General features: G+C 73.5%; 52 protein-coding genes (2 of these 52 only partly in view). 34 read left to right on the forward strand and 18 right to left on the reverse strand.

Annotation, left to right across the window (positions count from 1 at the left end):
* On the forward strand, window positions 1-1,609 hold the 3' portion of the coding sequence (locus tag KDN32_RS11525; RefSeq protein ID WP_211732178.1) for an MSCRAMM family protein. The gene continues 152 nt to the left of window position 1, outside the view; the window shows 1,609 of its 1,761 coding nt (coding positions 153-1,761); its start codon lies off the left edge, out of view; the stop codon is at window positions 1,607-1,609.
* A gap of 61 nt (window positions 1,610-1,670) precedes the next feature.
* On the opposite strand, the gene KDN32_RS11530 is transcribed toward KDN32_RS11525, so the two are convergent.
* On the reverse strand, window positions 1,671-2,354 hold the full coding sequence (locus tag KDN32_RS11530) for a class E sortase (protein ID WP_307853970.1): 684 nt from the start codon (window positions 2,352-2,354) through the stop codon (window positions 1,671-1,673).
* A 54-nt stretch (window positions 2,355-2,408) separates the two neighbouring features.
* Between KDN32_RS11530 and KDN32_RS11535 the strand changes: the two genes are divergently transcribed.
* Window positions 2,409-4,052, forward strand: a complete 1,644-nt coding sequence (locus KDN32_RS11535) for an ABC-F family ATP-binding cassette domain-containing protein (protein WP_211732180.1) — start codon at window positions 2,409-2,411, stop codon at window positions 4,050-4,052.
* 11 nt (window positions 4,053-4,063) lie between these two features.
* Here KDN32_RS11535 and KDN32_RS11540 read toward each other — a convergent pair whose 3' ends face one another.
* Window positions 4,064-4,975 (reverse strand): SDR family NAD(P)-dependent oxidoreductase, encoded by a 912-nt coding sequence (locus KDN32_RS11540; RefSeq protein ID WP_211732182.1) that lies wholly within the window; start codon window positions 4,973-4,975, stop codon window positions 4,064-4,066.
* Window positions 4,968-5,849, reverse strand: a complete 882-nt coding sequence (locus KDN32_RS11545) for an SDR family NAD(P)-dependent oxidoreductase (protein WP_211732184.1) — start codon at window positions 5,847-5,849, stop codon at window positions 4,968-4,970. The genes KDN32_RS11540 and KDN32_RS11545 overlap by 8 nt, the downstream gene beginning before the upstream one ends.
* A gap of 314 nt (window positions 5,850-6,163) precedes the next feature.
* Here KDN32_RS11545 and KDN32_RS11550 point away from each other — a divergent pair, with 314 nt between their 5' ends.
* From KDN32_RS11550 to KDN32_RS11565, 4 genes are all read left to right on the forward strand, one after another.
* A complete protein-coding gene (locus KDN32_RS11550) occupies window positions 6,164-7,189 on the forward strand; it encodes a DUF2510 domain-containing protein (RefSeq protein WP_211732186.1) in 1,026 nt (341 codons plus the stop codon).
* A 150-nt stretch (window positions 7,190-7,339) separates the two neighbouring features.
* A complete protein-coding gene (locus tag KDN32_RS11555) occupies window positions 7,340-8,698 on the forward strand; it encodes an HNH endonuclease (RefSeq protein ID WP_211732188.1) in 1,359 nt (452 codons plus the stop codon).
* 72 nt (window positions 8,699-8,770) lie between these two features.
* Window positions 8,771-9,970: a thiolase family protein gene (locus KDN32_RS11560; protein WP_211732190.1), complete on the forward strand. Its 1,200-nt coding sequence runs from the start codon at window positions 8,771-8,773 to the stop codon at window positions 9,968-9,970.
* A 166-nt stretch (window positions 9,971-10,136) separates the two neighbouring features.
* Window positions 10,137-10,964 carry a sigma-70 family RNA polymerase sigma factor gene (locus KDN32_RS11565; protein ID WP_211732191.1) on the forward strand — a complete coding sequence of 276 codons (828 nt, stop codon included), beginning with the start codon at window positions 10,137-10,139 and terminating at the stop codon, window positions 10,962-10,964.
* Here the strand turns inward: KDN32_RS11565 and KDN32_RS11570 are convergent.
* Genes KDN32_RS11570 through KDN32_RS11600 form a run of 7 tightly spaced genes read right to left on the reverse strand, consistent with a single transcriptional unit; the run spans window position 10,961 to window position 19,296 of the window.
* Complete coding sequence (locus tag KDN32_RS11570; protein ID WP_211732193.1) at window positions 10,961-11,350, reverse strand: response regulator; 390 nt, start codon at window positions 11,348-11,350, stop codon at window positions 10,961-10,963. The genes KDN32_RS11565 and KDN32_RS11570 overlap by 4 nt on opposite strands.
* 26 nt (window positions 11,351-11,376) lie before the next feature.
* Entirely contained in the window at window positions 11,377-11,799 is a 423-nt protein-coding gene (locus KDN32_RS11575; RefSeq protein WP_211732195.1) for a CBS domain-containing protein, read from the reverse strand.
* Window positions 11,796-12,521, reverse strand: a complete 726-nt coding sequence (gene narI / locus KDN32_RS11580) for a respiratory nitrate reductase subunit gamma (protein ID WP_211732197.1) — start codon at window positions 12,519-12,521, stop codon at window positions 11,796-11,798. The genes KDN32_RS11575 and narI overlap by 4 nt, the downstream gene beginning before the upstream one ends.
* On the reverse strand, window positions 12,518-13,204 hold the full coding sequence (narJ, locus tag KDN32_RS11585) for a nitrate reductase molybdenum cofactor assembly chaperone (RefSeq protein WP_211732199.1): 687 nt from the start codon (window positions 13,202-13,204) through the stop codon (window positions 12,518-12,520). Before narJ ends, narI begins: the two co-directional genes overlap by 4 nt.
* A complete protein-coding gene (gene narH, locus KDN32_RS11590; protein WP_211732201.1) occupies window positions 13,201-14,868 on the reverse strand; it encodes a nitrate reductase subunit beta in 1,668 nt (555 codons plus the stop codon). The genes narJ and narH overlap by 4 nt, the downstream gene beginning before the upstream one ends.
* A gap of 1 nt (window position 14,869) precedes the next feature.
* Entirely contained in the window at window positions 14,870-18,556 is a 3,687-nt protein-coding gene (locus KDN32_RS11595) for a nitrate reductase subunit alpha (RefSeq protein WP_211732203.1), read from the reverse strand.
* Window positions 18,553-19,296 carry a helix-turn-helix transcriptional regulator gene (locus tag KDN32_RS11600; RefSeq protein ID WP_211732205.1) on the reverse strand — a complete coding sequence of 248 codons (744 nt, stop codon included), beginning with the start codon at window positions 19,294-19,296 and terminating at the stop codon, window positions 18,553-18,555. The genes KDN32_RS11595 and KDN32_RS11600 overlap by 4 nt, the downstream gene beginning before the upstream one ends.
* Window positions 19,297-19,436: 140 nt before the next feature.
* Between KDN32_RS11600 and KDN32_RS11605 the strand changes: the two genes are divergently transcribed.
* Genes KDN32_RS11605 through KDN32_RS11615 form a run of 3 tightly spaced genes read left to right on the forward strand, consistent with a single transcriptional unit; the run spans window position 19,437 to window position 22,998 of the window.
* On the forward strand, window positions 19,437-20,813 hold the full coding sequence (locus KDN32_RS11605; RefSeq protein ID WP_211732207.1) for an MFS transporter: 1,377 nt from the start codon (window positions 19,437-19,439) through the stop codon (window positions 20,811-20,813).
* The gene (locus KDN32_RS11610) at window positions 20,810-22,204 is read left to right on the forward strand and encodes an MFS transporter (RefSeq protein ID WP_211732209.1); all 1,395 of its coding nucleotides are present in this window, start codon (window positions 20,810-20,812) and stop codon (window positions 22,202-22,204) included. The genes KDN32_RS11605 and KDN32_RS11610 overlap by 4 nt, the downstream gene beginning before the upstream one ends.
* Window positions 22,201-22,998 carry a YwiC-like family protein gene (locus tag KDN32_RS11615; RefSeq protein ID WP_211732210.1) on the forward strand — a complete coding sequence of 266 codons (798 nt, stop codon included), beginning with the start codon at window positions 22,201-22,203 and terminating at the stop codon, window positions 22,996-22,998. Before KDN32_RS11610 ends, KDN32_RS11615 begins: the two co-directional genes overlap by 4 nt.
* 31 nt (window positions 22,999-23,029) lie before the next feature.
* On the opposite strand, the gene KDN32_RS11620 is transcribed toward KDN32_RS11615, so the two are convergent.
* Complete coding sequence (locus KDN32_RS11620) at window positions 23,030-23,407, reverse strand: response regulator transcription factor (RefSeq protein WP_211732212.1); 378 nt, start codon at window positions 23,405-23,407, stop codon at window positions 23,030-23,032.
* A 110-nt stretch (window positions 23,408-23,517) separates the two neighbouring features.
* Between KDN32_RS11620 and KDN32_RS11625 the strand changes: the two genes are divergently transcribed.
* Window positions 23,518-24,651 carry an acetate/propionate family kinase gene (locus tag KDN32_RS11625; RefSeq protein WP_211732214.1) on the forward strand — a complete coding sequence of 378 codons (1,134 nt, stop codon included), beginning with the start codon at window positions 23,518-23,520 and terminating at the stop codon, window positions 24,649-24,651.
* Here the strand turns inward: KDN32_RS11625 and KDN32_RS11630 are convergent.
* Window positions 24,648-27,062: a phosphoketolase family protein gene (locus KDN32_RS11630; protein ID WP_211732216.1), complete on the reverse strand. Its 2,415-nt coding sequence runs from the start codon at window positions 27,060-27,062 to the stop codon at window positions 24,648-24,650. The two genes, KDN32_RS11625 and KDN32_RS11630, sit on opposite strands and share 4 nt — an antisense overlap.
* Before the next feature lie 142 nt (window positions 27,063-27,204).
* On the opposite strand from KDN32_RS11630, the gene KDN32_RS11635 reads away from it, so the two are divergent.
* The 8 genes from KDN32_RS11635 (at window position 27,205) to KDN32_RS11670 (ending at window position 35,103) form a co-directional block, all read left to right on the forward strand.
* Window positions 27,205-28,413, forward strand: coding sequence for an AI-2E family transporter (locus tag KDN32_RS11635; RefSeq protein ID WP_211732217.1), 1,209 nt, complete (start codon window positions 27,205-27,207; stop codon window positions 28,411-28,413).
* A 129-nt stretch (window positions 28,414-28,542) separates the two neighbouring features.
* Entirely contained in the window at window positions 28,543-29,370 is an 828-nt protein-coding gene (locus KDN32_RS11640) for a UbiA family prenyltransferase (protein WP_211732218.1), read from the forward strand.
* On the forward strand, window positions 29,367-30,578 hold the full coding sequence (locus KDN32_RS11645) for an NAD(P)/FAD-dependent oxidoreductase (protein WP_211732219.1): 1,212 nt from the start codon (window positions 29,367-29,369) through the stop codon (window positions 30,576-30,578). The genes KDN32_RS11640 and KDN32_RS11645 overlap by 4 nt, the downstream gene beginning before the upstream one ends.
* The gene (locus KDN32_RS11650) at window positions 30,575-31,633 is read left to right on the forward strand and encodes a type III polyketide synthase (protein ID WP_211732220.1); all 1,059 of its coding nucleotides are present in this window, start codon (window positions 30,575-30,577) and stop codon (window positions 31,631-31,633) included. The genes KDN32_RS11645 and KDN32_RS11650 overlap by 4 nt, the downstream gene beginning before the upstream one ends.
* Window positions 31,630-32,172, forward strand: coding sequence for an isoprenylcysteine carboxyl methyltransferase family protein (locus KDN32_RS11655; protein WP_307853974.1), 543 nt, complete (start codon window positions 31,630-31,632; stop codon window positions 32,170-32,172). The genes KDN32_RS11650 and KDN32_RS11655 overlap by 4 nt, the downstream gene beginning before the upstream one ends.
* A complete protein-coding gene (locus KDN32_RS11660; RefSeq protein WP_211732221.1) occupies window positions 32,165-33,202 on the forward strand; it encodes an NAD(P)/FAD-dependent oxidoreductase in 1,038 nt (345 codons plus the stop codon). The genes KDN32_RS11655 and KDN32_RS11660 overlap by 8 nt, the downstream gene beginning before the upstream one ends.
* Window positions 33,199-33,786: an isopentenyl-diphosphate Delta-isomerase gene (gene idi / locus KDN32_RS11665; RefSeq protein WP_211732222.1), complete on the forward strand. Its 588-nt coding sequence runs from the start codon at window positions 33,199-33,201 to the stop codon at window positions 33,784-33,786. Before KDN32_RS11660 ends, idi begins: the two co-directional genes overlap by 4 nt.
* A gap of 54 nt (window positions 33,787-33,840) precedes the next feature.
* Window positions 33,841-35,103: a DUF6461 domain-containing protein gene (locus KDN32_RS11670; RefSeq protein WP_211732223.1), complete on the forward strand. Its 1,263-nt coding sequence runs from the start codon at window positions 33,841-33,843 to the stop codon at window positions 35,101-35,103.
* An 18-nt stretch (window positions 35,104-35,121) separates the two neighbouring features.
* On the opposite strand, the gene zwf is transcribed toward KDN32_RS11670, so the two are convergent.
* Window positions 35,122-36,567 (reverse strand): glucose-6-phosphate dehydrogenase, encoded by a 1,446-nt coding sequence (gene zwf, locus KDN32_RS11675; protein ID WP_211732224.1) that lies wholly within the window; start codon window positions 36,565-36,567, stop codon window positions 35,122-35,124.
* Between the two features lie 33 nt (window positions 36,568-36,600).
* Between zwf and KDN32_RS11680 the strand changes: the two genes are divergently transcribed.
* A complete protein-coding gene (locus KDN32_RS11680; RefSeq protein WP_307853975.1) occupies window positions 36,601-37,350 on the forward strand; it encodes an ABC transporter permease in 750 nt (249 codons plus the stop codon).
* An 11-nt stretch (window positions 37,351-37,361) separates the two neighbouring features.
* On the opposite strand, the gene KDN32_RS23325 is transcribed toward KDN32_RS11680, so the two are convergent.
* Together KDN32_RS23325 and KDN32_RS11690 are read right to left on the reverse strand one after the other, a co-directional pair.
* Window positions 37,362-39,083 carry an ATP-binding protein gene (locus KDN32_RS23325; protein WP_211732225.1) on the reverse strand — a complete coding sequence of 574 codons (1,722 nt, stop codon included), beginning with the start codon at window positions 39,081-39,083 and terminating at the stop codon, window positions 37,362-37,364.
* A gap of 108 nt (window positions 39,084-39,191) precedes the next feature.
* Window positions 39,192-40,883: a sensor histidine kinase gene (locus tag KDN32_RS11690; protein WP_211732226.1), complete on the reverse strand. Its 1,692-nt coding sequence runs from the start codon at window positions 40,881-40,883 to the stop codon at window positions 39,192-39,194.
* A gap of 238 nt (window positions 40,884-41,121) precedes the next feature.
* On the opposite strand from KDN32_RS11690, the gene imuA' reads away from it, so the two are divergent.
* The 5 genes from imuA' to KDN32_RS11715 all read left to right on the forward strand — a co-directional run bounded on the left by imuA' (window position 41,122) and on the right by KDN32_RS11715 (window position 49,956).
* The gene (imuA', locus tag KDN32_RS11695) at window positions 41,122-41,787 is read left to right on the forward strand and encodes a DnaE2-dependent mutagenesis accessory factor ImuA' (RefSeq protein ID WP_211732227.1); all 666 of its coding nucleotides are present in this window, start codon (window positions 41,122-41,124) and stop codon (window positions 41,785-41,787) included.
* Window positions 41,788-41,811: 24 nt separating this feature from the next.
* The gene (locus KDN32_RS11700) at window positions 41,812-43,392 is read left to right on the forward strand and encodes a Y-family DNA polymerase (RefSeq protein ID WP_211732228.1); all 1,581 of its coding nucleotides are present in this window, start codon (window positions 41,812-41,814) and stop codon (window positions 43,390-43,392) included.
* Window positions 43,393-43,428: 36 nt separating this feature from the next.
* Window positions 43,429-46,842 carry an error-prone DNA polymerase gene (locus KDN32_RS11705; protein ID WP_211732229.1) on the forward strand — a complete coding sequence of 1,138 codons (3,414 nt, stop codon included), beginning with the start codon at window positions 43,429-43,431 and terminating at the stop codon, window positions 46,840-46,842.
* 23 nt (window positions 46,843-46,865) lie between these two features.
* Entirely contained in the window at window positions 46,866-48,329 is a 1,464-nt protein-coding gene (locus KDN32_RS11710) for a protein adenylyltransferase SelO (protein ID WP_211732230.1), read from the forward strand.
* A gap of 61 nt (window positions 48,330-48,390) precedes the next feature.
* Window positions 48,391-49,956, forward strand: a complete 1,566-nt coding sequence (locus tag KDN32_RS11715) for a peptide chain release factor 3 (protein WP_211732231.1) — start codon at window positions 48,391-48,393, stop codon at window positions 49,954-49,956.
* 53 nt (window positions 49,957-50,009) lie between these two features.
* Here the strand turns inward: KDN32_RS11715 and KDN32_RS11720 are convergent, their stop codons facing one another.
* Window positions 50,010-50,285 carry an HU family DNA-binding protein gene (locus KDN32_RS11720; RefSeq protein ID WP_211732232.1) on the reverse strand — a complete coding sequence of 92 codons (276 nt, stop codon included), beginning with the start codon at window positions 50,283-50,285 and terminating at the stop codon, window positions 50,010-50,012.
* A gap of 136 nt (window positions 50,286-50,421) precedes the next feature.
* Here KDN32_RS11720 and KDN32_RS11725 point away from each other — a divergent pair, with 136 nt between their 5' ends.
* From KDN32_RS11725 to KDN32_RS11770, 10 genes are all read left to right on the forward strand, one after another.
* On the forward strand, window positions 50,422-50,841 hold the full coding sequence (locus tag KDN32_RS11725; protein WP_211732233.1) for a Fur family transcriptional regulator: 420 nt from the start codon (window positions 50,422-50,424) through the stop codon (window positions 50,839-50,841).
* Window positions 50,842-50,993: 152 nt separating this feature from the next.
* On the forward strand, window positions 50,994-51,269 hold the full coding sequence (locus KDN32_RS11730) for a type B 50S ribosomal protein L31 (protein WP_211732518.1): 276 nt from the start codon (window positions 50,994-50,996) through the stop codon (window positions 51,267-51,269).
* Window positions 51,266-52,339: a CobW family GTP-binding protein gene (locus tag KDN32_RS11735; protein ID WP_211732234.1), complete on the forward strand. Its 1,074-nt coding sequence runs from the start codon at window positions 51,266-51,268 to the stop codon at window positions 52,337-52,339. Before KDN32_RS11730 ends, KDN32_RS11735 begins: the two co-directional genes overlap by 4 nt.
* Window positions 52,340-52,375: 36 nt before the next feature.
* Window positions 52,376-52,558 (forward strand): 50S ribosomal protein L32, encoded by a 183-nt coding sequence (gene rpmF / locus KDN32_RS11740; protein ID WP_211732235.1) that lies wholly within the window; start codon window positions 52,376-52,378, stop codon window positions 52,556-52,558.
* Complete coding sequence (ykgO, locus tag KDN32_RS11745) at window positions 52,555-52,677, forward strand: type B 50S ribosomal protein L36 (RefSeq protein ID WP_010832292.1); 123 nt, start codon at window positions 52,555-52,557, stop codon at window positions 52,675-52,677. Before rpmF ends, ykgO begins: the two co-directional genes overlap by 4 nt.
* 27 nt (window positions 52,678-52,704) lie before the next feature.
* Window positions 52,705-52,941, forward strand: coding sequence for a 50S ribosomal protein L28 (gene rpmB, locus KDN32_RS11750; RefSeq protein ID WP_211732236.1), 237 nt, complete (start codon window positions 52,705-52,707; stop codon window positions 52,939-52,941).
* Window positions 52,941-53,111, forward strand: a complete 171-nt coding sequence (rpmG, locus tag KDN32_RS11755; RefSeq protein WP_211732237.1) for a 50S ribosomal protein L33 — start codon at window positions 52,941-52,943, stop codon at window positions 53,109-53,111. Before rpmB ends, rpmG begins: the two co-directional genes overlap by 1 nt.
* Window positions 53,111-53,413 carry a 30S ribosomal protein S14 gene (rpsN, locus tag KDN32_RS11760; protein ID WP_211732238.1) on the forward strand — a complete coding sequence of 101 codons (303 nt, stop codon included), beginning with the start codon at window positions 53,111-53,113 and terminating at the stop codon, window positions 53,411-53,413. Before rpmG ends, rpsN begins: the two co-directional genes overlap by 1 nt.
* Before the next feature lie 120 nt (window positions 53,414-53,533).
* On the forward strand, window positions 53,534-54,793 hold the full coding sequence (locus tag KDN32_RS11765; protein ID WP_211732239.1) for an MFS transporter: 1,260 nt from the start codon (window positions 53,534-53,536) through the stop codon (window positions 54,791-54,793).
* Between the two features lie 109 nt (window positions 54,794-54,902).
* On the forward strand, window positions 54,903-55,163 hold the full coding sequence (locus KDN32_RS11770) for a hypothetical protein (RefSeq protein WP_211732240.1): 261 nt from the start codon (window positions 54,903-54,905) through the stop codon (window positions 55,161-55,163).
* A gap of 6 nt (window positions 55,164-55,169) precedes the next feature.
* Here the strand turns inward: KDN32_RS11770 and KDN32_RS11775 are convergent, their stop codons facing one another.
* Both KDN32_RS11775 and KDN32_RS23330 read right to left on the reverse strand, forming a co-directional pair.
* On the reverse strand, window positions 55,170-56,396 hold the full coding sequence (locus KDN32_RS11775; RefSeq protein WP_211732241.1) for a glycoside hydrolase family 16 protein: 1,227 nt from the start codon (window positions 56,394-56,396) through the stop codon (window positions 55,170-55,172).
* Window positions 56,397-56,513: 117 nt separating this feature from the next.
* Window positions 56,514-56,797, reverse strand: the end of a protein-coding gene (locus KDN32_RS23330; protein WP_211732242.1) for a sensor histidine kinase. Its footprint extends 1,510 nt past the window's final position; 284 of the gene's 1,794 nt are visible here — the last part of the coding sequence; its start codon lies beyond the right edge, outside the window; the stop codon is at window positions 56,514-56,516.

Consider the following 56,797-nt stretch of genomic DNA (forward strand, 5'->3'; position numbering starts at 1 on the left):
CCCCGACACCGGCTGGGCCTTCGTCCTCGGCGACATCGACGCCGACCGAGTCCGCGTCACGGCCACGGACGAGGCGGGGTCGGCCGTCCCTGCCACCGAGGTCGGCTCGTGGTTCCGCGGGAGCTTCAACTACGCCGGCGGTGCTGACCTGCCGGCCTGGGACACCGCGACGTCGACGCTGACCGGCAATGCCGGAGCGGTCGACACCGACGGCGCGAGCGGGTGGTTCGAGCCCGACGTCCCGATCACCAGCCTCACCCTGACCTTCACCCGTCGCGCGAGCTTCCCGGTCTACCAGACGTGGTTCGTCAGCCGGGCCCGTCCGATCGGAGGCGCCGTGACCGACATGTCGACCACCGGGGCGTGCCCTCCCGGCGGCGCCGACCTCGAGCTGCTCTCCCCGACGGGCACCGTGCTCGCACGGACCACCCCCGCCCCCGACGGCACCTACGACTTCGGCGAGCTCGCCACGCAGGTCGGCTACGTCGTACGCCTCGACGTCCCCGACGGCTGCGTCGTCCTCGGGCCGGCGGAGCAGGAGGTGTCGAACCGGGGCAACGACGGCGACGCGGCCAGCAGGGCGGACTTCGACGTCCGTGCGGTCGTCCCGCAGCCGGTCAGTGGCACCGTCCGCGACGACGCGGGCAACCCGGTCGCCGGTGTCGTGGTCACCCTCACCGGCCCGGGCGGCGCCGCCACGACCACCACCGGCGAGGACGGCACCTACCTCTTCGACGACAACGCGACCGGCACCGGCTACACCGTCGCGATCCAGGTGCCGACCGGTTACACCGCCGGGCCGGGCGGGGTCCAGATCGGCGGCATCGAGGTCGCGACGACCCCGGTCACCGGGCTCGACTTCACCCTCGTCGACCTGCCCGCCGTCAGCGGCGCCGTCACGGGTGGCGGCGCGGGTCTCGGCGGCGTGCAGGTGGTCCTCACCCCCGTCGGCGGGGGCCCCGCGCGCACGGCTGTCACGAGGGGCGACGGCACCTACGACGTCGACGACCTCCCGCCGGGCGACTACACCCTCGAGGTCGTCGCCCCCGAGGGGTGGATCGCGCCCGGCCCCCGCACCATCACCGTGCCCGCGGGCGGGCTCACCGGGCAGGACGCGGCGCTCACGCGTCCCGGCGCGCTCGGTGGAGCCGTCACGCTCGACGGCTCACCCGCACCCGGGGTCACCGTCACCGTCCAGGGACCGGGCGGCACCCGCACGCTCACCACCGACGCCGAGGGCCGCTACTTCCTGGACGACCTGCCCGCCGGGACGTGGACGATCACGGTGACCGCACCGGGCGGCACCGTCGTCGAGGGCACGGCGTCACGCACCGTGACGATCACGGCCGCGGGCGAGGTCCGCGGCGGCCAGGACTTCGCCCTCGTGACCGCGGCGCCGACGCCGACCACCTCGCCGACCACCTCGCCGACCCCCTCGCCGACCACCTCGCCGACCCCGACCACCTCCCCCACCACGTCACCGACGGCGACACCCACCGGCACACCCACCGACCCTCCGGGAGCCGGCGGCGGCGGTGCCGACGGCGGTTCCGGGACCTTCCTGACACCGGTGGTCCGCCCGCGTGGCTCGCGGCGGCATCGCTGCTGATGGTGACCGGCGGAGTCGCGCTGGTGGTGGCCGCGAGGCGACGCCGTAAGTCCTGAGCCGTTCAAGGCTCCGTGCGCTCGCGCGACACGAGGTGCCCGAACGCGACGAGGCGGTCGTCGGTGTGGAACAGCTCCGCGCACGTGGTCAGGGTGAGCAGGTGGTCCTCCCCCGGCCGGGGCCCCACCGACCCGACCGGGTTCGACGGCTCGGGGTCGAGCACCCAGGTCCCGGTGAAGGGCACCGTCAGGTCGGCGCCCCCGGTGTCGAGCACGTAGGTGTAGGTCCACGACCGCGTCTCCACCACGACCTCGTCGCCCGGCCGGAGGTCGGGCATGTCGCGCAGCGGCTCCCCGTGGGTCACCCGGTGGCCGGCCAGGGCGAAGTTGCCCCTCCCGCCCGGCGCCGCGCCGTCGGTGAAGCGCCCCAGGCCCGCGGTGAGGACGTCGTCGCCCGTGCCCTCCAGCAGCGGCACCGCGTGGTCGGCGCCGAACCGCGGGATGTGCACGATCGCCGACACGGTGCCGTGGTCGGTGTCCAGGGAGCCGGACGCGCGGTCTCCCCCGTCCTCGGCCCACGCCCGGCGGGCGTCCTCGACGAGCGCGCGCTGGGTCCGCCCGGACACCACGTTCGTCCCCCAGAGCTGCCACGCGACGTAGCCGCCGAGGACGAGCCCGGCGAGCACGAGCAGCACGCCGACGCGCCGCATCCACGCGCCGCGGACGTCGGCGGTGGCGGCGGTGGACACGTGACGAGTCTTCCACTGGCGCACGCTCGCTGTCCGGCCGATAGGCTCCGCGCCGTGCCAGCCACGCTCGTCGCCAAGGACCTGTCCGGCGGACACGGTCACCGCGTGCTCTTCGAGGGGCTCGACCTCACCGTCGCCCCGGGCGACGTGATCGGAGTCGTCGGGGCCAACGGGGCCGGCAAGTCCACGCTGCTCTCCCTCCTCGCCGGTGCGTCGGAGCCGATGGCGGGCACGGTCTCCTGCGCCCCGAGCGACGCGTTCGTCGGCCTGCTGCCGCAGGAGCACGAGCGGGTGCCGGGCGAGACGGTCGGCGCCTACGTCGCCCGCCGCACCGGCGCCGCCCGTGCGACGGCCGACATGGAGGCGGCCGCGGCCGGCCTCGGCTCCGGGGACCTCGGGGCCGACGACGCGTACGCCGTCGCGTTCGACCGCTGGATGGCAAGCGGCGCCGCCGACCTCGACGACCGGATCGCCCCGGTGCTCGACGACCTCGGCCTCGACGTCGGCGCCGACGCGCTGATGACGTCGCTGTCCGGCGGCCAGGCGGCCCGGGTGGCGCTCGCGGCGCTGCTGCTGAGCCGCTTCGACGTGGTCCTGCTCGACGAGCCCACCAACGACCTCGACCTCGACGGCCTCGCCCGCCTCGAGGCGTTCGTCCAGGGGCTGCGGGGCGGCGTCGTGCTGGTCTCGCACGACCGCGAGTTCCTCGCCCGGTGCGTCACCCGCGTCGTCGAGCTCGACCTCGCCCAGCACCAGGTGCACGTCCACGACGGCGGCTACGACTCGTTCCTCGAGGAGCGCGCGATCGCCCGGCGGCACGCACGGGAGGCCTACGAGCAGTACGCCGCGACCCGCGCCGACCTCGTCTCGCGCGCCCGCACGCAGCGCGAGTGGAGCTCGCAGGGCGTGCGCAACGCGATGCGCAAGAACCCCGACAACGACAAGATCCGCCGCAAGGCCGCCACCGAGTCGTCGGAGAAGCAGGCGCAGAAGGTGCGCCAGATGGAGTCACGGATCGCGCGGCTCGAGGAGGTCGAGGAGCCGCGCAAGGAGTGGGTGCTGCAGTTCGACATCGCCGCCGCACCCCGTTCGAGCTCCGTCGTCGCCACACTCAACGCCGCGACCGTCCACCTCGGCGACTTCGTCCTCGGGCCCGTGTCCCTCCAGGTCGACGCCGGCGACCGGATCGGCATCACCGGCCCCAACGGGGCCGGCAAGACCACCCTCCTCAGGCTGCTCCTCGGCGGCACCACCCCCGACGCAGGCTCGGCGTCGCTCGGCGCGTCGGTCGCCGTCGGCGTGATCGACCAGGCCCGCACCACGCTCGACGAGGCGCTGCCGCTCGGCGCCGCCTTCGAGTCCGCCGTCCCGGACCTCACCCAGGCCGAGGTCCGCACCCTGCTCGCGAAGTTCGGCCTGAAGGCCGACCAGGTCCTCAGCGAGGTGGGGCGCCTCTCCCCCGGCGAGCGCACCCGCGCCGCGATGGCCCTGCTCCAGGCCCGCGGGGTCAACCTGCTGGTCCTCGACGAGCCAACCAACCACCTCGACCTCCCCGCCATCGAGCAGCTCGAGCAGGCGCTCGCGTCCTACGACGGCGCGCTGCTGCTCGTCTCGCACGACCGGCGGCTGCTGGAGAACGTCGACCTCGACCAGCGCTGGGAGGTCGACGGCGGGCAGGTCGTGCTCCGGCACGTCTGAGCGCGACGCGGTCAGCGTCGACGCCGCACGCCCCACCACCGCCAGCCGCCGCGCTCGCCCTCGCGGTCCGCGCGCGGCGCCAGGACGTTGCCCGGGTCATCGGGGACGCGGGGCCCGCGCAGGACCACGCGGTCGACCAGCACCGGAGCGAGGACGTCGTAGACCCCGGGCAGCAGGCGAAACCCTGCCACCGCGAGCCGGTTCGCCGGACCGACGTGCACCATCCGCCGCGGACGGTCGAGGGCACGTACGCACGCCCGCGCGACCGCGTCCGGCGCCACGACCGGCGGGGGCGCGTGCCCGCGACGGCCCGCCCAGGTCCCGCCCTGCTCGTAGATCGGCGTGTCGATCGCCCCCGGCAGCACGAGGGTGACGTGGAGGTCGCGCTCGCGGCGGGTCTCGGCCTGCAGCGAGCGCACGAGGCCGAGCTGCCCCCACTTGGCGGTGCAGTAGGTCGACATCGACGGCACCGCGATCTCGGCCAGCAGCGACGACACCACGACCAGCGAGCCGCCGCCCGACCTGCGAAGCGCCGGCAGCGCCGCGCGCGCGAGCTCGAAGGTGCCCTGCACCGCGACCCGGGTGACCCGGTCGAAGGCCTCCGCATCGACCTGCTCCACGGTGCCGTAGGCCATGACCTGCGCGGAGGTGATCACGACGTCGACCCGCCCGAACCGGGCGAGCGTCGCGTCCACGGCACCCGCCGCCGAACCCGGCTCGGCCAGGTCGGTCACGAGGCCGACCGCGTCCGTCGCCCCCAGGTCGACGAGCTCGCGCGCCACGGCGTCGACCCGATCGGCCGCGCGGGCCGCGACCGCGACGCGCGCTCCCTCCGCGGCCAGCCGCCGCGCCGTGGCGAGCCCGATCCCCGACGTGCCGCCGACCACCAGCACCGCGCGTGCCGCCGCCTCCTGCTCAGCCATCGCGCACCTGCCCGGTCCGCGCACCCGAGTCGCGCCTGCGGTGCGACACCCGCTCGAAGACCGGGCCGACGAGGCGGTCCCACGCCCGCGGGGCGAGCACGAAGGCCGCGATCAGGGCGTGGTTGGCGACCGAGGTCTGCACTGTGCCCCGTCGGCGCTCCGCGGCGCGGACCACCACCCGGGCGACCGCCTCGGGCGAGAGGACCGGCGGCGGGGGGACGTTGACCGCGCCGGCGTCGTCGAGCGCCTCGTCGTAGATCTCGGTGTCCACGCTGCCGGGCGAGACGTGCACGATGCGCACCCCGGGGACGTCGAGGTTCTCGATCCGCAGCTGGCGGGCGAGTGCCCGCACGCCCCACTTCGACACGACGTACGGCGTCATCCCCGGCACTGCGACGTGCCCGAGCAGCGACCCGACGAGCACCAGGGTGCCGCGACCCTGCTCGCGCAGCAGCGGCACGACATGGCGCGCCACGGCCATCGCGCCCAGCAGGTTGGTGTCCACGACCTGCCGAGCATGGTCGGCGTCCGCGTCCTCGGTCCGACCGTAGGTCACGATGCCCGCGCAGTGGACGACGCGGTCCACCCGGCCGTGCCGGTCACGCGCGTCTCGCACTGCGGCGGCGACGTCGTCGTCGACCGTGACGTCGCACGCACTCACCCAGGCCGACGCCGCGCCCGCGGAGCGGCAGTCCGCGGCGGCCTCCTCGAGGTCGTCGACGCGGCGGGCGAGCAGGCCGACGTGGTCACCGCGACGCGCGAGCGCCAGCGCGGTGGCGCGACCGATGCCGCTCGAGGCGCCGACCACCAGCGTCACGTCGCCGTGCGTGCGCGCCCCCGGATCCTGCACCCGCACACCTCCCGACGTCGTCACGATCGACGCTACCGACCGGGCCGTGGCGCCGGGCCACCTGTGGGGATGGCCCGTGACCGTCAGGGTCGGCCCGGAGGTGCTGGTCATCAAGCGGTACCACGGCGGCGTCCACCACGCGGTCCTGCTGGGTGGGAGTGTCGAGTGGACTCTGTCGAGCGCATCAAGCGCTTCTTCGGTCGCTGCGGCGCATCGTCCGCTGACCGACTAGCGAGGGCACTCGTCGACTCAGACGATTACTCAATCAGCGAGATCGTGCTGCTCACAGCGCAAGCTTTCCCTGACGAACTGTCCACTGCGGTCTTAACCTTCCGTGCATGGGTTGGTTCAGCCGTAACAAGCCGTCAACTGCACCTGCGAGTCCCAAGCCGGACTGGTACCTCGACCCGGCTGGGTCGGGACAGCTTCGCTTCTGGGACGGTGCCGTCTGGACAGACCACTACGCTCCGACGCCCGAACGACAGGAGCCGATAGCAAGCGCCCCCTCGGCTCGCCAATCGGCGCGTGGAGTCTCACGGCCATTCGGCAAACCTCTCTCGCCATGGTCCGAGAAGCTCGCCTACCAGGAGATTGTCGGGGAGTCATTCCACCAGGAAGCGTTCAGAGCGATCGCCGCTGAGTACGGCCAGCGCAGCGTGCCAGACCATGGCTACGAGGTCCCAGAAGCCGTTGCGGCGATCGTCGCTGACCCGGACAACAAGTTCGACCCCAATGCCATTGCCGTGTGGGTAGGCGGAAGGCACCTCGTTGGGCACCTTCCACGGAACGTCGCAGCCGAGTACGCACCCAAGCTCGAGACACTCGAGAGTGGCTCCTATCTTCAGGTGCCGGCTCGAGTCTGGATCGGACGGGACGACTGGGACCGAGAGACGGGCGAACCACGACAGGGCGGTGTTCGAGGCAGCGTCAGCGTTCGACTGCCCGAATCCGCCGGTATCACCCCGTTCAATGACCTCCCCGACGAACCACACAGTGTGTTGCCCTGGGGCCGAGCCATCCAGATCACCGGCGAGGAACTCCACATGGACGTGTTGCGCACCTTTGCGCTCGGAACCGACCCCCGCCACGTGGCAGCCACACTTCACGTCGTCGACGAGGCCCGAAAGGCCGGAGCAGCCGTACGGCTCGTGGAAGTCCGCCTCGACGGCCAACGCGTTGGCGTGATGAGCAAAGCCATCAGCGAGCAAGTACAGGACCTCGTCGCGTTCGTCGCCAGCAAGGACCGGCTGCCCGTCGCACGGGCCATCGTCAAAGGGTCGGACCTGCGCGCGGATGTCACCGTGCACGTCGCGCGGACGAGCGAGGTCCCGCACAAGTGGCTCGACAGGGTCGAGGACGCATGACGAGAGCTGAGCGCAGCATGCCGGTGGACGCTCAGCTCGACGCACGACAGCAATCGGGGCCGACTGCATCTGTCACACCTGCAAGAGAACAGGTATCAGCCTGCGCAGACAATCGAGCCACTGTCGGACCCCTCCCCTAGCATCGAACACATGATCGAGGTAAGAGACGACGGGCGGGCACCAAAGGTGGCGACGCTGCCCGCGGCCGCCGACGTCACGACCTGGATCGCCGGGCTGCAGGGTGAGGCGCGCGAGCTGACCGACGCCCAGCGCATCGACCTCCTGCGCGCGCTCGAGCAGCTCACCTGCGCCGCGGCGGGAGCGCAAGCGGTGCTCGCTGCCGACCTCGACGCGTCGATGCGAGCCGCCGCGGCCGCGGCCGGGGTCGCCCCGGATCGGCAGGGTCGCGGGATCGCCGCCCAGGTCGCCCTCGCCCGCCGCGAGTCACCGCACCGCGGCTCACGCCACCTCAGCCTGGCGAAGGTGCTGCGCGACGAGATGCCGTTCACGCTGCGCGCGCTGCGCGAGGGCCGCATCACCGAGTGGAAGGCGACCCTCGTGGCGCGCGAGACGGCGTGCCTCGATCGCGACCACCGGCGCCTGGTCGACGCCGAGCTCGGAAGCGACCCCGACGCCCTCGAGGCCATGGGTGAGCGCGAGCTCGCCGGGCGTGTCCGCGCGCGGGCGTGCGCCCTCGACCCGGCGTCGGTCGCCGACAGGCGGCGCCGCGCGGAGTCCGAGCGCTACACCAGCCTGCGGCCCGCGCCCGACACGATGGCCTGGTTCGGCGCGCTGCTCCCCGTGAAGGACGGCGTCGCGGTCCACGCCGTGCTCCAGCGCGAGGCCGACCGGCTGCGCGCTGCCGGCGACCCCCGCAGCCGCGGCCAGCTCATGGCCGACATCCTCGTCCAGCGCATCGTCGCGCCCCACGTCGCCGCCGTCGCCGACGGCACCGAGCTCCCGATCGTCATCAACCTGGTCGTCTCCGACAGCGTCCTGCTCGGCGACGACCCCGGGGGCGGTCACGTCGAGGGCTACGGCGACGTCCCCGGCGACCTCCTGCGCGAGTGGATCGCCGACCACCTCGACGACGACGTCGACGTGTGGCTGCGTCGCCTCTACGCCTGCCCCGCGACCGGCGAGCTGGTCGCCATGGACTCCCGGGCACGCCTCTTCAGCCGCAGGCTCGCGCAGTTCCTGCGCCTGCGCGACCAGACCTGCCGCACGCCGTGGTGCGACGCACCGATCCGGCACCTCGACCACGCAGAGGACAGCGCCGCCGGCGGTCCGACCTCGGCCCGCAACGGCCAGGGCCTCTGCCAGGCGTGCAACCACGCCAAGCAGGCCATCGGCTGGACCGCTCGTCCACGCCCAGGCCCCCGCCACACCGTCGAGACGACCACCCCGACCGGTCACCGCCACGCGTCCACCGCGCCGCCCGCCGGCCCGATCAGGTCGCCGAGGATCCACGTCGACCTCATCTGGGAGCCGGTGCTCGAGGCAGCGTGACCAGCCGGGCCCCACCACCCTCTACTGTGGCGCCGACCTCGCGAAGGCACACGACCACAAGGACCACGACCGATGACGAGCACGCCCCCGGCCCACCTCTACGCCGCGGTCCGCACGCCGTTCGGACGCTTCGGGGGCGCGCTGGCCCGGTCGCGTCCCGACGACCTGGCCGCGAGGGTCCTGCGCGAGGCGCTCGCCCGGACCGGGCTCGAGGGCGCCGAGGTGGACGAGGTGGTGCTCGGCAACGCCAACGGCGCCGGCGAGGACAACCGCAACGTCGCCCGCATGGCCGCCCTGCTCGCCGGCCTCCCCGTCTCGGTGCCCGGTACGTCGGTCAACCGCCTGTGCGGCTCCTCGCTCGACGCGGCGATGATCGGTTCACGGTCGATCGAGACCGGCGACGCCGACATCGTCCTGACCGGCGGCGTGGAGTCCATGACCCGCGCACCGTGGGTGCTGCCCAAGCCCGAGCGCGCCTACCCGGCCGGCAACACCGAGCTGGTCTCCACCACGCTCGGCTGGCGGCTGGTCAACCCGCAGATGCCCGCCGAGTGGACCGTCTCGCTCGGCGAGGCCAACGAGCAGCTCCGCGACCTCCACGACGTCTCCCGCGACCGTCAGGACGCCTTCGCCCTCCGCTCCCACCGCCTCGCCCACCAGGCCTGGGAATCCGGGTTCTACGACGACCTCGTGGTCCCCGCGGAAGGTCTCGCCCGCGACGAGGGGATTCGACCCGACGCCACGGTCGAGTCGCTGGGCGCGCTGAAGCCGTCGTTCCGCCCCGACGGCACCATCACCGCCGGCAACGCCTCCCCGCTCAGCGACGGCGCCTCCGCCGTGCTGCTCGGTTCGGCCGCGGCCGCCGACCGGATCGGCCACGACCCCCTCGCCCGGATCGCCGGTCGCGGCACCCACGCCGTCGAGCCGCACCGCTTCGGCTACGCCCCGGTCGAGGCGGCCGAGAAGGCCCTCGCGCGCGCCGGCATCGGCTGGTCCGACGTCGGCGCCGTCGAGCTCAACGAGGCCTTCGCCGTCCAGTCCCTCGTCTGCGTCGACACCTGGCTCGCCCGGGGGCTCACCGACCCCGAGGTCGTCAACACCCGCGGCGGCGCCATCGCCCTCGGCCACCCCCTCGGCGCCTCCGGCGGACGCGTCCTCGGCACCCTCGCCGCTGCCATGCGCGCCGACCGCCACCGCTGGGGCCTCGCCGCCATCTGCATCGGCGTCGGCCAGGGACTTGCCGTCGTGCTGGAGAACGAGGACGCTGGCTGACGTGACGCCGCGCGCGACCGCGGCTGTCCAGCCTTCGTCCGACCTTCGTCCAAGGTTTGTCCAAGGTTTCGTTTTTCGGCTGTTCGCGCGATCAGCGCCGCTGGAAGGATCCTCCGTGGGTCCTCCCCGGGCCCGAGCACCATGTTCGCCGCCCGAAGGAGCACCCATGGCCACCGTGTCGGTCCTTACCCCGTGCGCCCCGCACCTCCGCGACGCACACCCGGCCGACGCCGCCGCCGGCTCCCGCGCCGAGCGCACCGCGCGGATCGTCGAGAACATGCGCACGGCCACGGACGAGGCGCGCCGAGGCCTGGTGCACGAGCTCATCGAGACCAACGCGCAGGTCGCGCGGTCCATGGCGTCGCGCTACCGCGACCGGGGCATCGACGTCGAGGACCTCGAGCAGGTCGCGCTGGTAGGGCTCACCAAGGCCGCGCAGCGCTTCGAGCCGGACGCCGGCCACGACTTCCTGTCCTACGCGGTCCCGACCGTCCGCGGCGAGCTCCGCCGCCACTTCCGCGACCTCGGCTGGGTGATCCGCGTACCGCGCCGCATCCAGGAGCTGCGGGCCAAGGTCCGAGCCGTGGAGCCGGTGCTCCACGCCCGCCTCGAGCGGACTCCGCGAGCCATCGACTACGCCGCCCACCTCGGCGCCGAGGTCGCCGACGTCGTCGAGGCGCTGTCGGCGGACTCCTGCTACCGCCCGACCTCGATCGACCACACGCCGGACGCGGGCTCGGCCAGCCTCGGCGACCTGCTGGGCACCGACGACCCCGAGCTCGCCGGCGCCGAGGCGCGGATGCTGCTCGGCACCGCCGTCAGCCGGCTCACCGACCGCGAGCGACTGGTCCTCGGCTGGCGCTTCGTCGACGACCGCACCCAGCAGGAGATCGGCGCCATGATCGGCCTCGACCAGGCCCAGGTGTCGCGGATCCTGCGCAAGGCGCTGGCGCGCCTGAGGCTCGACCTGGCCGACCTCGTGCCCGCAGCCTAGGGAGAGGACTGGGACCCGGAGGAGGTCGCGACCAGCCCGTCCACCCGCTCGCGCAGCTCGCCGAGCCGGAACGGCTTGGCCATGAACGAGGCGGCGCCGCACTCGGCGGCCCGCTGCCGCGTCGCGTCGTCGGTGAACGCGGTCACCACGAGCACCGGCAGCCCGGCCAGGTGGGGCAGCTGGCGAAGCCGCTGGCACAGCGTTCCCCCGTCCATGCCCGGCATGCTCCAGTCCAGGACGGCGAGGTCGAACGACCGGTCGCCGGCCAGCGCGAGCGCCCGCACCGGGTCGCCGACGTCGACCACCTCGTGACCGCCCCTGCGGACCTGCATCGCCACCAGCGCGCGGATGTCGTCGTCGTCGTCGACGACCAGCACCTGTGCCATCAGCCCTGCCCCCGCCCTTCCCGGGCTCACGCCACGTCGGCCGTGAGCCTGTCCTGCCGACGCGCGGCCACGTCCTCGTCACGACAGAACCCGCCCCCGTGCCGCTTGAGGCAGAGTAGCCCGATCAGGCGACCGGCGTCGTCGACCACCGCCACGCGTCGCTGGCCGCGACGCACCATGGAGCGACGCACGTCCTCGGCGACCGCCTCCTGCGCCACTGTGCGGCCATCGAGCACGGCCCGGCTCGTCACGAGGTCGTCTGCGGACGCCCCGACGAGGTCCGCGCGCACGACCGTCCCGAGCAGCAGGTCGCCGGCGGTGAGCAGCAGCATGTGGAGGTGGTCGTCGCGGAACGCCGCGCGGGCCTGCCCGACGGTCGTGCCGTCGCCCCACGTCCGCGGGCAGGTGACGACGGTCGACCGCACGGTCGCGCTCCCGAGCTCGATCATCCGACCCGCTCCCAGCCGCGCCTGCTCGGCCGCGCACCCAGGCGGTCCTCGCGCGAGCGGTAGACGACGTAGGGGCGGGTGAGGTAGCCGACCGGCGCCGAGAAGACGTGGACCAACCGGGTGAAGGGCCACAGCGCGAACAGGCCGAAGGCCACGAGCGCGTGCAGGCGGAAGCCGATGGGGGCGTCGGCCATCAGCGCCGCGTCCGGGGAGAAGGCGAGGAACGAGCGGTACCAGACCGAGACTCCCTCGCGGTAGTTGTACTCACCGCCGAGGGAGAAGACGGACCCGGCCACCGTGTTCCACATCCCCAGCACGATCGCCGCGGCGAGGAAGGCGTACATCACCTTGTCCATGCGCGTCGTGGCGCTGAACACCGGACCGACGGTGCGGCGCCGGTAGACCAGGATGGCCAGCCCCACCAGCGTCATCACTCCCGCCACGAGGCCGCCGCCCACCGCGGCGTAGTGGTAGAGGTGGTCGCTGACGCCCACCGCCGCCGTCCATGACCGCGGGACGAGGAGCCCGACGACGTGCCCGCCGACGACGCCCAGCATGCCGAAGTGGAACAGCGGCGATCCGAGCCGGAGCAGGGCGTTCTCGTAGAGCTGCGAGGACCGGGTGGTCCAGCCGAACGCGTCGTAGCGGTAGCGCCAGGCGTGCCCGACCACGAACGTCGCGAGGCAGAGGTAGGGCACGACGACCCAGAGGAAGGTGTTCACCGGGGGGCTCCTACGGGGATGGTGGATCCGGAGATGAGGGCGGGCCCGGACGCGGGGTCGCCGTAGCCACCGAGGCCGACCTCCTCCGCGGGCGGGCCCTGCTCGACGAGGCGGCGCACGGCGTCGGCCTCGTCGCCTGCGAGGGCCGGCAGGGTGTCGCACACCGCGCGGACCGCGCCGTGCCACGGGGAACCGGTCGTGCCGTCGTGGTTGCGCCAGCCCGCCAGCGCCAGTCGCAGCATCTCCAGGCCGGCGCGGTGCTCACGCAGGAGCCTCCGGGTGGTCGCGGCGTCGACGGTCGCGCCGAGCTGGAGCACCGCGCACAGGTGGTCGGGCAGCTCGCCGCTCGCCTCGTCCCAGATCACCCCGGCGTCGCGGTAGGCCTGCTTGAGCTCGACGAGCGCGAGCCCGCGCCGCCGGGTGTCGCCGTAGGCGAAGTAGGTCAGGTGCAGCGCGCACTTGCGCGTGTGGTCGAAGGTCTCGACGTAGTCGGCCTGCAGGTCCTGCAGCCGGTGCGAGCGCAGGTGCGTCAGCAGCGGGGCGAGCGCCTCGTGGCCGGGCACGATCCGCTCGACCGCATCAAGTGCCGCGAGCAGCTCGGCCGTCGGGTAGTCCAGCAGGACCGAGCACGCCGCCCAGACGTGGCGCTCGTCGCCACGGGAGCGCGCGGGGCGGAGCCTCACGACCGGTCCCCCTCGTCCGCGCGCGGCGGGAACAGCCCGGACGGCGTCCCCCGTCCGTCCCAGTTGAGCAGGTTGACCCGCCCCGCCTTCGAGCCGCCGCCGGCGAGCTCGTCGCCGGTGTCGGAGGTCTGGCGGTCCTGGAGCATTCGGAAGTTCTCCACCGCCACCGGCGTGGGGTGTCCGGAGCCCTCGCCGAAGAGGTCCTGCTGGCCGCCGCCGAAGTCGCTGACCGGGCAGTCGGTGGCGAGCTCCTCGAGCGCGTGGGCCTGCTCGGCGTGGGCCGGCGGGATGACGTAGCGCTCCTCGTACTTCGCGATCGCGAGCAGGCGGAACATCTCGTACATCGACTCCCCAGTCATCCCCACCGACGCGGGGATCGACTCGTCGGGGTCGCGGCCGAGGTTGAGGTCGCGCATGTAGGACCGCATCGCGGCCAGCTTCCTCAGCACCGCGTCGACCGGCACGGTGTCACCCGCGGTGAACAGGTTGGCGAGGTACTCGACGGGGATGCGCAGCGCCTCGATGGCGGCGAACAGGTTGCCCCGGTCCTCGGCGTCCTCGCCGGTCTCGCGGACCACGTCGACGACGGGCGAGAGCGGCGGGATGTACCAGACCATCGGCATGGTGCGGTACTCCGGGTGGAGCGGCAGCGCCACCTCGTAGGTGTTGATGAGGGCCCACACGGGCGAGCGCCGGGCCGCGTCGACCCAGTCGGCGGGGATGCCCGCGGCGTCGGCCGCGCGCCGCACCTCGGGGTCCTCGGGGTCGAGGAAGCAGGCCCGCTGGGCGGCGAGCAGGGCGTGCTCGTCCTCGATCGAGGCGGCTTCCAGCACCTTGTCGGCGTCGTAGAGGACGAGACCGATGTAGCGCAGGCGTCCCACGCACGTCTCCGAGCAGACCGTCGGGATGCCGACCTCGACGCGCGGGTAGCAGAAGGTGCACTTCTCGGCCTTGCCGGTCTTGTGGTTGAAGTAGACCTTCTTGTAGGGACACCCCGACACGCACATGCGCCAGCCGCGGCACCGGTCCTGGTCGACCAGCACGATCCCGTCCTCGGAGCGCTTGTAGATCGCCCCGCTCGGGCACGAGGCGGCACAGGACGGGTTGAGGCAGTGCTCGCAGATGCGCGGCAGGTAGAACATGAAGGTCTGCTCGAACTCCAGGCGCACCTTGTCCTCGATGCCCTTGATCATCACGTCACGCACCGCGTGCTCCTGCGAGCCACCGAGGTCGTCGTCCCAGTTGGCCGACCACTGCACCGCCATGTCCTTGCCGGTGAGGAGGGACCTCGGGCGCGCGACCGGGAAGGTGTCGGTCTGCGGCGAGCTGATGAGGGTCTCGTAGTCGTAGGTCCAGGGCTCGTAGTAGTCCTGGATCGACGGCAGCCGCGGGTTGGAGAAGATGGTGAACAGCTTCTTCAGCCGTCCGCCCGACCGGAGCGTGAGCCGGCCGTCGGGCTTGCGGACCCACCCGCCCTGCCAGGTCTCCTGGTCTTCGTAGGTCCTGGGGTAGCCGAGGCCGGGCCGGGTCTCGACGTTGTTGAACCAGACGTACTCCGTGCCGGTCCGGTTGGTCCACGCCTGCTTGCAGGTCACCGAGCAGGTGTGGCAGCCGATGCACTTGTCGAGGTTCATCACCATCGCCATCTGGGCCATGACGCGCATGTCAGTACTCCACCTTCGCGGTGCGCTTGCGGATGGTCGTCACTTCGTCCCGGTTGTTGCCGATCGGTCCGATGTAGTTGAAGAAGTAGGCGAGCTGGGCGTAGCCGCCGACGATGTGGTTCGGCTTCATCAGGATCCGGGTCAGGCTGTTGTGGATGCCGCCGCGCTTGCCGTCTCGCTCGGTGCGGGGCACGTCGATCAGCCGGTCCTGTGCGTGGTGCATGTAGACCGTGCCCTCGGGCATCCGGTGGCTGACGATGGCGCGCGCCGCGACGACGCCGTTGCGGTTGACCATCTCGATCCAGTCGTTGTCGCGCACGCCGATCTTGGCTGCGTCGCGGTCCGACATCCAGACCGACTGCCCGCCGCGCGAGAGCGACAGCATGAACAGGTTGTCCTGGTACTCGGAGTGGATCGACCACTTGTTGTGCGGGGTCAGGTAGCGCACGGCGACGCCGAGCTCGCCGGTGGCACCGATGCGGGGCTCGCCGAAGAGGTGGGTCATGTCGAGGGGTGGTCGGTAGACGGGCAGCATCTCGCCCATCCCGAGGAACCAGTCGTGGTCGACGTAGAACTGCTGGCGCCCGGTGAGGGTGTGGAACGGCTTGAGCCGCTCGATGTTGATCGTGAACGGCGAGTACCGACGTCCGCCCGACTCCGAGCCGGACCACTCCGGCGACGTGATCACCGGCACCGGCGAACGCTGGGTGTCGGCGAAGGTGATCTGCTTGCCCTCGTGCTCGGCGGCCAGGTCGTGCAGCTGCGTGCCGGTGCGCTCCTCGAGGAAGCGGAAGCCCTGCGTCGCGAGGTGACCGTTGGAGACGCCGGCGAGGTGGAGGATCGCGTCGGCCATCTGCACGTCGGTCTCCACCCGGGGCTGCCCGTCACCGGCGCCGCCACGCGCGACGCCGTTGCGGTCGCGGAGGACGTCGATCTCGCGCTTCACGTCGTAGGTGACGCCCTTGGTGAGCATGCCCACCTTCTCCATCAGCGGGCCGACCGACGTCATCTTGTCGAAGACGGCGGTGTAGTCGCGCTCCGCGACCGCGATGACCGGCATCGTCCTCCCGGGCACCGGCTCGCACTCGCCCAGGCGCCAGTCCTTGACGACCCCGTGCTCGGTGGCCATCGCCTCGGGGGTGTCGTGCCACAGCGGCTTCGCGACGACGTCGCGGCGGGTGCCGAGGTGGTCGACGGCGAGCTCGGAGAACTTCTTGGCGATGACCTTCCAGGTGTCCCAGTCCGACTTGGTCTGCCACGGCGGGGCGATGGCGGGGTTGAAGGAGTGCACGAACGGGTGCATGTCGGTGGTGGAGAGGTCGTGCTTCTCGTACCAGGTGGCCGCGGGCAGGACGACGTCGCTGAAGATGGTGCTGCTGGTCATCCGGAAGTCGATGGTCATCAGCAGATCGAGCTTGCCCTCGCGCGCCTCGGGCGCCCACGTCACGGTGCTGGGGCGGTGCTCGGGACCCGCCTCGGCGGCCGTCGCGGCGCTGTCGGTGCCGAGCAGGTGCCGCAGGAAGTACTCGTTGCCCTTCGCCGAGCTGCCGAGCAGGTTCGAGCGCCACAGCGACAGCACCCGCGGGTGGTTGTCCTCGTGCTCGGGGTCCTCCACCGCGAACCGGAGACGTCCCTCCTTCAGCTCCTGCGCGACGTAGGCCGGCGCCTCCATGCCGGCCGCCTCGGCGTCGTCGGCGAGCTGGAGCGAGCTGCGGTCGAAGGTGGGGTAGCTCGGGCTCCACCCCAGGCGCGCGGACTGCGCGAGCAGGTCCATGACGGTCTTGCCTGCGAAGATGCCGGTGCCGGCGTCGAGGTCGTCGGCGGTGAAGGTGTCGTAGCGGTACTGCGAGGTGTTCACGTACCAGTACGCCGTCTGGTTCATGTGTCGCGGCGGTCGCTGCCAGTCGAGGGCGAACGCCATGTGCTGGAAGCCCATGATCGGGCGGATCTTCTCCTGCCCGACGTAGTGCGCCCACCCGCCGCCGTTGCGTCCCTGGGTGCCGGTGATGGTGGTGAGCAGAAGGATCGCGCGGTAGATCTGGTCGGAGTGGAACCAGTGGTTGGTGCCGGCGCCGAGGAGGATCATCCCGCGGCCCTCGGTGTCGAGGGCGTTCTGCGCCCACTCGCGTGCCAGACGCGTCACCTGGGCCGCCGGGACCCCTGTGTGCTGCTCCTGCCACGCGGGGGTGGCCGGGATCCGCGGGTCGTCGTAGGACTCCGGCCACTCCCCCGGCAGCCCGTCGCGCCGGACGCCGTACTGGGCGAGCAGCAGGTCGAGGACGGTGGTCACCACTCGCTCCCCGACCCGGGCGACCGGGACGCCCCGGGGCTCGTGGACGACCTTGCCGTCGGCCGCGTCGAAGCGCGGCAACTCGACGACGACGGACTCGGCGCTGCCGCCCTCGGCGTCGGGATACATCGAGAGGGCGGGATCGATGTCGCCGAGGTCGAGGTTCCACTGCCCCTTGCCCTCCTCGCCGTAGCGGTGCCCGATGGAGCCGCGCGGGATCCGGACCTCACCCGTCGCGGCGTCGATGACCGCCGGCTTCCACATCTGGTTCTCGGTGCCGCCCTCGGGGTGGTCGATGTCGCCGGCCACCAGGAACTTGCCCGGGCGGTAGGACCCGTCGGCCGTCGGCTCGAGGGTGACCAGGTGCGGGAGGTCGGTGTACTGCTTGGTGTAGCCCTCGAAGAACTCCGGCAGCGAGTCGACGAAGTACTCCCGGAGGATCACGTGTCCCATCGCCATCGCGAGGGCGCCGTCGGTGCCGGGCGAGGGCGCCACCCACTCGTCGGCGAACTTCACGTTCTCGGCGTAGTCGGGTGCGACGGCCACGACCTTCTGGCCGCGGTAGCGCGCCTCGGTCATCCAGTGCGCGTCGGGGGTGCGGGTCATCGGGACGTTCGAGCCCCACATGAACAGGTAGCCCGCGTCCCACCAGTCCCCCGACTCGGGCACGTCGGTCTGGTCGCCGAACATCTGCGGCGAGGCGTTCGGCAGGTCGGCGTACCAGTCGTAGAAGGAGAGCATCGGCGCGCCGATGAGCTCGAGGAAGCGTGCGCCGGAGGTGTAGGACACCGGCGACATGGCCGGGATCGGCGAGAAGCCCGCGATCCGGTCGGGCCCCCATCGCTTGACCGTGTAGACGTGGGCGGCGGCGACGATCTCGGCGACCTCGTCCCAGCTCGCACGCACCAGCCCGCCCTTGCCACGCGCCTTCTTGTACGCCCGGGACCGCTCCTCGTCCTGCACGATCGACGCCCACGCCACCACCGGGTCGCCGCCGTGCTGCTGCTTCGCGGCGCGGAACATCTCCAGCAGCACGCCGCGCACGTACGGGTAGCGGATCCGCGTCGGGCTGTAGGTGTACCAGGAGAACGCGGCACCACGTGGGCACCCGCGCGGCTCGTACTCCGGGCGGTCCGGGCCGGCGCTCGGGTAGTCGGTCTGCTGCGCCTCCCAGGTGATGATCCCGTCCTTGACGTAGACCTTCCACGAGCACGACCCGGTGCAGTTGACGCCGTGGGTCGACCGCACCACCTTGTCGTGGCTCCAGCGGTCCCGGTAGAACGCGTCGCCCTCGCGCCCGCCGACCTTGTGCAGGGTGCGCTGGTCGTCGCTGACCTCCGCCTTGGTGAAGAACCGCCGCCCCGAGATCAGGGCGCTCTGCATCGGGCTCTCGGTCATGCGCTGGTCTCCTCGGTGTCGCGGTGGCGGTCGTGGTCGAACGGGTGGTGCGTCGTGATCGCGGCGCGGCACAGGGCCGGGCCGACGAAGGGCTCCAGCACCACCTCGACGTCGGGCTCCCCGAGGGCGCCGAGGGCGCCGGAGAGCAGTCCCTCGTGGATGCCGCACACCACGTCGGGGTTGGCCCGCGCCAGCTCGAGGAACGGGCAGTCGGCCAGCACCAGGCGGCAGGTCCGGCCCCGGTCGGCGATGGCGAGGTCGGGGACGTAGCCCCAGTCCTCGAGCACGTCGACGAGCGGCCCCACCTTCGCGAGCCACGCGCCCGGCGACGCCGCGGGCGGTGCCGTGACGAGTTCGAGGTGGCGCACGGCCCACTGCTCGCCCGCCTCCTGCGGCGTCGCTCCTGACGTGAAGGACTCGGTCATCAGCTGCAGCAGCCGCAGCAGGTAGTCACCGCGCCGGTCAGGAGCGATCGGCCGGACGAGCGAGTAGATCTTCCGCGGCGCTCCGACGCCGAAAGCGGTGGTCGTGCTCGACGTCAGGACGCCGGCCTCCTCGAGCCGCGCCGTGTGGAAGCGGACGGTGGTGGGGTGCAGCCCGAGCAGCGCGGACAGCTGGCCGGCCGTGAGTCCTCCTGCGTCGACCTCACCGGGAGCCGCGCAGTGCTCGCGGATCGCGTCGACGATCGCCGCGCGCGACGGGTGCGTCAGCGCACTGCTGGCGGCGTCGTGGGTCGTCATGTCCTCAGAATGAGCGAATTCGGAGGATGGACGAAGGGTCGAAGGTCCCGGATTCGGAGGACCGCCGCCCCGTGCAGCAGGTCCACCCCGCGTGAGGTGATCGAGGCACGCAGACACCTGCCACCCCGCACGGAGAACCCATGCACACCGCAACGCACCCCGGGACCACCCGCACCTCGACCGAGCGCCCCCGCGCCACCGCACCTGCGGGCGCCACGCGTGTCCTGGTGCTCTCGACCACCGGCTTCACGCTGCTGTTCGCCGTCTGGTTGATGTTCGGGATCCTCGGAAAGCCGATCAGCGCCGAGCTCGGCCTGAGCGAGGTCCAGCTGTCGTGGGTGATCGCGGCCGCGGTGCTCAACGGCTCGCTCTGGCGCCTCCCGGCCGGCATGGTGACCGACCGGGTCGGCGGGCGGAAGGTGATGACCGTCCTGCTGCTCGGCTCGGCGGTGCCCGCGTACCTCGTCTCGCGGGCCGACTCCTACGGCGCCCTGCTCGTGCTGGCGTTCTTCGTCGGCTTCGCCGGGAACGCCTTCAGCTCCGGCATCGCGTGGAACTCGGCGTGGCAGCCACGCGAGCGGCAGGGCGTGGCCCTCGGGGTGTTCGGCGCCGGCAACGTCGGCGCCTCGGTGACCAAGTTCGTCGGACCGCCCCTGGTCGCCGGTACCACCGTCGGGGCGACCTACCTCGGCGTGTTCCCCGGCGGCTGGCGGTTCGTTCCCGTGCTCTACGCCGTCCTGCTCGTCGCGATGGCCGCCGCGACCTGGTTCCTGGCCCCCCGCCACGACCGAGCCCCGGGTGCCGCGCAGCCCCTGGCGCGGCAGCTGGCGCCCCTGCGGCAGGTCCGGGTGTGGCGCTTCAGCCTCTACTACGTCGCGTTCTTCGGCGCCTACGTGGCCCTGGCGGCCTGGCTGCCGACCTACTACATGGACACCTTCGGCGTCGGGCTCCAGTCGGCCGCCTACCTCACCGCGACCTACATCTTCCCGGCCTCGCTGCTGCGCCCGTGGGGCGGGTGGCTGTCCGACCGGTTCGGCGCCCGCCGCGTCATGTACTGGGCGCTCGGGTCCATGCTGGCGATCACCGGCGTGCTGATGATGCCCGACGGCCACCTGGTCATCGACCACGCCGACGGCAGCACCACCGAGCACCTCGCCTACTCCCTCGGACTCGCGCCCTTCGCCGTCCTGGTCTTCGTGCTCGGCTGCGCCATGGGGGTCGGCAAGGCGGCGGTCTTCAAGCACATCCCGGAGTACTTCCCCGACCACGTCGGAGCGGTCGGCGGCCTCGTCGGGATGCTCGGCGGACTCGGCGGCTTCTTCCTGCCGCCGCTGTTCGCCTACACCAAGGCGTGGTCCGGGTTCCCGTCGAGCACCTTCTTCGTCCTGTTCGTCCTGACCGCGCTCTGCCTGGCCTGGATGCACCGGACGGTCGTCCACATGCTGCACACCGAGTCGCCCGGTCTCGCGCGACACATCGAACGCCCCGCCGGGGCACGCGAGGAGGAACTCGTATGAGCACCGCAACACCCACCCGATCCGCCGAGTGGCTCGACGCCTGGGACCCCGAGGACCCGGTCGGCTGGGACCACCGCCTGGCCTGGCGGACGCTGTGGGTGACCACGTTCTGCCTCACGCTGGCCTTCGCCGCGTGGTTCCTGCCGAGCGCGATCATCCCCAAGCTCAACCCGCTCGGCTACTCGTTCACCACCACGCAGCTCTACTGGATGGCGGCGATGCCCGGCCTGTCCGCGGGCCTGTTCCGGCTGGTCTGGATGGTGCTCCCGCCCATCCTCGGCACCCGGCGGATGGTCACCCTCACCACGCTGCTGCTCGTCTTCTCGACGCTCGGCTGGGGCGTGCGGGTGCAGGAGCCGACGGCGCCCTACTGGGAGCTGATGGTGCTGGCGTTCCTGGCGGGCATCGGAGGCGGAGCGTTCTCCGGGTTCATGCCCAGCACGTCCTACTTCTTCCCCCGCGCCAAGCAGGGCACGGCGCTCGGCCTCCAGGCCGGGCTCGGCAACTTCGGCGTGTCCCTGGTGCAGCTGTCCACGCCGTACCTCATCGCCTTCTCCGGTCTCGCCGTGTTCGGCGGGAGCCAGGTGCTGACGGTTCCCGGCAAGCCCGGCAAGGAGGTGTGGTTCCAGAACGCGGCGTTCGTGTGGATCCCGCTGATGCTGGTCGGCGCGGCCCTGGCGTGGACGCTGCTGCGCTCGGTGCCCGTGACGGCGAACATCCGCCAGCAGTTCGACATCTTCGGCAACCAGGACACGTGGTGGATGACCCTGCTCTACATCATGACCTTCGGCACCTTCTCCGGGCTCGCCGCCCAGTTCGGCCTGCTGATGGCGAACCTCTACGGCACCGGCAACGCTGACATCGTGAGCGGGACGGGGGCGAGCGCCACGGTGCTCGTCCAGGGCTACGCCGTCCCGGACCCCGTGGCGTTCGTCTTCCTCGGTCCGCTGGTCGGCGCGGGCGCCCGGGTGCTGTTCTCGCCGTTGACCGACCGCACCGGCGGGGCGAGGTGGACGCTCGTCTCCGGGATCGGCCTGGTCGGGTCGATCGCCTGGACCATCCCGGCGCTGACGCCCGACCTCTCCTCGGCGGCCAGCCTCGACGCCGACTTCCACCAGTTCCTGTGGGGGATGCTGGCGATCTTCTTCTTCGCCGGCATCGGCAACGCCTCCACCTTCAAGCAGATGCCGATGATCTTCGAGCGGCGACAGGCCGGTGGCGTCATCGGCTGGACCGCGGCGATCGCCGCCTTTGGTCCGTTCTTCTTCGGGGTCGGGATCACCATCATCGGCGCCACGGCGTTCTACTCGGTGGGCATCGCGTGGGCTCTCATGTGCGTCGCGATCACCTGGTGGCGCTACGCACGTCCCGACGCACCTCGGAGCTCGTGACCACCGTGACCGCACGGCACCCACGTCCCGACCCGCTCGTCCCGCACGAGCACGGGGCGTGGGCGTTCCTGCTGCTGCCGGTCGCCCTCTCCCTCGGCGTCACGGGCTGGAGCGCCGCGCTGCCCCTGGTCGTCGCGACCTGGGTGTGCGCCTACCCCGCCGCGTGGGCCACCAGCGGGCTCGCGTTCGGACGCGGGCGCCGCGGGCGGTTCCGGCGCGCCGCACGGGTGTGGGTCCCGCTCACCGTCGCCGCCGGGACGCCCCTCCTGGCACTCCACCCGTGGCTGTGCTGGGTCCTGCTGACCTATACCGGCCTCCACGCCGCGACGCTGCAGCACGCGCGCCGGCACCGCGAGCGCTCGTTGACCGCCGACCTGGTCCTCGTCGCCCAGTGCAGCCTGCTGGTCCCGGTCCTCGGCGGGCTTGCCGCAGCGACCGGGCCCACGGCCTGGGTGCCGCCGGTGGACGCGATGCTCGCGCCGGACGTGGTCGGCGCCGCCGTGCTGTGCGCCCTCGCGCTCGTGGGGTCCACGCTGCACGTGAAGTCGCTGATCCGCGAGCGCGCCGACCCGGCCTACGCGACGGCGTCGCGCCTGTTCGCGGCGATGGCACCGGCGGCCGCCGTCGCGGTCTCGCTCGCGGCGGGGTGGGGCGTCGGCCCGGTGCTCGCCTTCGCGGCGCTGACGGTGCGTGCGTGGGCGCTGCGCAGGCCGGACTGGCGTCCGGCCCGGATCGGGCTGGCCGAGCTGGCGGGACTGGTCGGCGTCGTCGCCGGGGTGGCGCTCAGCGCCTGAGCGGGGCGGCCGGACCCATGATCCGCTCGTCCTACCCGGCGTCGGCGACCGGCACGATCGCCTGGTGCACCTGGGCGACGAGCTCGGCGAGCCGGAACGGCTTGGTGAGCACGACGTCCGCCCCCGCCTCCAGGCACGCGTCCACGTGGTCGGCGCTCGCGTGGCCGCTGACGACCAGGATGGGCGCCTGGTAGCCGTCCTCGCGCAGCCGCACCGTGGCGTCGAGACCGTCCATGTCGGGCAGGCCGCGATCCATCACCACGACGTCCGGCCGGTGCTCCTGCGCCGCGGCGCACGCTCCGGCCCCCGACCCGGTCGCGAGGACGGCGAAGCCCGCCCGGGTCAGCGCGATCTCCATCACGTGCACCAGGTCGGGCTCGTCCTCGACGAGCAGAACAGTTGCGGCCATGAGTGAAAAGTACAAGAAGATCAACGGGACGGTAACAAAACGAAGAAAAACGTTGACTTTCATTTACTGCCGCGCCAAAGCCGTCAGTCCGGGACCCTACTGTGGGCGTCATGGACGCGGACCAGGTGCTGGTGCTGAACGCGGGCTCGTCGTCGTTGAAGTACCAGGTCCTCGCCGTCGACGCGACGGTCACGGTGAGGGGCCAGGTCGATCGGTTGACGCAGGAGGGTGACCACGCCCGCGCGCTGGACCGGGTCACCGCCGACCTGCGGGCGGCGGGGGTGGACGACGCCCACCTCGCCGGTGTCGGGCACCGGATCGTGCACGGTGGACCAGCCCTCACCCGCCCCGCCCGCGTCGACGCCGACGTCATCGCCGCCGTCGAGCAGGCCGTCCACCTCGCTCCCCTCCACAACCCGCCCGCCCTCGCGGCCCTGCGCGCGGCGACCGACTGGTTGCCCGACGTGCCGCACGTCGTCGTCGTGGACACCGGGTTCTTCGCCGACCTGCCGCCTGCCGCGTCGACCTACGCGCTGGACAGCGCCGTCGCCGCGCGCGCAGGGATCCGGCGCTACGGCGCCCACGGCATCAGCCACCAGTACGTCGCCGCCCGGGCCGCCGAGCACCTCGGGCGCGACGACCTGCGACTGGTCACCCTGCACCTCGGCAACGGCGCCTCCGCCGCAGCGATCGACTCCGGCCGGCCGCTCGACACCTCGATGGGACTGACGCCGCTCGAGGGGCTGGTGATGGGGACGCGAGCCGGCGACCTCGACCCCGGCATCCTCGTCCACCTCGCCCGGCACGAGGGCTTCGGGACCGACGACCTAGAGGACCTGCTGCACCACAGGTCGGGGATCCTCGGCCTGACCGGGCACTCCGACTTCCGCGACCTGCAGGCCGGCGTGGACGCCGGCGACGACGCGTGCCGACTCGCGTGGGACGTCTGCTGCCACCGCATCCGCAGGTACGTCGGGGCGTACCACGCGGTGCTCGGCGGGGCCGACGCCGTCGTCCTCACCGCCGGCGTCGGCGAGAACTCCCACCGTCTCCGCCGCGACGCACTCGCGGGGCTCGAGCGGCTGGGCGTCGTCATCGATCCGGCGCGCAACGAGGCGGACGCCACCGGCACGCGGACGATCTCGACCGACGACTCCCCCGTGGCCGTGCTGGTGGTCCCGACCGACGAGGAGCGTGCGATCGCGGCGGCGACCCGAGCGCTCCTCGCCGGTGGTCCTGCCTAGAGGTTGTCGGCGCCCGTGTCGGGCTCGGCGGTCGTGGACGGCGAGGCACCTCGCTCGGGCTCGGCGGTCGGGTCCCAGCGCCAGTCGCGCACCTCGGGCAGGTCGTCGCCGTGCTCGCGGGTCCACTCCCTGGCCCGCCGACGGGTGTCGACCATCAGCTGCCGCACGCGCGCCGCACGCTGGCCGAGGCCGGGCACGCGGTCGATCACGTCCATGACGAGGTGGTAGCGGTCGGTGTCGTTCATCATGACCATGTCGAAGGGCGTGGTCGTGGTGCCCTCCTCCTTGTAGCCGCGCACGTGGATGTTGTCGTGGTTGGCGCGACGGTAGGTCAGCCGGTGGATCAGCCACGGGTAGCCGTGGTAGGCGAAGATCACCGGGGTGTCGGTGGTGAACACCGCGTCGAACTCGTGGGCGCTCATGCCGTGCGGGTGCTCGCGCTCGTCCTGCAGCCGCATCAGGTCGACGACGTTGACGAACCGCACCCGCACCTCGGGCAGGTGCTCGCGCAGGAGCGACACCGCGGCCAGCGCCTCGAGGGTCGGCACGTCGCCGGCCGCCGCGACGACCACGTCGGGGTCGCCGTCGTCGTTCGACGCCCAGTCCCAGATGCCGAGCCCGCGCGCGCAGTGCAGGTCCGCCTGCTCGGCGTCGAGCCAGTCGAAGCTCGGCTGCTTGCCCGAGACCACGACGTTGACGTAGTGCTCGCTGCGCAGGCAGTGGTCCATGGTCGACAGCAGGGTGTTGGCGTCCGGCGGCAGGTAGACCCGGACGACCTCTGCCTTCTTGTTGACGACGTGGTCGATGAAGCCGGGGTCCTGGTGGGAGAAGCCGTTGTGGTCCTGGCGCCACACGTGCGAGCTGAGCAGGTAGTTGAGGCTCGCCACAGGCGGGCGCCACTCGATCTCGCGGGTCGTCTTGAGCCACTTCGCGTGCTGGTTGAGCATCGAGTCGACGAGGTGGATGAAGGCCTCGTAGCAGCTGAACAGCCCGTGCCGGCCGGTGAGCAGGTAGCCCTCCAGCCAGCCCTGGCAAGTGTGCTCGGACAGGATCTCCACGACCCGTCCGGATCGAGCGAGGTGCTCGTCGACGTCGGCGAGGTCGCCGGCCCACACCTTGTCGGTCACCTCGTAGACCGCGTCGAGGCGGTTGGAGGCCGTCTCGTCGGGGCCGAAGATGCGGAAGGTGGTGTCGTTGTCGCGCACCACGCCGACCAGCCACTGTCCCAGCACCCGCGTCGGCTCGTGGATCGAGCCGCCGGGCCGCTCCACGTCGACCGCGCTCGCGCGCCAGTCGGGCAGGCGCAGCGGGCGCTTGAGCAGCCCGCCGTTGGCGTGCGGGTTCGCGGTCGTGCGGCGGATGCCGACCGGCGCCTGGCGGGCGATCGCCTCGACCGGGCGGCCCTGCTCGTCGAACAGCTCGTCGGGAGCGTACGAGCGCAGCCACTCCTCGAGCTCGGCGCGGTGCCCGTCGTCGTCGCGGGTGCCGGCCAGCGGCACCTGGTGGGCGCGCCAGGTGCCCTCGACGGGCTTGCCGTCCACCTCCGCCGGACCGGTCCACCCCTTCGGCGTCACCAGCAGCACCATCGGCCAGGGACGGCGTTCGACCTCGCCGTCCTCGCGCGCGGCCCGCCAGGTCTCGCGGATCATGTCGTGCGCCTCGTCGAGCGCGGCGGCCATCTGGCGGTGGACGTCGGCGGGGTCGTCGCCCTCGACGGTGAGGACGTGGTGGCCGTAGCCGCGCAGCAGGCTCTCCAGCTCCTCGCGGTGGATGCGGGCGGGGATGGTGGGGTTGGCGATCTTCCAGCCGTTGAGGCTGAGGATCGGCAGCACCGCGCCGTCGTGGACGGGGTCGACGAACTTGTTGGCGTGCCAGCTCGCCGCCAGCGGCCCCGTCTCGAACTCCCCGTCGCCGACGACCGCCGTCACCACCAGCTCCGGGTTGTCCATCGCCGCTCCGTAGGCGTGCGACAGGACGTAGCCGAGCTCGCCACCCTCGTGGATCGAGCCAGGCGTCTCCGGCGCGACGTGGCTGGGGATGCCGCCGGGGAAGGAGAACTGCCGGAACAGCCGCCCCATCCCGTCGCCGTCGCGGGTGATCGCCGGGTAGACCTCGGAGTAGGTGCCCTCCAGCCAGGCGTTGGCGACCGCGGCGGGGCCGCCGTGACCGGGCCCGCACAGCAGGATCGCGTCGACGTCGCGATCGCGGATCAGCCGGTTGAGGTGGGTCCACACGAGGTTGAGCCCTGGGGTGGTGCCCCAGTGGCCGAGCAACCGCGGCTTGATGTCCTCGCGCTCGAGGCGCCGCTCGAGCAGCGGGTTGCCGAGCAGGTAGATCTGCCCGACCGAGAGGTAGTTGGCCGCGCGGAACCACAGGTCGAGGTCGTGGACCTCGTCGTCGGTGAGGGTCATGCTCCTTCGTACCCGATCCGTCGGCGCCGGCACACCCGACCTTGGTCCCCTTCTGCTCCCGGCCGATGGTCCCGGGCCGACACGGCCCGCGGACGCTCGGACGGGCGAGGCACCCGGCCGCGACGACTGGCACAGTGACCCCGTGCCCGAGACCCCACCCCACCACGACCCCTCCCCCGCCCTCGCCATCGACGGGTCCGCCGCCGCGGGCCACCCGGCGCTCCCCACGAGGGAGCGCACCATCGGCGCCGGCGTCGAGTGGACCGCCCGCTGGAGCCTGCGCCTGGTCGGCATCGCGCTGGGCGCGGTCCTGCTCGGCCTGGTCGTGCAGTACACCTGGGTCATCCTCTTCCCGGTCCTGATGGCGATCATCCTGTGCACCGTGCTGGCGCCCCTGTCCGGGTTCCTCCGCAGACGTGCCCGGCTGCCAGGTGCCGCGGCCGCCGGCCTCACCGTGCTGGCCGCGATCGGGCTGGTCGTCGCGGTCGGGTTCACCATCGCGCCCTCGGTCGCCGACCAGGGCGGCAGCCTCGTCGACCGTGCCAACGAGGGGCTCCAACGGCTGCAGGACTGGGTCCAGGACTCCAGCTTCGTGTCGAAGGAGCAGGTCGACGCCGGCCTGCAGGGTCTCCAGGAGAAGCTCAGCGGCTCGGCCGGGACCATCGCCTCGGGCGTGCTGACCGGCGTCTCCACCCTCACCAACGGCCTCGTCAACCTCGTCCTCATCCTGATCCTGAGCTTCCTGTTCCTCAAGGACGGCCACCGCTTCCTGCCGTGGATGCAGCGCCTTGCCGGTCCTCGCGCCGGCGCCCACCTCGCGGAGGTCGGTCGACGCGCGTGGGCGACGCTCGGGGGCTTCATCCGCACCCAGGCGCTGGTGTCGTTCATCGACGCCGTCCTCATCGGCGGCGGCCTGCTCCTCATCGGGGTGCCGCTCGCCGTCCCGCTGGCGGTGCTGACCTTCTTCGCCGGGTTCGTGCCGATCGTCGGCGCCTTCGTCGCCGGCACCGTGGCCGTGCTGATCGCGCTGGTGTCCAACGGTCTCACCGGCGCCCTGCTCGCCCTCGCGCTGATCGTCGCGGTCCAGCAGATCGAGGGCAACGTGCTCTCCCCGATGCTGCAGTCGAAGTCGATGAACCTGCACGCCGCCGTGGTCCTGCTCTCCGTCACCCTGGGCGGCACCCTCTTCGGGATCACCGGGGCGTTCCTGGCGGTGCCGACCGTCGCCGTCCTGGCCGTCGTCGTGCGTTACCTCGACGAGGTCGTCGAGGCCCGGACGCGCCCGGCGCCGGTCCCGGTCACCCCGGACGGTGACGAGGACGATGACCACGAGCCCGAGGACGACGCCTGACCCGCGCTCGCATGGCCGTCGCTCGGCCCGGGTACGAGGGCGTACGGCACCTCGAACGGTGACGTGCGTTCACGGGGCGTGGGTAGCGTCGCTGGGGACGGTCCACCCGGACCCGGCCGAGGAGGTCGCGTGACCACCGAGCTGTCCCCGCACCGCACCGCGGCGCTGCCCGCCGTGCGCGGCCTCGCAGCGGCGGCTCACGGCGGGCCGGCGCTCGCGGTGACGGTCCTGGCGCTCCTGCTGGTCCTCGCGCAGGACCTCGGTCCCGCGCGCGGGCTGCTCGTGGTGGCCGCCGTCCTGGCCGGGCAGCTGTCCATCGGGTGGAGCAACGACCTCGTCGACCTCGCCCGCGACTGCCTCGCCGGACGTGACGACAAGCCCCTGGCGACGGGCGCCGTCCCGGTTGGAGTGGTCCGTGCCTGCTGCGTGGTCGCCGTCCTGGCGTGCGTCCCCCTCTCGCTGGCCTGCGGCCTCGCCGCCGGCCTCGTGCACCTCGTCTGCGTCGCGTCCGGCTGGGCCTACAACCTCGGCCTCAAGTCGACGCTGCTGTCCTGGCTCCCCTACGCCGTCGCGTTCGGCGGCCTCACCGCGTTCGTGGCCCTCGCCGGGGGCGAGGCGCCGCCGTGGTGGTGGCCGGCGGGCGGGGCGCTGCTCGGCGTCGGCGCCCACCTTCTGAACGTCCTGCCCGACCTGGCCGACGACGCCGCCACGGGCGTACGCGGACTTCCGCACGCGCTCGGGCCGCGCTGGATCGCCCCGGTCGCGGCCGTCGTGCTCGTCGCCGCGACGGTGGTCGCCCTCGTCGGCGCCGCACCGCCCCGGCCGGTCGTCTGGGCCACCGGGGGTGCCGTGCTCGTGCTCGCCGCCGGCGTCGTCGGCCTCTCCGGCCGCCGCCCGTTCGCGGCGGCCGTCGCGATCGCGCTCGTCGACGCCGCCCTGCTGGTGGTGGCCCGGTGACGGCACCCGAGCGCTGGGACCTCGTCGTGGTGGGCGCGGGTCCGGCCGGCGCCGCGACGGCCCTCGGCGCCCTCGCCGAGGACCCCCGCTTGCGGGTGCTCCTGCTGGACCGCGCCGACTTCCCGCGGGACAAGTCCTGCGGCGACGGCGTCGCGCCCCACGTCCTCGACGCGCTCGCCGAGGTCGGTGCCGCGGACGTGGTCGACGGGTGGCAGCCGCTGCGCCGCCTCGTGCTGTCGCGGGGACCGCTGGCGGTCGACGGGGAGATGGAGCGCGAGGTGCACGTCGTGCCGCGACGCGTCCTCGACGCCCGCCTCGTCGAGCGGGCCGTCGCCGCGGGCGCGGTGCTGCGCCGGCACCGCGCCACCTCGCTCCACGTGGGTCGCGACGACTCGCTCGTGTCGGACGAGCTCGCCGGACGGGTCGTGGTCGGCGCGGACGGCGCGCACTCGCTCGTGCGGACCGCCCTCCTCGGACGGTCCCGCACGCCGCGCGCCATCGCGATCCGCGGCTACGCGCCGGTGCCCGCCGGCACGGAGGGACGGCAGGTGATCCGCTACGGCGAGCGCCGCCAGCCGTCGTACGCCTGGTGCTTCGACCGCGGCGACGGACTCGCCAACGTCGGCTACGGCGAGCTCCTCCCGGGTGACCGCCGCGACGCAACGGCCGGCGGCCCGCGCCGGCGGCTCCTCCTCGACCAGCTCGAGCTCCTGGTGCCGGGCGCGGCCAGCACCGGCAGCGACTGGCGCGGTCACCACCTGCCGCTGAGCGGCTGGCGGTGGGACCAGCCCGACGGCAACGTCCTGCTCGCCGGCGACGCAGCCGGGCTGGTCAACCCGATGACCGGCGAGGGCATCTACTACGCCGTCGCGACCGGCATCGCCGCCGGACGTACGGCCGCCCGCGCCGTCGCCGCCGGCCACCCCGAGCGCGCCGGCGCCGAGCACCGCGCCCACGTCCGACGGACGCTGGGCCCCCACCTGCGCCACACCTGGACCGCGTCGCGGCTCTCCCGCTCCCCGCGGGTGGTCGACGCCGGCATCCGCGCAGCCGGGCGCGACCGGCACGCCTTCGACGCACTCGTCGAGATCGGGCTGGGCGACGGCCTGATCGACCGCCGCCTGGCCACCGGCCTGGCCCGCTCCCTGGTCTCCCGGCGCACGACCGACCCCACGTCCGCACCCACGAGCCCGAGGTGGCCCACATGAGGATCCTGACCGCACGCGGCGCACTCCCCGCGCACGTGCACCCGCAGTCCGAGATCACCGAGGCGTTCGCCGACGTGATCAGCCCCGGCAGCAGCCTTGACCGGGCGCTGCTGCGGCGCTTCCACGCCAACTGCGGCGTCGAGCAGCGCCACACCGTGCTGCCGCTCGGGGACTACGCCGCGCTCGGCGACTTCGGCCGGGCCAACGACCTGTTCATCGAGCACGCCGTCGAGCTCGGCTCGCGCGCGCTCGTCGACGCGCTCAAGGCCGCGGACCTGACCCCCTCCGACGTCGACCTGGTCGTCACCGCGACCGTCACCGGCCTCGCCGTCCCCTCGCTCGACGCCCGCATCGCCGCCCAGGTGGGGCTGCGCGAGGACGTGCGCCGGATGCCGCTCGTCGGGCTCGGGTGCGTCGCCGGCGCCGCGGGCATCGCCCGCGTGCACGACTACCTCCTGGGCCACCCGACCCACACGGCGGTGCTGGTCGCCGTCGAGCTGTGCTCGCTGACCGTCCAGCTCGACGACACGTCGGTGCCCAACCTGGTGGCCAGCGGCCTGTTCGGCGACGGCGCCTCCGCGGTCGTCGCGGTCGGCGACGAGGGCCGTCCGGGACCGGTCCGGGTGGTCGACTCACGCAGCCGGCTCTACCCCGACAGCGAGCGGACCATGGGCTTCGACGTGGCGTCCACCGGGCTGCGGATCGTGCTCGACGCCGAGGTGCCCGCGCTGGTCGAGCGGTTCCTGCGCGAGGACGTCGACCGCTTCCTCGCCGACCACGACCTCACCCGCGCCGACGTCGGGTGGTGGGTCTGCCACCCCGGCGGCCCGAAGGTGATCGAGGCGCTCGAGTACGCGCTGGAGGTGCCGCGCGACGCGGTCCAGCTCACCTGGGACTCCCTGGCCCGGGTCGGCAACCTGTCATCGGCGTCGGTGCTGCACGTCCTCGAGGACACCCTGCGCGAGCGACCGCCCGCGCCGGGCACCCACGGCGTCCTGCTGGCGATGGGGCCGGGCTTCTGCTCCGAGCTGGTCCTGCTGGAGGCGGCGTCGTGACGACGCTGGTCGCCTTCACCGTCCTCGTCGCCCTCGTCGGCCTCGAGCGGGTCGCCGAGCTGGTCGTCTCGGTGCGCAACGCAGCCTGGAGCAGAGAGCGCGGCGGTGTCGAGACCGGCCAGGGCCACTACCCGTTCATGGTCGTCCTGCACACCGGGCTGCTCGTCGGCGCGCTGGTCGAGGCCTGGGTCCGGCGTCCCGACGTCCCCTCCGCGCTCGCGTGGTCGATGCTCGCGCTGGTGGTCGCCTCGCAGGCGCTGCGGTGGTGGTGCATCGCCACCCTCGGCCGGCGCTGGAACACCCGCGTGATCGTGGTGCCCGGCCTCGCGCCGGTGCGGTCTGGCCCCTACCGCCTGGTCCCGCACCCCAACTACGTCGCCGTGGTCGTCGAGGGTGTCGCCCTCCCGCTGGTGCACGCCGCGTGGACCACCGCGATCGTCTTCACCGTGCTCAACGCGGGCCTGCTGGCGGTCCGGATCCGCACCGAGGACGCCGCGCTGGCGAGCCTGCCGCGCGAGGACGGGCTCGCCCGTGCGTGACCTGGTGGTGGCCGGCGGCGGCCCGGTCGGGATGGCGGTGGCGCTCCACGCCCACCGGCTGGGACTCGACGTGGTGGTGCGCGAGCCGCGCACGGGTCCGATCGACAAGGCGTGCGGCGAGGGCCTGATGCCGGGCGCGGTGGCCGAGCTGGCCGACCTCGGCGTGGACCCGCCCGGCCGCGTGCTGTCCGGCATCCGGTACCTCGACGCCACCACGTCGCGCCGGGCGAGCGCGCGCTTCTCGGCCGCGCCCGGTCGGGGCGTACGCCGCACGGTGCTGCACGACGCGCTGGCCGGGCGACTGGCCACCGCCGGCGTCCCCGTCGAGCCGCGGGCGGTCGAGGACGTGCGGCAGACGCCCGACCACGTGCTGGTCGACGGCGAGCCCGCCCGGCACCTCGTCGCCGCGGACGGCCTGCACTCCCCCGTGCGCCGCGCGGTCGGCCTCGACGCGCCCGGTCCGGGTCCGGCTCGGTTCGGGCTGCGCTGCCACGTCGCGCAGGCGCCCTGGTCGTCCTTCGTCGAGGTGCACTGGACGCCCCGAGCCGAGGTCTACGTGACCCCGGTCGCCGAGGACCTGGTGGGCGTGGCCGCGCTCGTCGGGCGGGGCCTCCGCTTCGAGGACGTGCTCGACGAGGTGCCGGCACTGCGCGACCGGCTGACCGGCGACCGCACCCGGGTCATGGGCGCCGGGCCGCTGCGCCAGGTCGCGCGGTCGCGGGTGGCCGGACGGGTGCTGCTGGCCGGCGACGCCGGCGGCTACGTCGACGCGCTGACCGGCGAGGGCATCGCCCTCGGGCTCGCCCAGGCACGCGCCGCCGCGACCTGCATCGCCCAGGGCCGGTCGGCCGACTACGACCGGGTGGCCCAGCGCCTCGCCCGGCGCCACGAGCTGCTCACCCGCGCCCTGCTGCGCAGCACCGCGCACGCGCCGGTGCGCCGGATGCTCGTCCCGGCCGCGTCGCGGGCACCGTGGCTCTTCAGCGCCGCCGTCAACCAGCTCGCCCGACCGATCGAGGTGCCCTCGTGACCACCGACCCCGACACAGCACCGGCCGAGCTCGTCGTGCTCCTCGACGAGGACGGCCACCCCGCCGGCACCCAGGACAAGCGGACCGTCCACCACGCCGACACCCCGCTGCACCTGGCGTTCTCCTGCTACCTCTTCGACGACGACGGCCGGGTGCTCCTCACCCGCCGCGCCCTGCACAAGGCCACCTTCCCCGGCGTCTGGACCAACGCGTGCTGCGGGCACCCCGCGCCGGGCGAGGACCTCGAGGACGCCGTACGCCGTCGCGTCCACCAGGAGCTCGGCATCGACGTGCACGACCTGCGGCTGCTGCTTCCCGCCTTCCGCTACCGCGCGGAGATGGACGGCGTCGTCGAGAACGAGATGTGCCCGGTGTTCGCGGCCCGTGTCGGCGGACCCGTGACCCCCGATCCCGACGAGGTGGAGGAGGTCGCGTGGGAGCCGTGGGAGCCGTTCCGCGGTGCCGTCCTGGACGGTTCGCGGGAGGTCTCCGTCTGGTGCCGCGAGCAGGTCCAGCAGCTGCCGGCCGACCCGGCCAGCGCACCCGCCGCGTCGCCCGCGACCCTGCCGCCGGCGGCGCGCTGAGCCCGTCCCGCACGCCCCGTGGCGCGGCGGCCCGCGATGCCCCACCATGGCGCCGTGAGCGTCGACGACTTCCGCTGGGTCCTGCTGTCCGGGTTGGAGGACGCCGGCTGCGTCACGGTCGTCCCCGGGGGTGACGTCGCGCAGGTCCTGGCCGCCTTCGGGGCGGTCGATGCCTCAGCCCGCCCGGCAGCATCCGTCGACGACGTCGGCGACAGGCACGCCGACGTCGTGCAGCCGATCTGCGTGGTCGAGCTGCCGGACGCGGTCGTCGTCCTCGAGGACAACGGGTTCCAGGGCTCCCGTCCCGAGGTGCTCGGCCCGGCGTCGAGGGCCGGCACCGCGTCCGTGGCGTCGTCGTTCTTCTGGAACGTCAATGCGGTCACGGCGTTCTCCGCGGCCCGGCGCGGCCGGCTGCTGTTCTCGGTGGAGCTCATCGGCGCTGCGGACGACGACCTCGGCGGTGTGCCGAAGGCGCTGCGGCCTCACGTGGTCGCGGCGGAGCAGGACGACCTGGTGCCGGCCGGCCTCGACCTGGTGCGCCGGTGGACGCGCGTCGACCTCGCCCGCGCCGCCGGGGCTGCCGGGGCTGCCGGCACCGTCTACGACACGGAGCCCCCACCGAGCAGGCTCCTCACGTACCTCCCCGGGCACGGCCACGTCCTCGGGCTGGACGACGCGCCCCACCTGCTGGCCGCGATGACCGCCGACCAGCAGCGTGCCGTGGCCCGGTGGGCGACCAGGGTGGCCGCGCGCGAGGCGAGCGTGTCCGACGAGCCCACGGTCGCCCGGGCCCGGGCCGCCCAGGCGCGGGCGGAGCTCTTCGACCGGTTGCGGGACCTGCAGGACACCGGCGAGGACCTCCCGCCGCACCCGTTCCGCAGGCTCGTCGTCGACGACGGGTGGGGCGGGGAGCTCGTCGTCCTGTCGGAGGTCGAGCGGTTGCACGTCGGGCAGCAGTCCATGGCCGTCCGGGCGTGGCAGCACGTGGTCCACCCCGACGCGTACTCGGCGGCGGTCGCCTGCCTGGACGCCGCCAGCCTGTGCTGCTCGATGGGTCGGCTCGACCGGGGCTGGACGTTCGACGAGGACGACCGGATGCGTCGCCGCGCCGGCACGACCCCGAACCCTCGCCACGAGGCGTTCGTCGACGTGGCCAGCCGCTTCCTGGCGGAGCTCCCCGGCGACCCGGACGACGCAGCGGCTCGCGCCGACGCTGGGCTGCCGTCACCACTCGGCCAGGACGAGAAGGACGCCGCCGTCCGCGCCGACCTCGAGGCCTCCGCGCGGGGCGACTTCGTCGAGTGGCAGCGGGCCTGAGCCTGCCGGCCTCCCGGCTCAGGCGCCCTCGGAGTTGGGGTCGCGCCAGCTGCGCTCGAAGGGCAGTCGCCAGGTGAACGGCGCGACGAGCTGGTGGACCTGGTTGGGACCCCACGAGCCAGGGGCGTAGGGCCGCACGACCGGCGGATTCTCCAGCAGCGGCGTGGAGACCTCCCACAGCCGCTCGATGCCCTGCGCGGAGGTGAACAGCGTGTGGTCACCGCGCACCGCGTCGTGGATCAGCCGCTCGTAGGCCTCGAGCACCGACCCGGCCCAGCCGGTGTCGTGCATCGCGAACTGCATCGAGAGCTTGTCCAGGCGCATGCCCGGACCCGGGCGCTTGCCGTAGAACGACAGCGACATCCGCGACTGGTCGGCGAGGTCGAAGGTGAGGTGGTCGGGGCCGTGGTCGCCGACCCCTGACCCGGCCGGGAACATGGTGCGCGGGGGCTCCTTGAACGCGATCGAGATGATCCGCGCGCCCTCCGCCATCCGCTTGCCGGTGCGCAGGTAGAACGGCACGCCCGCCCAGCGCCAGTTGTCGATGTAGCACTTGAGCGCGACGAAGGTCTCGGTCTCCGAGCCGGGCGCCACGCCCTCGAGGTCGCGGTAGCCGGTGTACTGCCCGCGCACCACGTCGTGCGGATCGATCGGCAGCATCGAGCGGAAGACCTTGTTCTTCTCCTCCGAGATCGCCGACGGCTCCAGCGCGGTCGGCGGCTCCATCGCGGTGAAGGCGAGCACCTGGAAGAGGTGGGTGACGACCATGTCGCGGTAGGCGCCGGTCGCCTCGTAGAAGCTGGCGCGCTGGGCGAGCCCGAGCTCCTCGGGCACGTCGATCTGCACGTGGTCGATGTGGTGGCGGTGCCAGATCGGCTCGAAGAGCCCGTTGGCGAAGCGGAAGGCCAGGATGTTCTGGGCTGCCTCCTTGCCGAGGAAGTGGTCGATGCGGAAGATCTGCGACTCGTCGAACACCTCGTGCAGCCGGCGGTTGAGCTCCCTGGCGGAGGCCAGGTCGGTGCCGAAGGGCTTCTCCATGACGATCCGGCTGCGGTCGGCGAGCCCTGCCTCGCGCAGCTGGTCGACGACGGCGAGCGCCGCCTTCGGGGGCACGCTGAGGTAGTGCAGGCGCTGGGGGTGGGTGCCGTCGGGGAAGGTCGTCTCCGCCTCCTCGACGACGCGGCGCAGTCCCTGAGGACCCTCGGCGCCGGGCGCCCAGTGCAGCAGCGGGGCGAAGTCGGGCCACGCGGCGACGTCGTCGTCGTCGCCGAACTCGCGGATCGCCTTCTCGGCGAGGTCCTGGAACGACTGGCGGGTGTGGTCCTCGAGCGAGGTGCCGACGACGCGCACCTGGCTGAGCAGACCGGTCTTGAACAGGTGCAGCAGGCCGGGCAGCAGCTTGCGGCGGCTCAGGTCTCCGGTGGCGCCGAACAGGACGACGGTGGTGGGGTGCTCGTCTGCCATGGGCACCAGCCTAGGTCGCGCTAGCGTCGTCCCGTGCCGGTCGCCGACTACGTGTTCTTCGCCGCCGGTCTGCTCGGCCTGGTGCTCACCACGATGGCGGTCGCCCGCGTCGCCGGGGTCGGGCTCGGCTGGGCGCCCCTGGTCTCGCTGGTGCGCGCGAGCGCCCAGCTCACCGTCGTCGCGCTCCTGCTGCGCGGCATCCTCACGATCCCGTGGACCGTGGTGGCCTTCCTCGCCCTGATGCTGCTCACCGCGTCGTGGACCGCCGCCGGTCGGCTGCACGAGCTGTGGCGCGGTCGACGCGCAGCGGTGGCCGGCGTGCTGGCGGGTGCGTCCATCGCGTTGGCGATGATCCTGGCGCTCCGGCTCGTCGACCCCGAGCCGCGCTACCTCGTGGCGGTGGCCGGCATCGTCATCGGCAACGCCATGTCGGCGGCCACGCTCTCGGGACGCAACTTCCTGCGGGCGCTGCGCCACCGCCACGACGAGGTCGAGGCGTGGCTCTCGCTGGGAGCGACTCCGTCGCAGGCCCACCTCGAGATCGGTCGCGAGTCCGTGCGGGAGTCGCTGCTGCCCAACCTCGACCAGACCCGCTCCACCGGGCTGGTCACCCTCCCCGGCGCCTTCGTCGGCGCGCTCTTCGGCGGCGCCAGCCCTGCCGTCGCCGCGCAGTTCCAGCTCGTCGTCCTGGCCGGCATCGCGCTGGCCATGGTGGTGACGGGCGTGGTCGTGACCCGGCTGCTGGGGCGCTCGCCGTACGTCCTCGCGGCCGACGAGGCCTGAGCAGCCGCGTCTCAGCCCAGGGCGGCGACCCCCGAGCGCCTCAGGGCGACCGAGACCTCGAGCGTGCTGCCCGTGCCGACCGCGCTGCGCACCTCGATCGCGCCTCCCATCGCCTCCACCAGGCGACGCGAGATGGTCAGCCCGAGGCCGGACCCCTCGTAGGGTCGGGTGGGCGACCCGTCGGCCTGGGTGAAGGACTCGAAGACCGCGGCCAACCGGTCAGAGGGGATGCCGACCCCGGTGTCGGTCACGCTGAACAGCACCCGCGTCCCTCCGGTCGTGGGCTCCGTGCCCACGGTGGCGACCCGCAGCCCCACGCTCCCCGACGGTGTGAACTTCACGGCGTTGTCGAGCAGGTTGCCCAGCACCTGTTGCAGGCGCAGCGCATCGCCCACGACGCCGGACGGGACGTCGGCGTCGCGGTGCCACTCCAGCCGCAGGCCGGCCCGGTCCGCGACCGGCCGGTAGACGTCGAGCAGCTCGTCCAGCACCCGGTGCAGGTCGAAGGGGCGGGAGTCCAGCTCGAGGCGGCCGGCCTCGATGGCCGAGAAGTCGAGGACGTCCTCGACCAGCCCGCGCAGCCGCGTCGTCGCCCGCCTCATCCGGTCGACGAGGAAGGTCTGCTCGTCGTCGAGGTCGCCCTCCTCCAGCATCTCCATCGCGCCGACCAGGGTCGTCAGCGGGGTGCGGATCTCGTGGCTCATCGTCGCGACGAACATCGACTTGGCGCGCGACGCGTCGAGCGCTGCGTCCCTGGCCGCGACCAGCTCCCGCACGTGCCGCTCCTCCGAGCGCATCAGGCGCGCGGTGCGCACGAAGGCCAGGGCGAGCAGGGCTGTCGAACCCGTCGCCAGCACCCAGGGGTCCCCGCCAGCGCCGTCGAGGTGGGCGACCACCTCGAGCGCCGGAGGTACGGCGAGCGGGGCGATCGCGATCAGCAGCGAGACCCGCCACCGGTGCCGGACGTCCTCCTCGGCGGCCGGTCCGTCCTCCAGCCGCACCCGCCACACCGCGCGAGCCAGCAGCACGGGCGCGACCATCCAACCCAGCTCGATCAGCAGCAGGGCGGCGGGGTGATGCGCGACGAGCGTCGCCGTGTCGGAGAGCAGCCAGACGCCGACCCCGAGCGCGAATCCGGGGTCGAGGGCGCGCCGGCCACGCCCGCTCAGCAGCACGCGGGCCACGATGGCGAGCAGGACGGCGTCCAGGACCGGGTAGGCGGACCACACCACCTTGGCGAGCGTGCTGAGGCCGTCCTGGGCCAGGATCGACCCGATCGCGAGGTGCCAGAAGACCAGCACGCTCACCACCACGACGGTCAGGGCGTCCACGAGGAACCCCGCGTCGGGGCGGCCACCTGGCCGGCTGCGCGCCAGCACCACCCACACCGCACCGCACAGGGCGACGTAGCTCGCGAACCACGCGGGGTCGGCGACCGAGACGTTGGTGGGCCGGCCGAGGAAGTCGAGCAGGTCCCAGAGCAGGTCGCCGAGCGCGGTCAGTGACACGCCGAGGGCGATCAGCCGCGGCACCAGCCTCGAGCCGCGCGGCGCACGCTCGGCGCCCACCCAGGCGGCGATGCTGGCGCCGACGAGGACCCCGTCGTAGCTGAGCCGGTCGAGCCAGTAGCCGTCGTTGACGGCGTAGACGACCATCGCGACGAGCAGGGCGAGCGCCGCTGCTGCCTCGCCGCGGGACACGGCGACGCGATCGAAGACGCTCCCGCGCACCACGCCACCCCCTTGTCCCGGAACCGACGGTCCCACGCCACGACTGTGCCGCGTGAGGCTTCGTGCGGCACAGGGTCCAACGTCCTCAGCAGGTGGCCCGAACGGGCCAGCTCAGCCGCGCGCAGCGACCCCGGTGCGCTGCAGTGGCACCGAGACCTCGAACGTGCTGCCCTCGCCGACTGCGCTGCGCACCTCGACGGTGCCGCCCATCGCCTCGACGAGGCGTCGGCAGATGGTCAGCCCCAGCCCGGAGCCCTCGTAGGGGCGGGTGGACGACCCGTCCACCTGGGTGAACGACTCGAAGACGGCAGCGCGCCGGTCGGCCGGGATGCCGATCCCCGTGTCGGTCACGCTGAAGAGCACGCGCGTCACCCCGCTCGCCGGGTCCGTGCCGAGGGTGGCGACCCGCAGCCCCACGCTCCCCGACGGCGTGAACTTCACGGCGTTGTCGAGCAGGTTGCCCAGCACCTGCTGCAGGCGCAACGTGTCTCCGGCCACGTCCGCCGGGACGTCGGCGTCGCGGTGCCACACCAGCCGGAGACCGGCCCGGCTCGCGACCGGCTGGTAGACGTCGAGCAGCTCGTCCAGCACCCGGTGCAGGTCGAAGGGGCGGGGGTCCAGCTCGAGGCGGCCGGCCTCGATGGCGGAGAAGTCGAGGACGTCCTCGACCAGCCCGCGCAGCCGCGTGGTCGCACGCCCCATCCGGTCGACCAGGAACGCCTGGTCGTCGTCGAGGTCGCCCTCCTCCAGCATCTCCATGGATCCGACGAGCGAGGTCAGCGGCGTGCGGATCTCATGGCTCATCGTCGCCACGAACATCGACTTCGCGCGCGACGCCTCCAGCGCCGCGTCCCGCGCCGCCTCCAGCTCGCGCACGTGTCGCTCCTCCGAACGCATCAGGCGTGCGGTGCGCACGAAGGCCAGCGCCAGCAGGCTCGCCGAACCCGATGCGAAGGGCCACGGCTGGCCGGCGCCGTCGCGCAGGTGGCTCGCGAGCTCGAGGAGCGGGGGGACGCTGAGGGGGGCGATGGCGATCACCAGGGCTGCCCTCCACCCGTGGCCGCGGGCCTGGGCGGGCGTGGCACCCGTCGGCTTCCGCCATGCCGCGCCGGCGAGGAGCACCGGCGCCAGCATCCAGCCGGCGTCGATGGCCAGCTGCGCCGTCCCCTCGTAGGCGAGCACCAGGGGGCCGGTGTCCGACAGCAGCCAGAGCACGACGCCGGCTGCGAACCACACGTCGATCGCCTCCCGTGCCCGGGCGCTCGTGAGTGCGCGCACCACCAGGGCGAGCAGCACGGCGTCCACGATCGGGTAGGCCGACCACACGACCTTGGCGAGGGCGGTGAGGTCGTCCTGCTTCAGGATCGAGGTGACGGAGAGCTGCCAGAACACCAGCACGCTCACGACCACGATCGTCGCGGCGTCGACGAGGAAGTCGACGTCGGGGCGACCTCCCGGACGGCTGCGAGCGAGCACCACGCCGACCGCCGCGATCAGGGCGACGTAGCTGGAGAACCAGGCGGGATCGGCCAGCGAGACGTCGGTGGAGTAGCCGAGGAAGTCGAGCAGGTCCCAGAGCAGGTCGCCGAGCGTGGACAGGGTCACTCCGAGGGCCACGAGGGACGGGACCAGGCGTGCGCCGCGACTCGCCCGGGACACACCGATCCAGGCGCCGAGGGACGCCGCGACGAGGGTGCCGTCGTAGCAGAGCCGGTCGACGAGGTAGGAGTCGTTGACCGCGTACACGGCCAGCACCAGCACCAGTGCGAGGCCGACGACGACCTGGAGCCGACTCACCTGCATGCCACCCCGTCCGTCAGGACACCCGGCGACGTCCCCACCCATGGCACCCCCTCGTGTCCCTCGGTGGACAGACCGTCCCACAGGACGTCCACACCACGTGCACGTAAGGTCCAGACAGGACCAGATGTCCGCGTCGGGTGGCACCCCCGAGCCATCCGTCATGGTCCGTTCGTGTCGTTGCTGCCCCGTGCCAGCACACCCGCTTGACTGGTTCGAACGCCTGTTCGATGATGGAGCCATGTCCTCCGCCCGCTCGATCACGACGCTCGACCCGTCGCGATCGGTGGTCGAGCAGCTGCGCGAGCGGGTGGCCGCGATGGAGCGCAAGCCGGCGGGAGAACCGGTCGCGACCCTACCCGGGCTGGCCGACGCGGTGCCGCTGCGCGCGGGGGCGACCTACTCCGTCGACTCCGCCTCGCTCGGTCTCGCGCTGGCCGCCGGGGCGTCGCGTGCCGGCGAGTGGGTCGGCTTCGCCGGCTGCGCCGACTTCGGCGCCGAGGCGGCGGTCGAGCTGGGCGTCGAGCTCGCCCGCACGGTCCTGGTGCCCGATCCCGGTGACCACTGGCTCGAGGTGACCGCGGCCCTCGTCGACGTGCTCCGCGTCGTCGTGCTCCGACCGCCCGGCCGGGTCGACGAGCGCACCGCCGGCCTCCTCGAGTCGCGGCTGCGGACCCGGTCGTCGGTGCTCGTCGTGCGCGGCGCCTGGCCGCGCGTCGAGGCGCGGCTGAGCACCGAGCGGTCGAGCTGGTTCGGCCCCACCTCGGGGCCGGGCGTGCTGCGTGAGCGCCGTGCCCGGGTGCTGGTCCACCGTGGCGCCCGTCCTCCCCAGCCGCTCGACCTGACCTGGCCCGGGGTGCACCGCCTCGACGCACCGGTGCGCGAGGTCCGTCGTGCCTCGGGGTGAGGCCACCACCAGCAGGGGCGTGCGATGCGGGTGATGGTGGTGTGGTGCCCCGACTGGTCGGTGGTCGCCGCCCTCGACGAGGCAGGGCGCTCGCTGCGCGCGCCCGCAGCCGTGCTCGCCGCCAACGTGGTGGAGGTCTGCAACGGCCCGGCCCGTGCGGAGGGCGTACGTCGTGGCCACCGCCGCCGCGACGCCCAGTCGCGCTGCCCCGAGCTGCTGCTCCTGCCCGCCAACCCCGACCGCGACGCGCGCGCCTTCGAGCCGGTGCTGGCCACCGTCGAGGACCTGCGGCCGGGGGTCGCGGCCCTGCGGCCCGGTCTGCTCGCCGTCCGGGCACCCGGCAGCTGGTACGGCTCGGAGACCGACGCCGCCGCGACCACGTGCCAGGCGATCGTCGAGACCGGCGTCTGGGACGTGCGCATCGGCATCGCCGACGACCTGTTCACCGCCGAGCAGGCGGCCCGGACAGCAGACGTCCAGTCGTGGTCGGTCGTCCCGGACGGCGGCTCGGCGGCGTTCCTGCGCGGGCTGCCCGTCCAGGTCCTGCAGGACGACGGACCGCGGGGTCGCGAGCTCGTCGGGCTGCTGCAGCGCCTCGGCCTGCGCACGCTCGGCGACCTCGCCGACCTGCCCGGCGACGCCGTGGAGCACCGCCTCGGTGCCTACGGCGCCACGGTTCGGCGCCGGGCGCGCGGCGAGGACCGAGCCCTCTTCGCCGCCCGCACTCCCCCACCCGACCTGGAGGCGGAGGTGCCGTTCGAGCCGCCTCTGGAGTCGGTCGAGGCGATCACCTTCAGCGTCCGCACGACGACCGAGCGGTTCGTCGAGCAGCTCGCCCGCCACCAGCTCGTCGCCACCGCGGTGCGGGTCGAGGCGTGGGCGGACGGCGTCGTCTGCTCCTCGCGCGCGTGGCTGCACCCGCGCCACTTCACCGCGCGCGACCTCGTCGACCGGGTCCACTGGCAGCTGCAGTCGGCCGGCACGGTCGAGGGGTCGGTCGGCGCGCTCCGGGCGCGCAAGGACTCCGGGGCGGTCCGGGCGCCGGTCGAGCGGGTGCGGTTCGTCCCCGAGGTCGTGGAGCCGGCCGCGGCCCACGGGGAGGCGCTCTGGGGCACCGCGTCCGACGACCTGGTCGAGCGCGGCGTGGCCCGCGTGCAGGGCATGGTCGGCTTCGAGTCGGTGCGCCGGCCCGTCCTCCAGGGCGGACGCAGCCCCGCCGCCCGGCAGGCGCTGGTGCCGTGGGGCGAGCGTCCCGTCGACCTGCGTCCTCTCGACCGGCCGTGGCCGGGCAGGGTGCCGGGACCGGCGCCGGTCCGGGTGTTCGCCGCTCCCCCGGCCGCCGAGGTCGTGGACGACGCCGGCCACCTCGTCGCCGTCACCGACCGCGGCGTGGTCAGCGGCGAGCCGCGCCGCTTCCGCGTCGCCGGCGGCGTCCTGCCCTGGCAGCCGGTGACGGCCTGGGCGGGCCCGTGGCCCACCGACGAGGGGTGGTGGTCCGGCGGCGCCGGACCGACCGCACGGTTCCAGGTCGTCGGTGCCGACGGCCGCGCCTGGCTGCTCGTCCGCTCGCCGGAGGGCTGGTCCCTGGAGGCGGCCTATGACTGAGCCGACGCCGGGGCAGACCGTGGGCGAGGAGGGCTGATGGGCTGGAACAACCCCGCCATGCACTGGAAGGAGCTCGAGCGCCGGCTCAGCGGGCTCCCCGGCGCCGACGACGCCCCCGTCTCGCGACGCAAGCGCGCAGCTGTCGAGCCGCCGCGCATCGAGCGGCCCGCCCGGGTCACGCCCTACGCCGAGCTGCACTGCCACAGCCACTTCAGCTTCCTCGACGGAGCGAGCTCGCCCGCCGAGCTGGTCGAGGAGGCGGTCCGGCTCGGCCTGCACGCCCTGGCGATCACCGACCACGACGGCTTCCACGGTGCCCCGATGCTCGCCGAGGCGGCGGCCGCCCACGGCCTCCCCACGGTCTACGGCGCCGAGCTGTCGCTCGGGCTCAGCGGCCCGCAGAACGGCGTTCCCGACCCCGAGGGCAGCCACCTGCTGGTGCTGGCCCGCGGCGTCGAGGGCTACCACCGGCTCGCGGCCGCGATGACCGACGCGCACCTGCGCGGCGACGAGAAGGGCCGCCCGGTCTACGACCTCGACGAGCTCGGCGAGCAGGGCCGCGGCCACTGGGTGGTCCTCACCGGCTGCCGCAAGGGTCTGGTGCGACAGGCGCTCGCCGCGGGCGGCGAGGCCGCGGCCTCGGAGGCGCTCGACCGGCTCACCTCCCTCTTCGGCCTGCGCGACGTGCTGGTCGAGCTCTCGCCGCGCCCCGGCGCCGACGCGACCAACGACGTCCTGGCCCGGCTCGCCGGCGTCCATGGCCTCGACCTCGTGGCGGCCGGCAACGTCCACCACGCCACCCCGCAGCGCCACCGGCTCGCCTCGGCGATGGCGGCCGTCCGGGCCCGCCGCAGCCTCGCCGACATGGACGGCTGGCTCGACCTCGGCGGCTCGTCCCACCTGCGCAGCGGCGCGGAGACGGCGGCCGCCCTGGCCGCCCACCCCGACGCGGTGACCCGCAGCGTCACCCTCGCCGACGAGCTGGCCTTCGACCTGCGCAAGGCCTCGCCCGCGCTGCCCAAGCGGCAGATCCCCGAGGGTCACACGGCCGACTCGTGGCTGCGGGTCATCGCCGAGCGCGGCTTCGCCGAGCGCTACGTGGGGACGCCGCACGAGGCCGAGGCGCGCGAGCGGCTCGAGCACGAGCTGCGCGTCATCTCCGAGAAGGACTTCGCCGGCTACTTCGTGATCGTCCACGACATCGTCGCGTTCGCCCGCGAGCGCCGGATCCTGTGCCAGGGCCGCGGGTCCGCCGCGAGCTCCGCGGTCTGCTACGCCCTCGGCATCACCGCCGTCGACGCGGTGTTCTACAAGCTCCCCTTCGAGCGGTTCATCTCCGCGCACCGCGACGAGGAGCCCGACATCGACGTCGACTTCGACTCCGACCGGCGCGAGGAGGTGATCCAGTGGGTCTACGACACCTACGGGCGCCGCAACGCCGCCCAGGTCGCCAACATCATCACCTACCGCCCCCGGATGGCGGTGCGCGACGCCGCCAAGGCGCTCGGCTTCTCCCCCGGCCAGCAGGACGCCTGGTCCAAGCAGGTCGACGGCTGGCCATCCATGTCGAACGGGGGGCGCGTGGTGACCGGCGACGCAGGCGACGCCTCCGCCCACGACATCCCGGACCCGGTCGTCGCGCTGGCCGAGGAGCTGATGGGCGCTCCGCGCCACCTCGGCATCCACTCCGGCGGGATGGTGCTCACCGAGCGTCCCATCGGCGAGGTCTGCCCGATCGAGCGCGCCCGGATGGACCGCCGCACGGTGCTGCAGTGGGACAAGGACGCCTGCGAGTCGATGGGGCTGGTCAAGTTCGACCTGCTCGGGCTCGGGATGCTCGGCGCCCTCGACCACATGATGCGGCTCGTCGCCGAGCATCTCGGCGAGGAGTGGGACCTCGCGTCGATGCCCAAGGAGGAGCCGGCCGTCTACGACATGCTCTGCCGCGCCGACTCGATCGGCGTCTTCCAGGTCGAGAGCCGCGCCCAGATCGGCACCCTCCCCCGCCTGCGGCCGCGTGAGTTCTACGACCTCGCCATCGAGATCGCGCTGATCCGTCCCGGTCCGATCCAGGGCGGCGCGGTGCACCCCTACGTCCGCCGCGCCACCGGCCAGGAGCCGGTGACCTACGACCACCCCGAGCTGGTGCCGGTCCTCGAGCGCACCAAGGGGGTGCCGCTGTTCCAGGAGCAGCTGATGGCGATGGCCGTGACCCTCGGCGACTGCACCCGCGACGACGCCGACCTGCTGCGCCGCGCGATGGGCTCCAAGCGCGGCGTGGAGCGGATCGAGTCGGTCAAGGCAAAGCTCTACTCCGGCATGGAGCGGCGCGGCATCACCGGTGACCTCGCCGACTCGATCTACGTCAAGATCCTGTCCTTCGCCAACTTCGGCTTCGCCGAGTCCCACGCGCTGTCCTTCGCACTCCTGGTCTACGCCTCCTCCTGGTTCAAGCTCCACTACCCCGCGGCGTTCCTCGCCGGGCTGCTGCGCAACCAGCCGATGGGCTTCTACTCCCCGCAGTCGCTCGTCGGCGACGCGCGCCGCCACGGCGTCGAGGTGCGCCGACCCGACGTCACCCGCTCGGCCGCCCAGGCCGACCTCGAGCCGCTCGTCGTCGGCCCGGCGCGGGCCGGCGGCCGCGCCGCCTGCTGCCAGCCGCGGTTCGAGCGGGTCGAGTGGGTGCCCGGCACGCCCGACCCGGTGCCGGACCACCGCCGCGACGGCGGCCACGCCGTACGCCTCGGGCTCGACTCGGTGCGCGGCATCGGCCTCGACGTGGCGCGGCGCATCGTCGCGGCGCGCGAGGAGGCGCCGTTCACCGGCGTCACCGACCTGTCGCGGCGGGCGGGGCTCACCTCCGCCCAGCTCGAGGCGCTCGCCACCGCGGGTGCGTTCGACGCCTGGGGGATGCAGCGCCGCGAGGCGCTGTGGGCGGCAGGCTTCGCCGAGGCCGCCGACCACCTGCCAGGCGTCACGCCCGCCCCCGCCGCGCCGACCCTGCCCGGGATGAGCGAGCCCGAGATCACCCTCGCCGACCTCTGGGCCACCGGCATCTCGCCCGAGCGCCACCCCGTCGAGCACCTGCGCGACCAGCTGCGCAGCGCGGGGGTGCGCTCGGTCGCCGACCTCGCCACCACCGAGGCCGGGCGCCGCGTCCACGTCGGTGGCCTGGTCACCCACCGCCAGCGCCCCGGCACGGCGATGGGCGTCACCTTCCTCAACCTCGAGGACGAGACCGGGATGCTCAACGTGGTGTGCTCGGTCGGGGTGATGAAGGCCCACCGCCAGGCCGCCCGCAACCGGGTGGCGGTGGTGATCCGCGGCCGGCTCGAGCGCAACGAGGGCGTCACCAACCTCGTCGCCGACCGGGTGGAGCCGATCGACGTGGTGGTGCCCGGCGCCGGCGCGGTGCTCCAGGCACGCGCGTCCTCGCGCGACTTCCGCTGAGGGCTCCCGCGTATCGTCGAGGAGTGACGTCCGCACCGGCCCCCACCCTCGCCCTCAGCCACCGGTTCGCGCAGGACCTGCCTGAGCTGGCACTCCCCTGGCAGGCCCGCGAGACGCCCGACCCGCGGCTGCTCGTGCTCGACGAGCGGCTCGCCGCCGACCTCGGGCTCGACCCCGACTGGCTGCGTACGCCCGACGGCGTGGGGCTGCTCACCGGCACCCGCCTCCCGGACGGCGCGACCCCGGTGGCGCAGGCCTACTCCGGCCACCAGTTCGGCGGCTGGTCGCCGCGCCTCGGCGACGGCCGCGCCCTCCTGCTCGGCGAGCTGCAGGACACCTCCGGACGGCTCCGCGACCTGCACCTCAAGGGCTCGGGCCGCACCCCCTTCTCCCGCGGCGGCGACGGGCTGGCAGCGGTCGGTCCGATGCTGCGCGAGCACGTCGTCAGCCAGGCGATGCACGCCCTCGGCATCCCCACCACTCGCTCGCTCGCGGTGGTCGCCACCGGCGACGTCGTGCACCGCGAGACCGTGCTCCCCGGCGCCGTGCTGGCCCGCGTGGCGAGCAGCCACCTGCGCGTCGGCTCCTTCCAGTACGCCGCCGCGACCGGCGACACCGACCTGCTGCGTCGCCTGGCCGACCACGCCATCGCCCGCCACCACCCGGCCGCCGCCGACGCCGGCCACCCCCACCTCGCCCTGCTGGAGTCGGTCATCGCCGCCCAGGCCGCGCTGGTCGCACAGTGGATGCTCGTCGGCTTCGTCCACGGCGTGATGAACACCGACAACACGACGATCTCCGGCGAGACCATCGACTACGGCCCGTGCGCCTTCGTCGACGCCTTCGACCCCGCCGCGGTGTTCAGCTCCATCGACACCGACGGCCGCTACGCGTTCGGCCAGCAGCCGGTCGTGCTGGAGTGGAACCTCGCGCGGTTCGCCGAGACCCTGCTCCCGCTGCTCGCCGACGAGCAGGAGGCGGCCGTCGCGGTGGCCGTCGACGCGCTGGGCCGCTTCCGTCCGCTCTACTCGGCCGCCTGGACGGCCGGCATGCGCGCCAAGCTGGGGCTGACCGACGACGTCGCCGGCGAGACCGTGTCGGACCTGTCGGGCGACCTGCTCCGGCTGATGGCCGACCACCACGTCGACCACACCTCGTTCTTCCGCCGACTGGGCCGGGCCGCCCGCGGCGACGCGGAGCCGGCCCGGAGCCTGGTCCTCGACCTCGCTGGCTTCGACGCGTGGGCCGACCGCTGGCGCGCGCTCGGCCCCGACGCGGTCGTGATGGACCGGACCAATCCCGCCTACGTCCCGCGCAACCACCTCGTCGAGGAGGCGCTGGACGCCGCGACCGACGGCGACCTCGACCCGCTGGAGCGGCTCCTCGAGGCCGTCACCACGCCCTTCGACGAGCGTCCCGGCCTCGAGCGGTTCCTCGAGCCGGCGCCCGCGTCGTTCGGGGCGTACCGCACGTTCTGCGGCACCTGAGCCCGTTCCGGGCAGCGCCGCCGAAGCGGTCCCGGAGCCGGTCGGCCGGTAGATTCGGGCGGTGCCCGACACCCGCCCCCGCCGTACGTTCGCCGTCATCAGCCACCCCGACGCCGGCAAGTCGACCCTCACCGAGGCGCTCGCCCTGCACGCCCGGGTGATCACGGAGGCAGGTGCGGTCCACGGCAAGGGTGACCGGCGCGCGACGGTGTCGGACTGGATGGCGATGGAGAAGGCACGCGGCATCTCGATCACGTCGGCGGCGCTGCAGTTCGTCCACCAGGACCACGTCATCAACCTGGTCGACACCCCCGGCCACAGCGACTTCTCCGAGGACACCTACCGGGTGCTGTCGGCCGTCGACTCGGCCGTGATGCTCGTCGACGCCGGCAAGGGACTCGAGCCGCAGACCCTCAAGCTGTTCAAGGTGTGCGCGCTGCGCGGCATCCCGGTCATGACGGTCATCAACAAGTGGGACCGTCCCGGCCTGTCGGCCCTCGAGCTGATGGACCTGATCCAGGAGAAGATCGGCCTGCGGCCCACCCCGCTCACCTGGCCCGTGGGCGAGGCGGGCGACTTCCGGGGGGTCATCGACCGCCGGACCGGCGAGTTCGTGAAGTACACCCGCACCGCCGGCGGCGCCACCCGCGCCCCCGAGCGCCGGATGGACGCCGCCGAGGTCGAGGAGGCCGACGCGCTGCCCTGGGCCACCGCCGTCGAGGAGCACGAGCTGCTCTCGCTCGACGAGGCCGACCACGACCAGGAGCGGTTCCTCGCCGGCGAGACCACCCCGGTCATGTTCGCCTCGGCGCTGCAGAACTTCGGCGTCGCCCAGCTGCTCGACCTGCTGCTCGACATCGCGCCCGACCCCGGCCCGACCGCCGGCGTCGACGGCAGCGTGCGCCAGGTCGACGACCCGTTCAGCGCGTTCGTCTTCAAGGTGCAGTCGGGCATGAACAACGCCCACCGCGACCGGCTCGCGTACGCCCGCGTCGTCTCGGGGACCTTCGAGCGCGGCATGGTGGTCAACCACGCCGCCACCGGCAAGCCGTTCGCGACGAAGTTCGCCCAGTCGGTCTTCGGGCGCGACACCGCAGCGGTCGAGACCGCGCGGCCCGGCGACATCATCGGGTTCGTCAACGCCCAGGCGCTGCGCGTCGGCGACACGGTCCACGTCGGTGAGCGGATCGAGTACCCGCCGGTCCCGAGCTTCGCCCCCGAGCACTTCGTGACCGCCAGCGCCGGCGACATCGGCCGCTACAAGCAGTTCCGGCGCGGGATCGAGCAGCTCGACCAGGAGGGCGTGGTCCAGGTGCTGCGCTCGGACCTGCGCGGCGACCAGAACCCGGTCCTCGCGGCGGTCGGTCCGATGCAGTTCGAGGTCGTCGAGGACCGGATGACCCACGAGTTCAACTCGCCGATCCGCTTCTCCCGCCTCGACTACCAGGTCGCCCGCCGCACCGACGCGGCCGGCGCGGCCGCCCTCGCCGGCAAGCGCGGCGTCGAGGTGCTCGAGCGCAGCGACGGCACCCGCCTCGCGCTGTTCGTCGACCAGTGGCGCGCGATGGTCACCGCCCGCGACAACCCCGACATCATGCTCGAGGCGCTGCCCGCCGGCGGCAGCTGAGACGACGAAGGGGCCCGCCGGACGGCGGGCCCCTTCGTGCTGGGTGGTGCGACTCAGCCGTTGAGCGCGGTCTTCAGCGCGGTGGCGGGCTTGAAGCCGGCGCTGCGGGACGCGGCGATCTCCATGGTCTCGCCGGTCTGCGGGTTGCGGCCGGTACGAGCGGCACGCTCGCGCACGTCGAACGTGCCGAAGCCGGGGACGGCGACCTTGTCGCCGGCCTCGAGGGCCGACGCGACGGCGCCGAAGACGGCGTCGAGCGCCTTCTCCGCGTCGGACTTGGACAGGTCGGTCTTCTCGGCGACGGCGTCGACGAGCTCACGCTTGTTCATGCTCTCTCCTTGTTCGAAGTCATGGGGTGACGGTTCCTCAACCTAGCGACCTCCCCTGACGCCACGCAGCACCCCCCGGCCACTCGGGCCCGCGAGCGTCGCTCGGGACGTCGTCGCGACGGGTAGGTTGGGCGCCATGTCGACGACCGACCCGACCCCCCGCGCCTTCGGCGAGAAGGGTCGCCGCGACACCCGCCAGCGCCGCGCGCTGCGCGAGCACCTCGAGGCCAGCGACACCTTCACGAGCGCCCAGCGGGTCTACGACGACCTGCGCGCCGGCGGCGACAAGGTGGGCCTGGCGACCGTCTACCGCACGCTCCAGGCGATGGCCGAGGCCGGCGAGGTCGACACCCTCCGCACCGACGACGGCGAGACCCTCTTCCGCAAGTGCGGGCCGCGTCACCACCACCACCTCGTCTGCCGCCGCTGCGGCCGGACGGTCGAGGTCGACGGCCCGAGCGTCGAGCGGTGGGCCACCCAGGCCGCCGAGGACCACGGCTTCACCGACGTCACCCACGTGGTGGAGCTCTTCGGGCACTGCCCCGCCTGCCGCTGACCTGCCGGCTTGCTCGAGGTCCCGGATGCCGAGGCTCCGGGCGGATGGTGGAACCCCCGAGCCACCGGGTGGCGTCGCGCCTCCACGATCTCCTCCGATCGCGGTCCTGGTAGCGCTCGCGCCCGTTCCCAAGCGTGCTACAATTGAGAACGATTCTCGTTCTAAGGAGCTGTAGTGAAGCAGGACACGCACCCCCGTACGGCCCCGTGGCCTTCCGCGACCGGTCGACCGGCCACCTCGTGCTCACCCGATCGACGCTGGTCGGACGCGAGGCCTCCGAGCGGGTCGAGGTCGACGGCGTGACCTACCCGGTCGTCGACGTCGACGTCACCAGCGACAGCCACCCGTTCTGGACCGGTACGGCGCGCACGCTCGACAGCGAGGGCCGCGTGGAGAAGTTCCGCCGCCGCTACGGGGCCGGTCGATGAGGACCCGTGTGCTGGTCGTGACCGGCGTCGACCCGGTCGCCATGGACTCCACCCTGATGACGCTGGCCTGGGACCTGCCGAGCGCCGTGTCCGTCCGGCACCGGATCGACCCGCACTCGCAGGTGCTGACCCGGACCGTCAGCGACATCAGCGGCATCCTCGAGCGGGTCGAGGTCCAGCTCGAGCACGCCTGTGTCAGCTGCGCGCTGCGCGAGGACATCCTCCCCACGCTCGAGCGCCTGGCCCGCGACCGGCGGTGGAGCAGCATCGTCGCCGGCCTCCCCCTCGGCACCGAGGCCCAGCAGCTGGCGCACGCGCTGGGCAACGACACCCGCCTGGCGCGCCACCTCCAGCTCAGCAGCATCGTCGCGGCCGTCGGTGCGACCAACACGGTCGGCGACCTGCTCGGCGACGCGCTGCTGCGCGAGCGCGACGCGCACTCCAACCCCCACGACGACCGTGGGGTCGGGGAGGTCGCCTGCGCCCAGGTCGAGCTCGCCGACCACGTCGTGCTCGACGCCGACCCGGGGCCGGAGTCACTCGACCTGGTGCGTGCGATCGCCCGCCCGGGCGTCCCGGTGGTCACCGACGTCGCGACCCTCGACGTGGGCGAGATCGCCTCGGGTCGCCACCACCCCGTCCTGGCCCGGACCTGGTGCGACCCCGAGCTCGACGCCCCGGTGCCCGACCTCGGCGAGAGCCGCGCCTGGCGCCTCGACCTGCGCTCGTCCCGGCCCCTCCACCCCGACCGGCTCCTCGACCGCATCGAGGACCTCGGCAGCGGCCCGTTCCGCTCACGCGGCACCTTCTGGGTCCCGACCCGGCCCGGCGACATGCTCGAGTGGTCCGGCGCCGGCGGCCAGCTCAGCATCGGCGGCTACAGCCCGTGGGGACGACGCACCCCGATGACCCGCCTGCTCTACACCGGCCTCGGCACGCCGCCGAGCGACCTGCGCACCGCGTTCGAGGCGGTCCTCGTCACCCCGGCCGAGAGCGTGGAGCAGCAGCGCTGGGACGTCCTCGAGGACGGCCTCGAGCCCTGGCTCGGCGACATCCGCGACGTCGCCTGAGCACCCACCGACCCCCGAACCCGCAGGAGGCACACCATGGCCGTACCCAAGCGACGCACGTCGCGCAGCAACACCCGGCACCGCCGGTCGCAGTGGAAGGCGACTCCGCCCGACCTCGTGCCGATCACCGTCGACGGCGAGGTGCGTCACGTGCCGCGCCGCCTGGTGCGGGCCCTCGAGCGCGGCCTCGTCGACCCCGCGGGGAGGCCGGTCCGATGAAGGTCCGCAACTCCATCCGCTCGGTCAAGGACCAGCCCGGCTCCCAGGTCGTGCGCCGCCGCGGGCGGACGTACGTCATCAACAAGCGCAACCCCCGGCTCAAGACCCGCCAGGGCTGAGCCGCCCACCAGCCCAGAGAGGACACCGTGTCCCGCACCTGCCAGGTCACCGGCGCCACCCCCGGCTTCGGTCACCACGTCTCCCACTCGCACCGCCGCACCAAGCGGCGCTTCGACGTCAACGTCCAGTCCAAGCGCTACTGGGTACCCAGCCTGCGCCGCCACGTCACGCTCACCCTGAGCGCCCGCGGCATCAAGACCGTCGACCAGCGCGGCATCGAGGCCGTCGTCGCCGACATCCGCGCACGAGGAGGCAAGGTCTGATGGCCGCCCGCAGCAACCACCAGCGGCCCAAGGTGAAGCTCCGCTCCACCGCCGGCACCGGCTACACCTACGTCACCACCAAGAACCGGCGCACCACCCCCGACCGTGTCGTGCTCCGCAAGTACGACCCGCGCGTGCGCCGCCACGTCGACTTCAGGGAGGAGCGCTGATGGCCAAGAAGTCGAAGATCGTCGCCAACGAACGGCGCAAGCAGGTCGTCGCCCGGCACGCCGAGCGGCGGGCCGCGCTGAAGCAGCAGCTGCGCACCGCCGCCACCGTCGAGGAGCGCGACGCCGCCGTCCGGGCACTCGCACGACTCCCCCGCGACGCCAGCCCGGTCCGGGTCCGCAACCGCGACCAGGTCGACGGCCGCCCGCGTGGGCACCTCCGCAAGGCCGGGGTCTCGCGGATCACCTTCCGCCAGATGGCACACCGCGGCGAGCTCCCAGGCATCACGAAGTCGTCCTGGTGAGACCCCGCCTCGAATTCCCGGGCGGGGGTGCCGAGCCCTAGGATGAGCGGCAGCAGAGGGTTACACGCGTCCTTGGAGGTGGGTTCGGCGCGTCGTTCCGACGCACCCTGAAGGACCCCCGTGACCCCTCTCGCCTCCTACCGCCGACTCCTCGAGCTGGCGGGCCCGACCTACGTGCTCGTCGCCTTCGTCGGGCGTCTCCCGCTGGCCATGAGCCAGCTCGGCACCCTCCTCCTCGTCTCGACGGCGAGCGGCAGCTACGGCCTCGGCGGCCTGAGCGCCGGCGCGCTCGCCGTCGCCAACGCGCTGGGCGCGCCGGTGGCCGGGTCGCTCGCCGACCGGGTCGGCCAGCGCCACGTCGTGCTCGTGCAGTCGCTGCTCGGCGCGACGGGCCTGGCCGCGCTGGTCCTGGTCGTCGGCCGCGACGCCGCCGACGTCGCCGTGGTCCTCACCGCCGCGGCCACCGGGCTGGTGCTGCCGCAGGTCGGCCCGCTGGCGCGGGTGCGGTGGCGGCCGCTCACCCGGTCGACCGGCGAGCACCAGAGGCGGCTGGTCGACGCCGCGTTCTCCTACGAGGGCGCGGCCGACGAGGCGTCGTTCGCCATCGGCCCTGCCCTCGTCGGTCTCTCGGTCGCCGTCGCCTCCCCGTCCGGCGCCCTGCTGCTCGCCGCGGTCCTGCTCGCCGTCTTCGGGTCCGCGTTCGCGCTCGACCCCTCGGCCCGCCTGACCCACGCCACCGCCCACCCGCTCGGTGGCGCGGGGCGGCTCGTGGGCGCCGCCTTCGTGGTGCTCGTGGTCGCGCAGCTGACCATCGGCACGCTGTTCGGTGCGACCCAGACCGGCGCGACCGTCCTGGCCACCGACGCCGGCCGACCCGGCGCCGCCGGCCTGGTGCACGCCACGCTCGGCGTCGGCAGCGCGATCGCCGGCCTGGCGACGGCGTACGTCCCCGAGCGGGTCTCCCACCAGCGCCGCGCGCTCGCCGCGGCGTGCGCGCTGCTCGTCCTCTCGCTCCCGCTGCTGCTCGTCGGGTCGCTGCTGACGGCCGCAGCCACGGTGCTGCTGCTCGGCTTCGCGGTCGCGCCCTACATGATCGCGGTCTTCTCGCTCGCCGAGCGGGTCGTGCCGCCGGCCCGGGTCGGCGCCGCGATGACGATGCTGGCCAGCGCGACCGGCATGGGCTATGCCCTGGGCTCGAGCCTGGCGGGACGGCTCGCCGACCAGTCCGGCGCGACCGCCGCCTTCTGCGTGACCGTCGGCGCGACCGTGCTCGCCGTCGGGCTGATGTCGACCCAGCAGCGCCGGCTCGACCGCGCCGCCCGCGCCGGCACAGCCCCACTGGCGCCGGAGGTCGCCGCGGCGTCGACGCCCCTCGGCTGAGGGCCGTTCGCCGCGAACTCCGGCGCCGACCTGCCCAGCCGGGTAGGTTGGCGGGGTCCGCGACGCTGAGGCACCGTGCCGCCGCCCCGCCGGGCAGGTCGGATGCCGCATGGATCGCGCAGGACCCCCCGCCGGCGAGGCGGGCCGTGACCACCTCGCCACGCTACTCGCCGAGGTGCACGTCGCCCGTCGTCGTCTCGATGGCGCCCGCAACGGTGCCGCCCGCGCCTCGGACGTCCAGGTCCTGCGCCAGGCACTCCTGCAGACCCTCGAGGCCTACGCCGGCGCGCTCGCCGAGGCCGGCGCCCCGCTCCCCTACCGCCTGCGGGACGAGATCGGCCTGCTCAAGGGACTCGGCGGACGCGGCTGACCCGGGTCAGGGGGCACCCGGCGCGCCCGTCTCCCAGACCCGCACCCAGTCGACCTCCATGTGCTGGGGCAGGTGCCGCTCCTTGATCTTCGGCAGCTCGTAGTCGGCCGAGATCAGGCTGAGGATCGGGAACTGGTCGACGGCCGAGACACCGCGTCGCATCCGCCCGGTCTCGCGGCCGTCGATCCGGAACACCAGCAGCCGCGGACGCCACTCGACCGAGAACACGTGGAAGTTGCGCGACCAGCCGTCGCGCGGTCCGCCGAGGAACGACGCCTGGTCGCGGACCCAGCCGCCGCTGCTCACCCGCCGGCGACCCTCGTAGCGGTGCATGAAGGTCGCCAGCCCGCCCTGCGGGTGGTGGTCGCCGAAGTACTCGACGACGTCGATCTCGCTGCCGGCCGCCCCGGGGTACATCCCGCTGGCGGGCTGGAGCCAGAACGCGCCGTGCTGCCCCCGCATCCGGTGGAAGCGCACGCGGGCAGCGGCGACGCCGTAGCGGAACGCGTAGCGGCCCTCGGTGCCGATGTGGCCGTTGAGGCGGTACGCATAGCTGCCGCGCGCCTTCTCCTGGTCCCTCCCCCGGATCCGGCACCGTCCGGTGGCGTCGGGGTCGACGAGCACGCTGAGCCGCGCCGTGCCGCCCTCCACCCGCACCGCGTCGGGGTCGCCCTTGGCGCACGAGCGCCGGCTGCCCGGGACCACCTCGGGGCTCCGGGTGCTCCAGGACGGGCCGACGGAGGTGCCGGAGAACTCGTCGCCGAACGACGGCCGCAGCCACGGCTGCGTGCTGACCGGGCGGCTGGTGATCCCGCGCAGGCCGCGGGTCGCCATCACCCGCACCCGGTAGGTCAGTGCGTGCCCGTCTGCCGAGGTCGCGGCGGCCATCTCGACGCGGCCGCGGCCGTCCTGGCGGCGCGTCGCGAGGGTGTCCCACGTGCCGTCGCGCAGCACCTGCAACCGCACCCGCCGTCCCTGTCGGGCGGGTCGCGCGGTCACGACCAGTGGCGAACGGGCAGCGTCCGCGGCGGCGGCGTCGCGGCCGCGCTGCACGACCGGCGGCAGCACCTCGAGCCGCACCCGCTGGTGCGGCGTGACCTGCAGCGACGAGCTCGGAGCGGCCTCCTCGCCGTCTCCTGCGGCGTACGACGTGGGCGCCTGCAGCGCGACGGGACCGAGGAGGGCAACGGCGAGCGCGGCGAGGAGGAGGCGGCGGACGGGACGGGGTGACATGGGCGGACCTTCGGTGCCGGCGAGGGGCACGGTGCCCGTCGGGGAGGGAGCGGTTCGCGTGTGGGACGCGCGCCGCGCCGCATCGGTTGTCGCCGACGGGCACCGGGTCTGGTGGGGTCAGGCGCCGACCTGCACCGGCAGCCGCAGCTCGACGCCAGACGGCTCGGGAGCTGCCGGCGCGCACGGACCGGGCTCGCCGACCACCATCGGGACCTCGGCGACGAACTCGCTGCCGATCCCGACCTCGCTGCGCACCCGCAGGGCACCGCCCATGAGCGTGACCAGCTGGTGCGCGATCGCCAGGCCCAGGCCGCTGCCTCCGTGGCGACGGGTGCTGGTGCCGTCGACCTGCTCGAAGGCGGAGAAGACCGAGTCGAGGCGCTCGCGCTCGATGCCGATGC

Origin of the sequence: Nocardioides palaemonis (assembly GCF_018275325.1) — a bacterium.
Taxonomy (GTDB): Bacteria; Actinomycetota; Actinomycetes; order Propionibacteriales; family Nocardioidaceae; genus Nocardioides; species Nocardioides palaemonis.

Excerpts from the sequence above, each read along its gene's own strand:
- KDN32_RS11620 (WP_211732212.1), bottom strand. The coding sequence starts at position 23,407 with ATGGCCGCAACTGTTCTGCTCGTCGAGGACGAGCCCGACCTGGTGCAC.
- KDN32_RS11775 (WP_211732241.1), bottom strand. The coding sequence starts at position 56,396 with ATGTCACCCCGTCCCGTCCGCCGCCTCCTCCTCGCCGCGCTCGCCGTT.
- ykgO (WP_010832292.1), top strand. The coding sequence starts at position 52,555 with ATGAAGGTCCGCAACTCCATCCGCTCGGTCAAGGACCAGCCCGGCTCC.
- KDN32_RS11725 (WP_211732233.1), top strand. The coding sequence starts at position 50,422 with ATGTCGACGACCGACCCGACCCCCCGCGCCTTCGGCGAGAAGGGTCGC.
- KDN32_RS11550 (WP_211732186.1), top strand. The coding sequence starts at position 6,164 with ATGGGTTGGTTCAGCCGTAACAAGCCGTCAACTGCACCTGCGAGTCCC.
- KDN32_RS11700 (WP_211732228.1), top strand. The coding sequence starts at position 41,812 with ATGCGGGTGATGGTGGTGTGGTGCCCCGACTGGTCGGTGGTCGCCGCC.
- KDN32_RS11690 (WP_211732226.1), bottom strand. The coding sequence starts at position 40,883 with ATGCAGGTGAGTCGGCTCCAGGTCGTCGTCGGCCTCGCACTGGTGCTG.
- KDN32_RS11565 (WP_211732191.1), top strand. The coding sequence starts at position 10,137 with ATGGCCACCGTGTCGGTCCTTACCCCGTGCGCCCCGCACCTCCGCGAC.
- KDN32_RS11720 (WP_211732232.1), bottom strand. The coding sequence starts at position 50,285 with ATGAACAAGCGTGAGCTCGTCGACGCCGTCGCCGAGAAGACCGACCTG.
- rpmG (WP_211732237.1), top strand. The coding sequence starts at position 52,941 with ATGGCCGCCCGCAGCAACCACCAGCGGCCCAAGGTGAAGCTCCGCTCC.
- KDN32_RS11575 (WP_211732195.1), bottom strand. The coding sequence starts at position 11,799 with ATGATCGAGCTCGGGAGCGCGACCGTGCGGTCGACCGTCGTCACCTGC.
- KDN32_RS11650 (WP_211732220.1), top strand. The coding sequence starts at position 30,575 with ATGAGGATCCTGACCGCACGCGGCGCACTCCCCGCGCACGTGCACCCG.
- KDN32_RS11560 (WP_211732190.1), top strand. The coding sequence starts at position 8,771 with ATGACGAGCACGCCCCCGGCCCACCTCTACGCCGCGGTCCGCACGCCG.
- KDN32_RS11735 (WP_211732234.1), top strand. The coding sequence starts at position 51,266 with ATGAGGACCCGTGTGCTGGTCGTGACCGGCGTCGACCCGGTCGCCATG.
- KDN32_RS11595 (WP_211732203.1), bottom strand. The coding sequence starts at position 18,556 with ATGACCGAGAGCCCGATGCAGAGCGCCCTGATCTCGGGGCGGCGGTTC.
- KDN32_RS11705 (WP_211732229.1), top strand. The coding sequence starts at position 43,429 with ATGGGCTGGAACAACCCCGCCATGCACTGGAAGGAGCTCGAGCGCCGG.
- KDN32_RS11605 (WP_211732207.1), top strand. The coding sequence starts at position 19,437 with ATGCACACCGCAACGCACCCCGGGACCACCCGCACCTCGACCGAGCGC.
- KDN32_RS11600 (WP_211732205.1), bottom strand. The coding sequence starts at position 19,296 with ATGACGACCCACGACGCCGCCAGCAGTGCGCTGACGCACCCGTCGCGC.
- KDN32_RS11625 (WP_211732214.1), top strand. The coding sequence starts at position 23,518 with ATGGACGCGGACCAGGTGCTGGTGCTGAACGCGGGCTCGTCGTCGTTG.
- rpmF (WP_211732235.1), top strand. The coding sequence starts at position 52,376 with ATGGCCGTACCCAAGCGACGCACGTCGCGCAGCAACACCCGGCACCGC.
- zwf (WP_211732224.1), bottom strand. The coding sequence starts at position 36,567 with ATGGCAGACGAGCACCCCACCACCGTCGTCCTGTTCGGCGCCACCGGA.
- KDN32_RS11630 (WP_211732216.1), bottom strand. The coding sequence starts at position 27,062 with ATGACCCTCACCGACGACGAGGTCCACGACCTCGACCTGTGGTTCCGC.
- imuA' (WP_211732227.1), top strand. The coding sequence starts at position 41,122 with ATGTCCTCCGCCCGCTCGATCACGACGCTCGACCCGTCGCGATCGGTG.
- narH (WP_211732201.1), bottom strand. The coding sequence starts at position 14,868 with ATGCGCGTCATGGCCCAGATGGCGATGGTGATGAACCTCGACAAGTGC.
- KDN32_RS11570 (WP_211732193.1), bottom strand. The coding sequence starts at position 11,350 with ATGGCACAGGTGCTGGTCGTCGACGACGACGACGACATCCGCGCGCTG.
- KDN32_RS11555 (WP_211732188.1), top strand. The coding sequence starts at position 7,340 with ATGATCGAGGTAAGAGACGACGGGCGGGCACCAAAGGTGGCGACGCTG.
- rpsN (WP_211732238.1), top strand. The coding sequence starts at position 53,111 with ATGGCCAAGAAGTCGAAGATCGTCGCCAACGAACGGCGCAAGCAGGTC.
- KDN32_RS11770 (WP_211732240.1), top strand. The coding sequence starts at position 54,903 with ATGGATCGCGCAGGACCCCCCGCCGGCGAGGCGGGCCGTGACCACCTC.
- KDN32_RS11610 (WP_211732209.1), top strand. The coding sequence starts at position 20,810 with ATGAGCACCGCAACACCCACCCGATCCGCCGAGTGGCTCGACGCCTGG.
- KDN32_RS11540 (WP_211732182.1), bottom strand. The coding sequence starts at position 4,975 with ATGGCTGAGCAGGAGGCGGCGGCACGCGCGGTGCTGGTGGTCGGCGGC.